This is a genomic window from Candidatus Bathyarchaeia archaeon, assembly GCA_038883335.1.
Classification (GTDB): domain Archaea; phylum Thermoproteota; class Bathyarchaeia; order Hecatellales; family Hecatellaceae; genus JAVZMI01.
The window spans coordinates 1-57,671 of the sequence record JAVZMI010000008.1 but is presented as its reverse complement, the minus strand read 5'-3'; the positions used below and the strand labels follow the sequence as shown (position 1 = coordinate 57,671).

The 57,671-nt window shown below is 48.8% G+C and carries 51 protein-coding genes and 2 tRNA genes (1 of these 53 running past the window's edge); 30 read left to right on the top strand and 23 right to left on the bottom strand.

The window, feature by feature from the left end; translation table 11 throughout:
- Positions 1-474 carry the end of a hypothetical protein gene (locus tag QXJ75_05185; protein ID MEM3737458.1) on the top strand. Its footprint begins 1,236 nt before the window's first position, so only the last 474 of its 1,710 coding nucleotides appear in the window; its start codon lies beyond the left edge, outside the window; its stop codon occupies positions 472-474.
- 50 nt (positions 475-524) lie between these two features.
- On the opposite strand, the gene QXJ75_05180 is transcribed toward QXJ75_05185, so the two are convergent.
- From QXJ75_05180 to ilvD, 11 genes are all read right to left on the bottom strand, one after another.
- Positions 525-1,424 carry a type II secretion system F family protein gene (locus tag QXJ75_05180; GenBank protein ID MEM3737457.1) on the bottom strand — a complete coding sequence of 300 codons (900 nt, stop codon included), beginning with the start codon at positions 1,422-1,424 and terminating at the stop codon, positions 525-527.
- On the bottom strand, positions 1,424-2,404 hold the full coding sequence (locus tag QXJ75_05175; GenBank protein MEM3737456.1) for a type II secretion system F family protein: 981 nt from the start codon (positions 2,402-2,404) through the stop codon (positions 1,424-1,426). The genes QXJ75_05180 and QXJ75_05175 overlap by 1 nt, the downstream gene beginning before the upstream one ends.
- Positions 2,401-3,972 (bottom strand): type II/IV secretion system ATPase subunit, encoded by a 1,572-nt coding sequence (locus tag QXJ75_05170; protein ID MEM3737455.1) that lies wholly within the window; start codon positions 3,970-3,972, stop codon positions 2,401-2,403. Before QXJ75_05170 ends, QXJ75_05175 begins: the two co-directional genes overlap by 4 nt.
- 91 nt (positions 3,973-4,063) lie before the next feature.
- Positions 4,064-4,810 (bottom strand): ATPase domain-containing protein, encoded by a 747-nt coding sequence (locus QXJ75_05165; protein MEM3737454.1) that lies wholly within the window; start codon positions 4,808-4,810, stop codon positions 4,064-4,066.
- 350 nt (positions 4,811-5,160) lie between these two features.
- A complete protein-coding gene (locus QXJ75_05160) occupies positions 5,161-6,081 on the bottom strand; it encodes a branched-chain amino acid transaminase (GenBank protein MEM3737453.1) in 921 nt (306 codons plus the stop codon).
- Positions 6,082-6,106: 25 nt separating this feature from the next.
- Positions 6,107-7,594, bottom strand: coding sequence for an asparagine synthetase B (locus QXJ75_05155; protein MEM3737452.1), 1,488 nt, complete (start codon positions 7,592-7,594; stop codon positions 6,107-6,109).
- A gap of 161 nt (positions 7,595-7,755) precedes the next feature.
- Positions 7,756-9,288 (bottom strand): 2-isopropylmalate synthase, encoded by a 1,533-nt coding sequence (locus QXJ75_05150; GenBank protein MEM3737451.1) that lies wholly within the window; start codon positions 9,286-9,288, stop codon positions 7,756-7,758.
- Between the two features lie 75 nt (positions 9,289-9,363).
- Positions 9,364-9,458: transfer RNA gene (locus tag QXJ75_05145), tRNA-Pro, on the bottom strand.
- Positions 9,459-9,703: 245 nt separating this feature from the next.
- A complete protein-coding gene (locus QXJ75_05140; GenBank protein MEM3737450.1) occupies positions 9,704-10,444 on the bottom strand; it encodes a histone deacetylase family protein in 741 nt (246 codons plus the stop codon).
- Positions 10,445-10,519: 75 nt separating this feature from the next.
- Positions 10,520-11,917 (bottom strand): NAD(P)/FAD-dependent oxidoreductase, encoded by a 1,398-nt coding sequence (locus QXJ75_05135; GenBank protein MEM3737449.1) that lies wholly within the window; start codon positions 11,915-11,917, stop codon positions 10,520-10,522.
- A 108-nt stretch (positions 11,918-12,025) separates the two neighbouring features.
- Positions 12,026-13,684: a dihydroxy-acid dehydratase gene (gene ilvD / locus QXJ75_05130; protein ID MEM3737448.1), complete on the bottom strand. Its 1,659-nt coding sequence runs from the start codon at positions 13,682-13,684 to the stop codon at positions 12,026-12,028.
- A 111-nt stretch (positions 13,685-13,795) separates the two neighbouring features.
- On the opposite strand from ilvD, the gene QXJ75_05125 reads away from it, so the two are divergent.
- The 3 genes from QXJ75_05125 to QXJ75_05115 all read left to right on the top strand — a co-directional run bounded on the left by QXJ75_05125 (position 13,796) and on the right by QXJ75_05115 (position 18,305).
- Positions 13,796-14,869 (top strand): DUF1786 family protein, encoded by a 1,074-nt coding sequence (locus QXJ75_05125; protein ID MEM3737447.1) that lies wholly within the window; start codon positions 13,796-13,798, stop codon positions 14,867-14,869.
- Between the two features lie 161 nt (positions 14,870-15,030).
- Positions 15,031-16,974 carry a hypothetical protein gene (locus tag QXJ75_05120; GenBank protein ID MEM3737446.1) on the top strand — a complete coding sequence of 648 codons (1,944 nt, stop codon included), beginning with the start codon at positions 15,031-15,033 and terminating at the stop codon, positions 16,972-16,974.
- A 68-nt stretch (positions 16,975-17,042) separates the two neighbouring features.
- Complete coding sequence (locus QXJ75_05115; GenBank protein MEM3737445.1) at positions 17,043-18,305, top strand: glycosyltransferase family 4 protein; 1,263 nt, start codon at positions 17,043-17,045, stop codon at positions 18,303-18,305.
- Positions 18,306-18,324: 19 nt separating this feature from the next.
- Here QXJ75_05115 and cysS read toward each other — a convergent pair whose 3' ends face one another.
- Together cysS and QXJ75_05105 are read right to left on the bottom strand one after the other, a co-directional pair.
- Positions 18,325-19,731, bottom strand: a complete 1,407-nt coding sequence (cysS, locus tag QXJ75_05110; protein MEM3737444.1) for a cysteine--tRNA ligase — start codon at positions 19,729-19,731, stop codon at positions 18,325-18,327.
- A 204-nt stretch (positions 19,732-19,935) separates the two neighbouring features.
- A complete protein-coding gene (locus tag QXJ75_05105) occupies positions 19,936-20,922 on the bottom strand; it encodes a hypothetical protein (GenBank protein MEM3737443.1) in 987 nt (328 codons plus the stop codon).
- A 156-nt stretch (positions 20,923-21,078) separates the two neighbouring features.
- Here QXJ75_05105 and QXJ75_05100 point away from each other — a divergent pair.
- The 3 genes from QXJ75_05100 to QXJ75_05090 all read left to right on the top strand — a co-directional run bounded on the left by QXJ75_05100 (position 21,079) and on the right by QXJ75_05090 (position 21,861).
- A tRNA-OTHER gene (locus QXJ75_05100) sits at positions 21,079-21,249 on the top strand.
- A 30-nt stretch (positions 21,250-21,279) separates the two neighbouring features.
- A complete protein-coding gene (locus QXJ75_05095; GenBank protein ID MEM3737442.1) occupies positions 21,280-21,474 on the top strand; it encodes a hypothetical protein in 195 nt (64 codons plus the stop codon).
- Between the two features lie 102 nt (positions 21,475-21,576).
- Entirely contained in the window at positions 21,577-21,861 is a 285-nt protein-coding gene (locus tag QXJ75_05090; GenBank protein ID MEM3737441.1) for a MoaD/ThiS family protein, read from the top strand.
- Between the two features lie 133 nt (positions 21,862-21,994).
- On the opposite strand, the gene QXJ75_05085 is transcribed toward QXJ75_05090, so the two are convergent.
- On the bottom strand, positions 21,995-23,329 hold the full coding sequence (locus QXJ75_05085; protein MEM3737440.1) for a nucleotide sugar dehydrogenase: 1,335 nt from the start codon (positions 23,327-23,329) through the stop codon (positions 21,995-21,997).
- A gap of 225 nt (positions 23,330-23,554) precedes the next feature.
- Between QXJ75_05085 and QXJ75_05080 the strand changes: the two genes are divergently transcribed.
- Positions 23,555-24,643, top strand: a complete 1,089-nt coding sequence (locus QXJ75_05080) for a DUF354 domain-containing protein (GenBank protein ID MEM3737439.1) — start codon at positions 23,555-23,557, stop codon at positions 24,641-24,643.
- On the opposite strand, the gene QXJ75_05075 is transcribed toward QXJ75_05080, so the two are convergent.
- The gene (locus tag QXJ75_05075) at positions 24,597-24,854 is read right to left on the bottom strand and encodes a hypothetical protein (GenBank protein ID MEM3737438.1); all 258 of its coding nucleotides are present in this window, start codon (positions 24,852-24,854) and stop codon (positions 24,597-24,599) included. The genes QXJ75_05080 and QXJ75_05075 overlap by 47 nt on opposite strands.
- 1 nt (position 24,855) lies before the next feature.
- Positions 24,856-25,875, bottom strand: coding sequence for a hypothetical protein (locus tag QXJ75_05070; GenBank protein MEM3737437.1), 1,020 nt, complete (start codon positions 25,873-25,875; stop codon positions 24,856-24,858).
- 148 nt (positions 25,876-26,023) lie between these two features.
- Here QXJ75_05070 and QXJ75_05065 point away from each other — a divergent pair, with 148 nt between their 5' ends.
- Entirely contained in the window at positions 26,024-26,215 is a 192-nt protein-coding gene (locus QXJ75_05065; protein ID MEM3737436.1) for a hypothetical protein, read from the top strand.
- Here QXJ75_05065 and QXJ75_05060 read toward each other — a convergent pair.
- Positions 26,202-27,311, bottom strand: coding sequence for a phosphotransferase (locus QXJ75_05060; GenBank protein ID MEM3737435.1), 1,110 nt, complete (start codon positions 27,309-27,311; stop codon positions 26,202-26,204). The two genes, QXJ75_05065 and QXJ75_05060, sit on opposite strands and share 14 nt — an antisense overlap.
- Positions 27,312-27,626: 315 nt before the next feature.
- Here QXJ75_05060 and QXJ75_05055 point away from each other — a divergent pair, with 315 nt between their 5' ends.
- From QXJ75_05055 to QXJ75_05005, 11 genes are all read left to right on the top strand, one after another.
- Positions 27,627-28,364 (top strand): phosphoribosylaminoimidazolesuccinocarboxamide synthase, encoded by a 738-nt coding sequence (locus tag QXJ75_05055; GenBank protein ID MEM3737434.1) that lies wholly within the window; start codon positions 27,627-27,629, stop codon positions 28,362-28,364.
- 16 nt (positions 28,365-28,380) lie between these two features.
- Positions 28,381-29,937, top strand: a complete 1,557-nt coding sequence (gene purF / locus QXJ75_05050) for an amidophosphoribosyltransferase (GenBank protein ID MEM3737433.1) — start codon at positions 28,381-28,383, stop codon at positions 29,935-29,937.
- Positions 29,938-29,956: 19 nt separating this feature from the next.
- The gene (locus QXJ75_05045) at positions 29,957-31,363 is read left to right on the top strand and encodes a hypothetical protein (GenBank protein MEM3737432.1); all 1,407 of its coding nucleotides are present in this window, start codon (positions 29,957-29,959) and stop codon (positions 31,361-31,363) included.
- The gene (locus QXJ75_05040) at positions 31,360-32,460 is read left to right on the top strand and encodes a hypothetical protein (GenBank protein MEM3737431.1); all 1,101 of its coding nucleotides are present in this window, start codon (positions 31,360-31,362) and stop codon (positions 32,458-32,460) included. Before QXJ75_05045 ends, QXJ75_05040 begins: the two co-directional genes overlap by 4 nt.
- Positions 32,461-32,465: 5 nt before the next feature.
- Complete coding sequence (locus tag QXJ75_05035; protein ID MEM3737430.1) at positions 32,466-33,356, top strand: formylmethanofuran--tetrahydromethanopterin N-formyltransferase; 891 nt, start codon at positions 32,466-32,468, stop codon at positions 33,354-33,356.
- Positions 33,353-34,264, top strand: coding sequence for a carbohydrate kinase family protein (locus QXJ75_05030; GenBank protein MEM3737429.1), 912 nt, complete (start codon positions 33,353-33,355; stop codon positions 34,262-34,264). Before QXJ75_05035 ends, QXJ75_05030 begins: the two co-directional genes overlap by 4 nt.
- 17 nt (positions 34,265-34,281) lie before the next feature.
- Positions 34,282-34,701, top strand: coding sequence for a 5-(carboxyamino)imidazole ribonucleotide mutase (purE, locus tag QXJ75_05025; GenBank protein MEM3737428.1), 420 nt, complete (start codon positions 34,282-34,284; stop codon positions 34,699-34,701).
- Positions 34,698-35,771, top strand: coding sequence for a phosphoribosylformylglycinamidine cyclo-ligase (gene purM, locus QXJ75_05020; protein MEM3737427.1), 1,074 nt, complete (start codon positions 34,698-34,700; stop codon positions 35,769-35,771). The genes purE and purM overlap by 4 nt, the downstream gene beginning before the upstream one ends.
- Positions 35,772-35,814: 43 nt before the next feature.
- The gene (locus QXJ75_05015) at positions 35,815-38,430 is read left to right on the top strand and encodes a DNA-directed DNA polymerase I (GenBank protein ID MEM3737426.1); all 2,616 of its coding nucleotides are present in this window, start codon (positions 35,815-35,817) and stop codon (positions 38,428-38,430) included.
- A 123-nt stretch (positions 38,431-38,553) separates the two neighbouring features.
- Complete coding sequence (locus tag QXJ75_05010) at positions 38,554-39,375, top strand: SIMPL domain-containing protein (GenBank protein MEM3737425.1); 822 nt, start codon at positions 38,554-38,556, stop codon at positions 39,373-39,375.
- A 52-nt stretch (positions 39,376-39,427) separates the two neighbouring features.
- A complete protein-coding gene (locus tag QXJ75_05005; protein MEM3737424.1) occupies positions 39,428-39,874 on the top strand; it encodes a hypothetical protein in 447 nt (148 codons plus the stop codon).
- Positions 39,875-40,125: 251 nt separating this feature from the next.
- Here QXJ75_05005 and QXJ75_05000 read toward each other — a convergent pair whose 3' ends face one another.
- On the bottom strand, positions 40,126-41,367 hold the full coding sequence (locus tag QXJ75_05000) for a 2,3-bisphosphoglycerate-independent phosphoglycerate mutase (protein MEM3737423.1): 1,242 nt from the start codon (positions 41,365-41,367) through the stop codon (positions 40,126-40,128).
- Between the two features lie 442 nt (positions 41,368-41,809).
- Here QXJ75_05000 and proS point away from each other — a divergent pair, with 442 nt between their 5' ends.
- Both proS and QXJ75_04990 read left to right on the top strand, forming a co-directional pair.
- The gene (gene proS, locus QXJ75_04995) at positions 41,810-43,252 is read left to right on the top strand and encodes a proline--tRNA ligase (GenBank protein ID MEM3737422.1); all 1,443 of its coding nucleotides are present in this window, start codon (positions 41,810-41,812) and stop codon (positions 43,250-43,252) included.
- A 68-nt stretch (positions 43,253-43,320) separates the two neighbouring features.
- Complete coding sequence (locus QXJ75_04990) at positions 43,321-43,605, top strand: 30S ribosomal protein S26e (protein ID MEM3737421.1); 285 nt, start codon at positions 43,321-43,323, stop codon at positions 43,603-43,605.
- A 39-nt stretch (positions 43,606-43,644) separates the two neighbouring features.
- Here QXJ75_04990 and QXJ75_04985 read toward each other — a convergent pair whose 3' ends face one another.
- Positions 43,645-44,274 carry a CDP-alcohol phosphatidyltransferase family protein gene (locus QXJ75_04985; protein MEM3737420.1) on the bottom strand — a complete coding sequence of 210 codons (630 nt, stop codon included), beginning with the start codon at positions 44,272-44,274 and terminating at the stop codon, positions 43,645-43,647.
- 153 nt (positions 44,275-44,427) lie between these two features.
- Here QXJ75_04985 and QXJ75_04980 point away from each other — a divergent pair, with 153 nt between their 5' ends.
- A complete protein-coding gene (locus tag QXJ75_04980) occupies positions 44,428-44,634 on the top strand; it encodes a hypothetical protein (GenBank protein ID MEM3737419.1) in 207 nt (68 codons plus the stop codon).
- 29 nt (positions 44,635-44,663) lie between these two features.
- Positions 44,664-46,523, top strand: coding sequence for a threonine--tRNA ligase (locus QXJ75_04975; GenBank protein ID MEM3737418.1), 1,860 nt, complete (start codon positions 44,664-44,666; stop codon positions 46,521-46,523).
- Between the two features lie 150 nt (positions 46,524-46,673).
- Here QXJ75_04975 and QXJ75_04970 read toward each other — a convergent pair whose 3' ends face one another.
- Positions 46,674-47,210, bottom strand: coding sequence for a nitroreductase family protein (locus QXJ75_04970; protein ID MEM3737417.1), 537 nt, complete (start codon positions 47,208-47,210; stop codon positions 46,674-46,676).
- 62 nt (positions 47,211-47,272) lie between these two features.
- On the opposite strand from QXJ75_04970, the gene QXJ75_04965 reads away from it, so the two are divergent.
- Positions 47,273-48,553, top strand: a complete 1,281-nt coding sequence (locus tag QXJ75_04965) for an ArgE/DapE family deacylase (GenBank protein MEM3737416.1) — start codon at positions 47,273-47,275, stop codon at positions 48,551-48,553.
- A gap of 7 nt (positions 48,554-48,560) precedes the next feature.
- Here QXJ75_04965 and amrS read toward each other — a convergent pair whose 3' ends face one another.
- Complete coding sequence (amrS, locus tag QXJ75_04960; protein ID MEM3737415.1) at positions 48,561-49,598, bottom strand: AmmeMemoRadiSam system radical SAM enzyme; 1,038 nt, start codon at positions 49,596-49,598, stop codon at positions 48,561-48,563.
- 175 nt (positions 49,599-49,773) lie between these two features.
- Between amrS and ppdK the strand changes: the two genes are divergently transcribed.
- The 4 genes from ppdK (at position 49,774) to QXJ75_04940 (ending at position 54,882) form a co-directional block, all read left to right on the top strand.
- Positions 49,774-52,440, top strand: a complete 2,667-nt coding sequence (gene ppdK / locus QXJ75_04955; GenBank protein MEM3737414.1) for a pyruvate, phosphate dikinase — start codon at positions 49,774-49,776, stop codon at positions 52,438-52,440.
- Positions 52,441-52,471: 31 nt separating this feature from the next.
- Entirely contained in the window at positions 52,472-53,143 is a 672-nt protein-coding gene (locus QXJ75_04950) for a DUF4443 domain-containing protein (GenBank protein MEM3737413.1), read from the top strand.
- A gap of 120 nt (positions 53,144-53,263) precedes the next feature.
- On the top strand, positions 53,264-54,409 hold the full coding sequence (gene arsB / locus QXJ75_04945) for an ACR3 family arsenite efflux transporter (protein MEM3737412.1): 1,146 nt from the start codon (positions 53,264-53,266) through the stop codon (positions 54,407-54,409).
- A gap of 44 nt (positions 54,410-54,453) precedes the next feature.
- On the top strand, positions 54,454-54,882 hold the full coding sequence (locus QXJ75_04940; protein ID MEM3737411.1) for a metalloregulator ArsR/SmtB family transcription factor: 429 nt from the start codon (positions 54,454-54,456) through the stop codon (positions 54,880-54,882).
- A 52-nt stretch (positions 54,883-54,934) separates the two neighbouring features.
- Here QXJ75_04940 and QXJ75_04935 read toward each other — a convergent pair whose 3' ends face one another.
- A complete protein-coding gene (locus QXJ75_04935) occupies positions 54,935-55,591 on the bottom strand; it encodes a rhomboid family intramembrane serine protease (GenBank protein ID MEM3737410.1) in 657 nt (218 codons plus the stop codon).
- Positions 55,592-55,761: 170 nt separating this feature from the next.
- On the bottom strand, positions 55,762-56,319 hold the full coding sequence (locus QXJ75_04930) for a hypothetical protein (GenBank protein ID MEM3737409.1): 558 nt from the start codon (positions 56,317-56,319) through the stop codon (positions 55,762-55,764).
- Between the two features lie 147 nt (positions 56,320-56,466).
- Between QXJ75_04930 and QXJ75_04925 the strand changes: the two genes are divergently transcribed.
- Positions 56,467-57,671: ribonucleotide reductase N-terminal alpha domain-containing protein (locus tag QXJ75_04925; protein MEM3737408.1), on the top strand; the 1,205-nt coding region annotated here is incomplete at its 3' end.

Below are 57,671 nucleotides of genomic sequence, written 5' to 3'. Positions count from 1 at the left end.
TGGGTAAGCGATTACTCCTTCAGACTCTACTTTGATACACAAAGTTACCCCAGCTACTTGCGTACACCAGTTCCAAGCGCAACTTTTCCAGTATATTTCAAGTTCGAGGGGGGCGACTACTATATTTATGTTAGAAATCAGGGCAATTTACCCTTCTGGGTAAACTACGCTACCAAAGCCACATGGCGTAATGTTGCTACAAATATGAGCTATGCCTCATTCGTACTAGGCTTCATGGACGCATCCTACCCCACCGAGCAGACGATTGACAGGGACAGAGACAGTAACGTAATAATGCCAAATGCAACCATAAGTCTACACTTCCAACAACCTCGGAGCATACCTTCAAGGTCTGGAGACACCGGGGTAGCGATATCTTCAGGTACATACGACCTCTCAGTCCATATCGAGGGCTATGATGCCCTTGGATACTTTGTAACTCGTGTCATTTATATAGGCAGAGTAACCTGGTAGGGTGACTTGGTCGTGGCGAAAGCGTGCAACCCCCTAACCATATGACTGCATCAAACCACAAAGAACACAAATATAATCAAGGTCGCGACCAGCATCGCCACCGTATGCTTCAACCCTCCCTGTATGGAGCCCTCCCCTAACTGCCCAGCAACCAACCCCCCAAAAAAGGCCACTATAGCTGTGGTGTGAAGATATATCCGCAGATACTCCGACTGTGTAAAGGGCCCCCTCCGAAGCACTATGGCCCCAAGACTGCCGGATAACTCTCCACTGAATAGCTCCGATATAAATGCGGTATAAACCAAGACGACCGTAACCATTAATACCACGAAGCCCAGATAGATTATGTAGACGTTAGGCCTCATCCCAGTTAGCCTCTCTCTCTCCAAAGCCTCCAAACTTCGTATGTGCCTCGCAATCGACTCCATGATCTCCATGATGTTACCCCCAATCCGCCCAGTCTCGACGATCAACAATACCGCCCTCCTAACCAGAACCGTACCGATGCGGTCAGCCATGTCCATGAGCGCCTTCTCATAGGGTACTCCCCAAGAAATCTTCGCCAAGGCTCTCTTGAGGAAGAACGAGAGCGGCCCATAGTCCTTTTTGGATGAAACCTCTAAGGCTCGTATGAAAGTCATACCTGTAGCCTGAGAGAGAGCCACATCCCTCAAAAGCTCAGGCAGATTCCTATCTACAGCAAGCTTCCACCTCCGCCTCATATGGTAAAGTAACGAGGGTGGACCCATAACAATGACTGAAACTATTATGAGAAACTTATCAACTGGAAACTCTCCCAAAGAAGAAAGCAACGGGTCAATAACGCCCGCAAGGATAGCTGAAACCCCCGGCGTTAATACAGGTGCCAAGACAACTACGTAGAGAAGCGAAACGCCAACCCCACCTGAAACTGCCCACCCGATCCTGATCTCACGTTTATCTATCAACATCAACTCTTAGGTGCCCCCGCGCTCATAAAGAGCAGGAACAGAGCCGAGATTGCCGGCAGTATGAGGTAGAGCACAATATAGACAAATATAGGCTCGCCCGCCATCCCTCCGGGCAGTATAGAGGACATTGTGAAGATTACCAGAAAGAGTAACGGAAACACGGCGATTATAGCCACAGCTGACTCGGCTAATAACCCTAACCGGTTGATGAACGTTTTAACCGAGTCCACTTGAATTCTCATCAAATCAACGGATCTATCCTTTAGGTATTTCTCGAGATCCCCACCAGAATAGATGGTGGAGATAAAACCGTCCAAGACCTCCGAATACATTCTAGAGGGCGATCTCTCACGGGCATCTTGGAGGGCAGAGACGAAGTCTTTACCGAAGAGGTCTATGTCCCTCACAATCAATTTGGCATCTTCATATATGCCTGGAATCTCAGGCCTACCCGCTAAAGACCTGAAGATTCTCTCCGGAGACATACCTGCTGTGGAGAGAATTGACATGTAATTCACTGCAGCCAAGAGAGACTGTTCAATCTTGTTCTTACGGACATACACCATGATCGAAGGGTAACAATAAATTGAGATGAAGCTAGCCGCCGCTGCCAGACCAGCTGACAAAGCTGAGAAGGCTAGGAAAGTAAACGGTATACCCAAAAAGACAAGATTCTCCAGCTTGAGCAAAAAAAGAGCTAGAGATACTACGAAGCTAAATGTCGCTACGAACGCCGCCATGGTCCCGAAGAGCATGAAGCTGACGTAGGCTCTGAAGTCTACAGGGAGACCAGCCTTGACGAGCTTACTCCTCAATGCTTTAAGCCGTGGCAGTAAAGGTCCGGCTATAGGTCCTAGGAAACCGTATGCTGCATACCAAGGTTTCTCAAGGATGGGAGCCGGAGAGTCAACCTTCTCACTCGACTTCGCCTTGTTTGTCTTCTTTGAAGCCGGCTTCTCTCCACTCGTTGGATTGCTCATGTCTTAAGACCGAATTTTGCCTTGGAGTATAAACGTTCAGGATTAAAATAGAACTGTCTAATGATGTCAGCTACCTCGCTGTGTCGTCTGATGTTATTCTCAACCATCCACCTTAAGATTGTGGACTTCATCCCAAGATCCTCATTCACCACTGCCTCAGTCAAGCTTTTCTTAGCCATAACCCGCTTCACAAAATTACTGGTACCAGTGTGAACAAAATCATCACGCTCAGCGTCCCACTGGTAGATCGTATTGGTTAATAGATGCTTGGTCTCAGGATCCATACCCATTATCTCCGTGCAAGTAAGCAACCGTCGAGCAGCCCTCTCCTCAGCGTGAGGTCTCCCCAAGATTATAATCGCGTTTATAGCGGCAATGAAGTTTCGGGGAATCTTCATCGGCTCGGACTCTAAACGGTAGATGGCTGATTGTACGGAGTCAGCGTGCATGCTACTTAGCCCTCCGTGACCTGTTGTAATCGCTTGGAGAAGCGTGTAGGCTTCCTCCCCACGGATCTCACCCACAATAATATAGTCAGGCCTCTGCCTCATGGCGTTTTTAAGTAGATCGAACAGAGTTATTTCCGCTGCTTTTCCAGCTATACCGAAGCCGCTCCGTGTGAGAGCTTGGATCAAGTTCTCCTGTGGTATGTTTAACTCAGCTGTATCTTCGATGGTCACTATCTTCAACTCAGGTCGGATGAACATGGCCAAGCAGTTTAGGAAGGTAGTCTTGCCGGTAGCAGTGCCGCCGGAGACTATGATAGAAGCTTTGTTCTCGATGAGAAACCATAGATAGGCGCCTATCTCCGCGGAGATCGTGTTGAAAGCGATGAGGTCGGTTATCGTCAAGGGGTCAGCTCTGAATTTGCGGATGGTGAAGCTACTACCTTTCTTAGTGACCTCCGACCCGAAGGTTAAATTGATCCTGCTACCATCTGGAAGGGATCCGTCAACAATCGGCTGGGCTACCGAGATATGACGACCAGCTAGGTAAGCCAACTTCACTACGAATTTGTTGAGCTCCTCAGGCTCGAAGGTTATGTTCGTGGGCAACGACTCATACTCGCGATGCCAGATGTATATGGGCACATTGGGTGCATCGCAGGAGATGTCTTCTATCATGTGATCGCGCATGAATGGCTCGATCTTACCCAAATAAACAAAGTCCCGTATCAGGTAGTAGATTACTTTATCCACCGATTCAGGGTCGAGCTTTATCTTATACCTATTGATGATGTCCTGAACTTTGCCTTTAAGGAACTCTTCACGTTTCGCTGGAGTGCCCAGCTCACCTGCGGCTAAATCTAACTCTTCAACAAGGATCTCTCGGATTCTATTTATTACGTTTAGTTCATAGTCGGATAGGTGGGGCTCTATCACCACGTAACCTAGCTTGCCCTCTGCATCCCTTGTGACGGCTACATGGGTATATGGAGGGATAACATTGTTGATGCTAATTATTCTGAGGTTCGGTGGTAAAGGTGGGGCGGGAGATTCAGCTTTCTCCTTTCTCTCATCGATTTTCTTCTCAGCCTTCTTTTCTCCCAATTTTAATAGCCGTTTCAAATCAGACCGCCAGCTGAATCCGCCTTAATCTCCCAATTGACCCTGTTTCGATAATATTTATCCCTGCTACCTTATAGACCTCCTGCTACTATTAGATAATCCTCTCAGCCCGTTCAACAACTATTCCCTTTTCTGAAACTATGAACGGGAATGTTCTAGTTCTATGGAGCACTTTCCTCAATTTTCTAATGGTCAAAGAGCCTTCATACTCTCTAGCCCTCTCCTGCATGGAGAACTCCACCACACCGTCAACAAGATGTTTAATGGCGTTTATCTTCTGATCTTCATGTATTCCTCTGGGCACAACTATAAAATGTAGCCCGTGATAGTGCCGGACAACCAATCGCATGTATAACACGGTGTCGAGGACGTCGCGAAAATCGTAGCGGAGAAGGAGGTGAGACATATGCATAGCTGTCCACCTACCCCCTTTAGCCCTAGACAAAAAGTCGCTTTTCAATGAAGTTAGAGTTGTGGATAGAGGTATTCTGTGGCCCTCGATTGGGATAGCTGCAAGCTGGGATAGCTCTTGTAAGTCAGGCGTTTGGACATTTACGAAGATCCATGAATCATCAGGAAGTTTATCTACATCCCACCCGTATATTGCCATATCATCTCTAATGTCTAAACTAGAGATCTCAATTGTGTAATACGCAACCTTTCCACCTCGAAGGGCATGGTTATATAGGATCTGCTGAACGAAGGTCTCATAATGAGATCCAGCCTCTCCTATGACGAGGAAAAGAGTACTGTCAGGCAGCCCTCCGCCGAGGGCACTGTCGAGGCCGTCTATTCCTGTTTCTATAAGCTTAGTCGCCTCTTTACCTATCTTAACCAAACTCTGTGAAAATTTATCCTCTGACTTGGGAGACTCTGAAGTTTTAGACAACCTTCTCCCTAAACTCAAGTTTCTAACTCAGATTTTTGTCTTTCTACCAAAAATAAGCCATATCCGCCCACACATGTTTAGACGTGGAGGTAGAACGTATTATTTTTCCGAGAAAATCAGGCGGGTTTAACCTTCAAAATATACATAAAAAAATCGCATTCATAAGCCGACAGTGACAATTCTGACCGCAATTTATACTTCCAAGCTCACCCAAAGCGGCAAACTTCCAGCCTTGCACCTTTGAGGCTCACATACCAAGATCATGTAGCAACGGCAGACATCATCTAACCCGCCGCCGATTAGATGTGTGTAAGCCAATGATCATACTCCTTTTTGAGACCTTTAGTGACGTCCTTATACAATTTCTGAATCGTCACAGTTATTGATCCTGGAATCCCTTTACCAACCCTCTTACCGTCGACTTCACATATTGGCGCTACTTCTGTGGCTGTCCCCGTGAAGAACGCCTCATCAGCCGCCAGCAACATATCCACTGTCACATCGTCTTCTCTGACATGGTAACCGAGATCGTTGGCCATTTTTATTACACTGTCTCGGGTTATTCCAAGTAGTATCCCAGCCTTGGCTGACGGCGTGTAAAGGACGCCATCTTTGACAATAAATATATTTTCTCCTGGGCCTTCAGCTACAAACCCTCGTGAGTCCAGCATTATAGCTTCATCGCACCCGTTCCTTAAAGCTTCAAGTTTTGCAAGTATCGAGTTCAAGTATTGGCCTGTAGATTTCGCCCCTGGAGGTAGTGAGAATGGAGGTATCCGCCTATACGAGGAGATCTTCGCCCTAGCCCCTTTGCTCATAGCTTTATCGCCCAGGTATGCCCCCCAAGGCCAAGCGGCTATAGCTACTTCTACAGGGTTGCCGGTGGGGTTTAAACCCATCTCACTGTACCCAAAATAGGCTATTGGTCTGATGTAGCATTCATGGAGTTTGTTAGCTCTTATAAGCGAGACGACTGCCTCGTGTAGCTCACCTATCGTGTAAGGGATCTTCATGAAGAAGGCTGCCGCTGAATTCCACAGCCTCTTAAGATGGTCGTCAAGCCTGAAGACTGCAGGCCCTTCACTGGTATCGTAGCATCTTATGCCTTCAAAGACTCCGCTGCCGTAGTGGAGTGCATGAGTGAGGACATGTATTTTTGCGTCTTTCCACGGAACTAACCTTCCGTTCAACCAGATGTAATCCATCTCTATTATGGGCACTTAACCCACCTGCTGAAGTGTATACTCACGTTAACAACCATGCATCCCTTAGTTGTGGAACATTTACGCATCTTTCAACCATATATTTAAATTTGACATATATTTTCTGCAACATAGAATCCACACTAAATCCTTTCTCTTTAGCTAGCATTTTTAATGCTTTCTCAGCCCCAGAGCCATACTGCGCTGCTTTCTTAACCCTTACAACGATTGATTCAGGTAGACCTAACTCCTTTGCGAGCCTACGCAGAACCAGTTTTCTAAGTTTATCGTTGGTTCCTGCCACCTTCAGTTCCGGTGAGATGCCCATTACAACATCGATTAGGTCGCGATCTATGAAAGGACTCCTCAACTCGACGCTGTTTGCAAGAGCAGCAGCCCCATCTCTCTGCGCCCCCTCACTCAGCCTTCCAACATCGCGCCACAAAACGGCTTGTAGACCTTCGTAGCCGCTCTCACTTAGAACATTAAGATATCGAGAGTAGCCCCCAAAAAGTTCATCACACCCCTGACCTGAGAAGCAAAGCCTCAACCCATCCTCCCGCGCCATTCGAGAGGCTAAGTAGATAGGGAGAGCCACACCCACATTTACAGAGTTGAAGCTTTCAATCGCATACACCACCCTACATATGCACTCTTCGAATTCATCTAAAGAGATAGAAGCCTCACGTAACTCGAAACCTAACTCATCGGCTGAACAGCGAGCTGCCTCAACATCACAGGAGCCATCAAGCCCACCGACATAGAGCACGACCTCCAAACCTAACTCACGGAGCACGTAGGCTATGAGGGAACTGTCAAGCCCACCTGAGAAGAGTACGCCAATTCTCTTAGCCTCGGGGTAAACTCTAACTTTACAGGCAGCCTTGAGCACCGGCTGAACTTCCTTGACCGCGCTCTCCATGTCAAAATATCTTAAAGCGCCCTCCACTATCGGAGGAGCTGGTAGGGTTGATATCCCCCCAGCGCCCAAAACGGCGACGGTGCCAGCTTGGATTATGCGGGTGTTGTTGATTCCGACTCTCCAGAGTGCCTTCCTCTCCGAGGCGAAACCAACATACCTATCGTTCTCTCCGAGGAATATTGGTTTGGCCCCAATAGAATCGCAAGTAAGGTAGATTTTATCTCCACATAGAAGCGCGAAGGCATACGCACCTCTCAAATCTCTGGCAACCTTCACACACTCTGAGGAGAGATCGTCTTTCTGCTTGAAGACTGGGGCTTCGCTATAGACTTCCCCCTCCTGCACTTTCACGATGCCATCTATGCTGTAGACAGGAATTTCCATCTCTCCAGGTTTGTCTGTAAGATTCAGAGCATTGCACCCGACAGCTATCGGCGCATCCACTTCTCTTACATCTAAATCTTCAAGGCTCTTCTCCACCTGAAAAGTATCCTCCGAAGCTACTCCAAACGCGTCTGGGCCTCTATGTTGTAAGATACGTAACATCTCAACGATTTTTTCGCCGACACCAAACCCTTCTCTGTCTATAAGACCTACGATTGAGCCCAAGAACACAACACCAACCAGTAGTAATAAGCTACGCCATTTTAAATGAGTTTAACGTCCACCGCTCTGCTACCAATAAATTCTATGCAACCGTGTGTCACCCAAGCGACGCGGCAAACCTAGTGGCTAAAAACCCAAAATTAGAGGGGAAAAGAGAGTTAAGGTTAAGTTTGATTGGTTGTCTTGCCGCTTTGATCTGAATAGTTGGCCATAAGGAAGTTCATCCCACTTACGAATGCCTCTACGCTAGCCATAACTATGTCACTTCGCGTTCCAATAGCCGTGGCCGTCCGATCTCTCTTCCTGAGCCTCAAAGCTACCTCCACAGCGGCATCGGTACCTCCTGTGATCGATTTTACATAATAGTCGTCCAGTTCTATCTCGGCGACAGCTGCCCCAACTTTCTTTATCGCGTTTATAGCAGCGTCCACAGGGCCCACCCCCACACCTGACTCTACAAATACCTTATTAAAAACTTCAAGTTTGACTGACGCTGTCGGAGTTATCTTATCACCAGTTATGACTGTGAGCTCTTTCAGTTTTATGGGTCTGAGAGGGGGGATGCCCATTACAGTCTCGGCTATAGCCTGCAGGTCAGGCTCACTCACCTTCTTGCCCCTGTCACCGAGATCCTTAACTCTTTTGAAGATTTCAAGTAATTGCTCCTGTGTCGGGTGTAGGCCCATTTGATCTAGTAGAGCCCTCACACCGTGAAGCCCGGCATGTTTACCTACCAGCAACCTCCTCCGCACACCCACTATCTCTGGAGAGATCGGTTCATAGGTTAGGGGATTAGCTAAGACGCCGTGTGTGTGAATCCCAGACTCGTGGGCGAACGCGTTATCACCTACAATAGCCTTGTTGGGCGGTATAGCAACACCAGTCAATCTGGAGACTAGCCTGGATAGACTGTAAAGCTTCGCCGTGTCCACATTTAATTTCACATTTGAGAGGCAGAGTAGACTCATGACAACCTCCTCTAATGCAGCATTACCGGCTCGCTCACCTAGACCGTTTACTGTGACATGCACTTGATCTGCGCCAGCCTTTAAAGCCGCAACGGAATTGGCAACAGCCATCCCAAAGTCATCGTGACAGTGGATACTTAGAGGCGCCTTTAAAGACGCTTTGAGGTCTGAGACCATCTCGTAGGAGCGTTCAGGAGTTAGACAGCCCACAGTATCGCAGAGGCAAAGTCTATCTGCGCCCGCGGAAAGACCTGTTGAAAAGAACTCTTTGAGAAACGCCATATCAGATCTTGAGCCGTCCTCGGCGGAAAGCTCAACTATTAACCCCAGCTTCTTTGCATACTTCACGCACTCGGTTGCCAGCTGGAGGAGTTCTCCCGTGCTTTTTTTAAGCTTGTGTTTGAGGTGGAGTTCTGAGGTAGGAAGTACCAAATGTATACTTTGAGCTCCACAATCAGCGGCAGCTTTTATGTCTTCCTCAACACCGCGGCTCATACTACAGACCTCCGCCCTGAGACCTTCTCTCGCCATCATTTGAAGCGCTAAGAAATCTCCTTTAGAAACTCTCGCGAAGCCGCCCTCTATGACGTCCACTCCAAACTCGTCTAGCGCCTTCGCTATCCTTAACTTATCCTCTGGGCTTAATGAGACACCTGGCGTCTGCTCGCCATCCCTCAGCGTAGTGTCAAAAAGTCTTATTCTGTCCGCAAATTTACTCGCAAATAAAATGATACCCCATTTTACATCTCTCAGCCCGCTTAATGCGGCATCCTAAATAAAAAACTTTCTCAGGATACAATAGTATGGTGGGGCTGGCCGGACTTCCAGGTTGCACCTTTTGAACCGGCGATCTGGTGGGCCCAAGCCACCAAGCGTAGACCAAACTAGCCCACAGCCCCAGCATAGTGGAGGTTTTCTGGTTTATTCGCCACTTTACTGCTCCTAGTAAAAGGAGCTGCTAATTAAGGATTACGTGTAATTTGCAACTCCAAACAGTCAGATGCCTAGGCCAGACGTATTCGATGTCCAAGATGGAGAGCCTCAGCTTCTGCTCGATATCTGAGTTGTAGAAGCCCCACTCATGGTGGAGTATACCTTAAACTGGGATCTGCAATATACCCTGTTTTTGGTGACTATGCTGTGTCTATCCTAAACCTTCCAGGAATGCCCTGACATTCTTGCCGAGAACCTCATTGTTGTATCCTCCTTCAAGCACCGCGAAGACACGCCCCCAACATTTCTTGGAATATTCTTTTAAAATTTCGCCTATAGACTTGTAATCCTCAGTGCTGAGTATGCCTCCCCAATCATCGCGATGTCTATCGAATCCTGCTGAAACAGCGATTATCTCGTAGCCTTCCCTAGAGTCAAGATAACCGCCCAACGCCTCCAGGCTGTTATTTTCTGGGAGGTGAAAATATGATACCTCAGACACATTCCGGAATATGTTGTCGGTTCCATCCCCGAAGTGGAGGTCGAAGTCAACTATGACTGCTTTTTTTACAACCCCACGCCGAAGTAATCTCTGCACCGATATAGCTATGTTGTTGAAATAGCAGAAACCCCATCGCATATCTTTCCCAGCGTGATGACCTGGAGGTCTAACCAACGCGAAGGCTGGCTCACCACCCGCAGCTAGCTCACCAGCCTTTACTGCACCTCCAACTGCCAAGAGTGCAACCTCGTAGACGAGCCTTTGATGTTTAACCAGTTCTATGTGAGCGGGCGTGTGCACTAGACACAAGTCTTCTTCGCTTGCTGGGCTGGGCTCAACGAAATCAAACACACCCTGCAACGCGTCGCGAATGCTCTCGATTCTGCCAGGCTTGGCTGCAGGGTCATCTGTATAAACTACGCAAAAATTTTCATGGTAGACTATCTTCACATCTCAACCCGACATCTTATTTATGGTGTATTTACCTAATGCCCATTTAAGCTGCCTCTTTTCCCATTTGTGGGGTTACTGATTCTTTATCGTAATGCCTTCCTTTCTAAGAATGCCCCGAGCCGCTAGGATGCCTGTCGCGGCGGCTGTGGCTATCCCCCTCGATAAACCCGCACCATCTCCAGCTACGAAAATGTTCTCTATAGTTGTTTCAAGATACTTATTAGTGTATATTCTGTGCGCAGAGAATTTAACCTCTGGCGCATATAGGAGTGTTGAGGCTGATGCTACACCTGGGATTACGTGATCCAGTTTCCTCAATCCTTCAACTATATCGGTCACTAACCGGTGGGGCATAGCCATAGCTATGTCGCCAGGAGTCACACTCCTCAATGTCGGCTTCACGTTACCCCTCTCAATCCTATCCCAAGTAGACCTGCGACCTTTTACAAGGTCACCCAGCCTTTGAATGATGGGACGACCACCGCCTAGAGTCGTAGTCTGGGTAGCTATCGTTCGACCGTAAGCTGAACTGTCTTCGAGGGGCTCCGTCAGAGCCACGCGCACTAGGAAGGCGAAATTTGTATTGGAGGATTTGCTGCTGGACATGCAGTGACCATTCACACCCACATATCCTTCATCATAGACCTCTAAGCATACGAAGCCTTCATGGTTCACGCAGAAGGTCCTGAGGAAGTCATCATAAGTCTCGGTGTAGATGTGGAACTTTGGGTCACGGTTTATCCTGGTAATAGGCTCCATGATAACTGATGGAACCTCAACCCTCACTCCGATATCTATGGGCTCATACTTAGTGGGAATCTTAAGCCTTCTAGCTTCCTCCGCAAGCCAATTCTGGCCACTCCGCCCTGGGGCAGCCAAGATGTATTTACACTCAACCACCTCGCCGCCGTTAAGTTGAACTACGCCCTTGTCTAGGTGAGTTACCTTCTTCCGAAGGAGGAACTCCACACCCTTGCTGCGGAGGTCGTCCATAAAGTTTTGTATCACCATTGGTGCCCTATCGGTTCCGATTTCACGTTGTGGTATCGAGATGAATTTAACCCCGAATGCTGCTGCCCTTCTCTCCAGTTCAGCAACCTCTTCAGTCTTAGGGTTGTAAAGCTTCTCAGGGCAACCATATTTGAGGAAGACCTTGTCAACTTCAGCTATTAGATTGCGGGCTTCCTCCTCACTTCTCACTAACGATACAAGGTCACCACCAATGTCAGGGCGCAGGTTCAGTCTACCACTCGAGAGGGTACCAGCCCCGCCGGCGCCACAAAGAACATTGCAAGGTATGCATTTGCTGCAGCCTCTATAACTGGTTTGCTCCGGGCAGACCCTCTTGAGAGGCTCATTGCCTTGGTCTATAACCAAAACTTTGAGATTACACCTCTCAGCCAGCTCGAGGGCTGCGAATAGTCCGGCCGGCCCAGCACCTATGACGGCTATGTCAGTCTTCACCGTCACCTACCCAAACCCCAACAGAACTAATGAGTGCAGTACATGTTTATTTATCTTATATTTCCTAAAGTAAACACTAGCCCTCAAAACCTGCACCTACGTTTGTATGGGAGGTTACTCGAATATAGCTCCGCTACTAGCCGACTGGGCTATCCTACCGTAGGTGGCAAGCCAGCCCTTCCTAATCTTTAGAGGTGGGGGTTTCCACCTTCTAAGTCGGCTATCAATCTCGTCGCTTGAGATCTTAAGTTCAAGCCTACGCTGCGGTATGTCTATTTCTATCATGTCGCCCTCCTCCACAACAGCTATAGGACCCCCCGCCATTGCCTCAGGCGAGATGTGCCCAACGCAAGGCCCTCGAGTGGCGCCGGAGAAACGCCCATCTGTCAACAAGGCTACACCTTTATTTAAGCCCATACCCGCCAGAGCCGCTGTTGCAGCCAACATCTCCTTCATGCCGGGGCCGCCCCGTGGCCCCTCGTAGCGTATGATGAGAACACAGCCCGCCTTAACTTCGCCATCATAAATAGCCTTCAAAGCCTCTTCCTCGGAGTTGCAAACTTTCGCCTCGCCCTCAAACCTTAGCATGCTCTCATCTACAGCGCTCTGTTTCACAACAGCGCCATCAGGTGCCAGATTACCTTTAAGAACAGCTATCCCGCCTTCTTTATGGAATGGGTTCTCGAGTGTTCGAATTATCTGTCTGTTTCTTACTTCGACGGCGCGAATGTTCTCTCCAACAGTCATACCTGTAACCGTCAATGCGTCAAGGTGGAGTAGTGGACTAAGCGTCTTTAACACGCCTGGAACACCACCGGCATTGTGAAGGTCGACAACGGTAGCTTCACCAGAAGGTTCTATATTGCAGATGTGAGGTGTTACCTTGCCCAGCCGGTCGAAGTCGTCGAGTGTCAACTCTATTCCCAACTCGTGAGCTATGGCTGGAAGGTGGAGCGCGGTATTCGTGGAGCCACCGAGGGCTTGATCAACTATGATGGCGTTCTCAAAGGATTTTCTGCCGAGTATCCTCGAGGGCGTAAGCCCCCTTGCCAAGAGCTCCATGACTTGCCTCCCACTCAAAGCGGCTAGCCTATACTTCGCGGTGTATACTGCTGGGGTAGTCCCGGAGTAGGGAAGAGAGAAACCCATAGCTTCAACCAGACACTGCATCGTGTTTGCTGTATACATACCTTGGCATGAACCACAGGTTGGGCAGGCGAGGTTCTCTAATAGAGTTAACTTCTCATGGGTTATCTTGCCAGCCTTCGCCGCGCCCACTGCCTCGAAGATTTTGTTGATTGTAACCTTCTCACCGTTTAACTGTCCTGGGAGTGAGCATCCGCCCGTTACCATTATGGCTGGGAGATCCAAGCGGCAGGCTGCCATGAGCATCCCTGGAACGATCTTGTCGCAGGAACATATTAGAACAAGAGCGTCGAAGCCGTGGGCCAGAGCCATTAGCTCCACCGAGGCTGCAATAACCTCACGGCTTGGGAGCGGGGCTTTCATGCCCTCATGTCCCATCGCGATACCGTCACAGATGGCTATCGTGTTGAATTCTAGGGGCACCCCCCCTCCTTCTAGTATCCCGGATCTAACACGGTCCGCTAAGAGTTTGAGGTGGTGGTGGCCAGGGACTATATCATTCCAAGAGTTTGCTATACCGACCAAGGGTTTTCTGAGCTCCTCGTCAGTAAGCCCGAAAGCCTTCAATAACGCCCTGTGAGGAGCTCGATCGACCCCCTCAATAACTTCCCTACTCCTTAACCTCATCAAACTAAATCACGCCAACCTTTGAGTTTTATTTTTATGTTTATAACATTTTGGAGCTGGGGATGGCTGTTCCACTAACTCTTAATAATAATTAAAGTAATTATTTACAGGATGAAGATCCTAACGATCGACATTGGGATGGGAACTTCAGATATCCTACTTTACGATGAAGATAAAAACCTTGAGAACTGCATCAAAATGGTTCTGCCCAGCCCCACAACAGTTCTAGCCGAGAAAGTCAGGGATGCCACTAGGAGGGGGGTTGGGATATTCTTGACGGGTGAGACAATAGGAGGAGGACCCATAGTTTCCGCTCTGATGCAACATTTGAGTAGACGTTTAAAAGTAGTCATGACGGAAGAGGCAGCTTACACGGTCAGGAGTAACCTTGAAGAAGTTCTGGAAATGGGAGTCGATGTAATTCGCGATGAAGCGGAACTCGGAAGCTTCAAGGGCGAAACTATTGAGATATCAGAGGTTAATATCAATTCACTAAAGGGCTTTCTTGGAAGCCTGGGAGAATCTCTCTCCGATGTAGACATCGTCGCGGTGGCGGTTCAGGACCACGGCGCTGCCCCTAAAGGGGTAAGCAACCGCAAGTTCAGGATGGAGACTATTAGGGTGCAGTTAGAGAGGAACAATAGAGCTGACGCCTTAGCCTTCTCTGAAGGAGAAATACCCCCATACTATTTGAGGATGAAAGCTGCAGCCAAAGCCGCAAAAAGGCAACTGCCTCACGCGAAAGTCCTAGTCATGGATACGGGGCCGGCTGCATTGGTTGGATGCCGTAAAGATCCCAGAGTAGAACGCGTAGGCTCCCTTTTGGCTGTGAATGTAGGCAATGGGCATACAGTGATGGCACTCCTCAACGATGGGGAGGTGAAGGGACTGCTAGAACACCACACTAGGCTGTTGACACCTGCCACGGCTAAGAAGCTGATCCTCGACTTTGAGGCTAAACTTGCAAAAGATGAGGAGGTCTTCAGCGAGGGAGGCCACGGTGTAGTATACCTCGACGCGAAAGCTGAACCGTTCAATGCTGAGAAGATAGCGGCAACCGGGCCTAATAGGGGTCTCCTGTACGGCGTAGGGCTTGATGTGTGTTTTCCAGCACCGGCAGGAGATGTGATGATGACTGGCCCGATGGGGCTGGTCACGGCGGCTGAGAGGAAATTTAATCTATGAGGTAAACTCGAGAAATATTAGTAGAGGATTAGAAGAAGTTGAAATACAAGCATAGAATTAGTTGCTAATGCCCCATTTATCGCCTAACTAGACCTTACAATCTGGCATAAATGAGGTCTACAAATCTCGCCTGTTAAACGTTCGAGGTCGAGAGGATATAGATGGAAGAAGCTGGCCCACTCGTACTGGCTTACATTTTCGAAGTTGACGAACAGGGACGAACGGTAAGCCTCCCGAAGGAGTCCGAGTTAGCTCTGCTTGTCTCCAAAGTTGAACGCGATATGAAGGTAACAACCGCCCTTCACCCCTTTGGGAGCTGGATTAAAAGTAGACTACGACGTACAGAAGACCGCAGACTGAAGTCTTTAGTTAAGATCTACTATTCGATGTGGATTGTCTGTATGAGGCCTGGCCGATGCGTCCTCGTGGATGGGTTGAATCTCTTTCAACAAATCCTTAGCTACGAGGAACTCCCAGACTGCGAAAAATTCATCGAAAACATAGCGGAAGCCAAGTCGGTGGGCGAATATCTTAGTGCGATTAGGAGACAACGCAACTTCTTCGCCTCATTCAAGGGCTCCAAGACAGTCATCCTTGAAGGGCTCATCGATAAGGAGTTAAACGCCGACATCCAAGAGTGCCTAACTCTCTTCCAGAGGGGTAGGGTAGTTGATGGCGTCTCCTTAAGCCCAAGGCTGTGCCGGGAAGAAGTGTGTGAGATTGCTAAAATCCTTGGGAGGCTTGAGAAGGAGGCAGCTGACGATATAGCCTCGCTCGCCTCTGTAAAGGAAAAACTCGTTAAACAGAGTGGTTACTGGCGCCACGCTCAGATTGGGCAATTAGAAGCCCTAAAGTCGGAGTTCGCATCTAAAATAAACGAAGCTGAAGCTGCCTCAAAGATTGAAATCTTGAAACTCCAGGAACAATACCCCTCCAAGATCTCAGAGTTAACTAGAGGTGAGATTGAGGAAGTCAAGGCCCTCGAGAATGAGAGGGGCGAGCTGGAGATGAGGCTGCACGAGCTGGTGCAAAGCGAACAAGAAATAGTAGGAAAGTTGAAGGGGCTTGCCACTCAGCGAGAGAGGCTAGATGCCGACTTCGCTTCAGCGAGACGACTCGGCGAGAGTTTGAGGAAGGAGCTCTCAGCTTTGATCTTGGAGATAGAGAATCTTAAGATGGATATGCTACGGTTGAAAGGCTTGGCTGAAGCCTTGGGCGAAACAGATGAAGAAGAAAGGGCGAAACAGCTCCAAAAGCTCGAGCAGAAGCTTGATAGCATCCAAAGAACCCGGCAGCTTAAGGAGAGGAAGGCCGAGGAAGCAGACAAGGCGCAAACAGACATCCAAAAGAAACTTGCACAAACTGATAGGCAGATAGAAGACTTGACTGGCAAGCTGAAAGGTTTAGAGGCGTCTAGATTAGAGGTTCAGGGCAGGCTGAAGGCTATAGTGCTCCAGATTGAGAACATTCGCAGAAAAGCTGCGCAGGAGAGAGAGGCTTTAGACGAGGAATACAAGTCAAAGGTTCGAATCTACCAGATGAAGACGAAAGAGTTGAAGGATCAAATGAGTAGGATGTTAAGAGTGGCGGAGAGAACACTCAACGAGCTAGACAGAAGAACTGAGGATATATGCTCCCAGATAGACAACCTAATCCAGAAGAAGCAAGAGTTCATTAACCACGTAGAGGAATTGACAGCCGTAGTGCCTAAAGAATTACAGATTCCAGAAGTTGCTTTGCTCCAGATCCCTTTCTACCTCGCAAGCTTAGAGGACACTCAGGTTGAACCTCAGCTATATTCGCCGGCGATTATTGCGCCAACTCAAAGTCTTCTCTCCGAGGAAGTGAATACAACTCCGCTCCGAGAAAGCTTCGATGACATCCTCAAGGAGAAGCTCTTAGAGGCTATAAAGTGGGATACAACCTTCGAGGAGGAAATACAGAGAGGCAGAACAGTCTTCGATCTACTTCAAACCACCTTAACATGCGAAGTCCTCTACAAGGGTCTCGAGAGCTTAAGGACCTCCCGCATCATGTCGGGCCGTAGGGTTAGGCAGATTAAACTGTTCTCCACTGAATACTTCCAAAGGAGACCCAGAGAGTGAACTGTGGCATTTAACGCCCCCATAAACATTTTAGATTTGGCGTGTATCAACTCTTCTGTGGTGGGTCTGTGAAGATCTGCGCCGTAAGCCAGTCCTTTTTCCCCCACACTGGAGGTGTGTCATATTATCTTTTATGGCTAGGGCGAAAGTGTCGCGAGTTAAACCATGAACTCTGTGTGATCCACCTGAAACCTGCTAAGGCGCCGCCGGAGGAGGTAGTAGAAAGCATTAAAGTCTATAGAGTCCCGAAGACCAGTTTAGATTCGAGGATCCTTTCAGGATATACACAGTTTAAGGAGTTGATCTTGAAAATATTCCATGGGGGAGAGCTATCAGAGGATAAACTGATAAACAAACACCTTTACGGCTTCAACGATTACTTTACTATCAACAAGTTCTTTAGTGGGCAGGTGAGAGAAGTCTACGAGAAAGAACACTTCGACCTATTACATGTCCACGATTTCCAACTGCTCCCTTTAGGATCACTCCTCAACGATCTGACCGTGCCTAAAATCTTCACATGGCATATACCATACACCGATAAACCTTCACCACAGTGGAGGAAGTTTGTCGTCCAATACATGACGCATTACGATAGAGTAGTATTCTCAACGAGGCCCTACGTAGCTGTGGCTATACAAGACGGGCTCTCTTGGGATAAAGCCGTTTGCATAAGTCCCTTCGTCACCGTCGAGAGAGTCAAAGGTGACTTCCGTAGTAACTACGGGATTAAACCTGATGAACGTGTAATTCTATGCGTAGCTAGAATCGACCCACTTAAAGGCCAAGACCGGCTAATTAAGGCGTTACCTATAATCCTGAAAGAGATACCGAACGTCAGATGTGTCTTTGTGGGTGACGGGTCTATGACGAAAGAGATCCTGAAAGCTGAGGGGAAGAGGCGATATGAGGAGGAACTTAAAAGTTTGGTGGCAGAGTTAAAACTTGAAGCTCATGTGATCTTCACAGGTCATATCTCAAGAAGGGATCTTATGACGGCATACGCCGCGGCAGATGTAGTCGTCTTGCCCTCAATCATGGAGGGTTTCGGCTTAGCCGTAGCAGAGGGGATGGCTTTCGGGAAACCAGTCGTGGGAACTGCCACTGGTGGAATTATGATGCAGATTTGGCCGGGAGTCAATGGATTCCTCGTGGAGCCAGGCAACGTGAAGCAACTTTCTGAAGCCATACTCAAGATCCTCACAGATAAGAAGTTAAGCCAGAAAATGGGTAAGAAGGCGTTACAGATCTTTAACTCGCTCTTCAGCCTGGAGAGGGGCGTAAGAGATAACATAGAGCTTTACGAGCAGGTGTTGGGAGTTGAGTTCTAAGCTGTATGACCTGAACTGGTTAAAACTTCTTCTTTACTTTCACTCCTGTTGGAGTGTCCTCAAGGATGATGCCTCTACCTTGCAGCAGCGATCTGAGCTGGTCTGCCGTAGCCCAATCTTTACGCCGCCGTGCCTCCTCCCTTCTTTTAATCATGTCTAGAATCTCCTCCGGAAGGCTCTCGGCAACTGGCACTCCATCTATTATGCCGAGGACTCTATTGAGAGACATCATCAAACTGTGGATCTTTTCCGCATCGCCCTTACTTACCGTACCCTCTCTAAGGAGCACATTTACCCTCCGTATGAACTTGAAGAGGTGTGCAAGGGCTGTGTTTATGTCAAGGTCGTCGTCCATAGCTTCACAGAAGCCACGTTCAACAGCCTCCAATAGACCATTAATCTCCCTACTTCTTCCTCCACCACTTGCCTCCCTTAACTTTGTGAAAAATTCTCCCACCCTTTCCAGAGTGCTAGTGGCAGCATCTAAGCTTTGGAAGGTGAAGTTGAGATAGCGTCTGTAGTGTGTGGAGAGTAAGACGTAACGTATAGCAGCCGGGCTGTAGCCCTTATCTAGAAGATCTCTTAGAGTGTAGAAGTTGCCGAGAGACTTTGACATCTTTCTCCCATCTACCAAGAGGTGCTCGCAGTGGAGCCAGTAGTTGGCGAGGGGCTTACCGGTAGCGGCCTCACTCTGAGCGATCTCATTCTCGTGGTGTGGGAAGATGAGGTCGATACCTCCGCTATGGATATCGAAGGTCTCCCCCAAATATTTCATGGACATAGCCGAGCACTCAATGTGCCACCCAGGTCTACCCTTCCCCAACTCTGTTTCCCAGTATACATCACCGTCTTCTTCACTCCAAGCTTTCCACAGCGCGAAGTCTCGCGGCTCTCCCTTACCATACAAATCATTCTTGACCCTAGCGCCAGCTTTGAGACCTCCAACTTTCAGCCCCGAAAGTTTTCCATACCCCTTGAACTTCGATACATCGAAGTATATGGAGCGATCATCACCCATGTAAGCGTATCCACTTTGAAGGAGACTCTTGATGAGGTTAACCATATCGGCTAAATGCTCGGTTGCCCTCGGATAGACTTCTGCCTTCTTTATCTTCAACTTTTCTAAATCTTCAAAAAAGGCGTCTATGTATTTCTGAGTAAACTGTCTAAGAGGGAGACCCTCCATTCTCGATTTTTTTATCGTCTTATCGTCTACGTCGGTAAGATTCATTACCTGGTAGACTCTGTATCCTCTATACTCCAGCCACCGCCTCAGAAGGTCTTGGAAGACGTAGGTTCTAAAGTTTCCGATGTGTGCGTAGTCGTATACGGTAGGGCCACAGGTGTAAACTCTGACTTCCCCCTGCCTCAGAGGTTTAAACTCCTCTTTTCTCTTAGATAAGGTGTTGAAGAATCGCAACGCCATAAACCTCACAAAGAAATCCGTGTTTATAGCATTTACCAACTAGAAATTAACACTTGCAGAAGGGCGTGCGACCAAACCAACATCCACCGACAGAATAATGCCTTTTATGGGGTTGATACGTACGGTACTTACCTCGAAATATGTCTACCCATAAATAAGTTCCACTAGACTGTGTTGAGGCTTCAAACATATCACCTCGAAGGTTCAGGTTTGTGGGTGGCAGTCGAAAGATCGTATAAGGTTCTCGAACGCCTCACCATATTCCATAGACGTCTCAGGTGGAGTCTGTCCACGGATCACGAAGTACCTCTGACTCTCTTCACAGTAGATGATCGCGTATCGGAGATCTAACCTTTCCGTGATCTTCTGGAGGAGCCCGTATCTAGAAATGTCTACCACGCAATGAACGAAGACACCCTCATGCTGACGTACCATAATTGTCCTCTTCGCTTTAACATCTAGGCTAACTACTATTTTATTCGCTCCAAGCGACATGAGTGCTGTATCTATATATTTTGAAGGAGTAGGAGCCTTTTCTTTCATATCTGCAAGTGGCCCCCAGTCTATGTTTATCTTGAAGTTGCTTGGGCCTCTAAGCTCCAACCGCCCCAATTTGTCTTTGCAACGAAGATCCTTCATAACCACCCAACCCTGCTGATAGCCTAGCTTCAAACCATAACCAGAGTAGGTTCCAGGCCCCTTAAGCCTAACCGCGGCATTGGCTTTTCCAGAGGATTTCAAGCGTTTGAAGCCTAGCCCACCGAACCCCCACTTGCGCCCCTTCTCCTCAGGTTTTGGAGACTCGGAAGACAACTCTGCTGTTGGTGACTGTTTGGGTTCTGCCTGCTCTAGTTGTGCTTCGGGGATCCTTCTAGTTTTGGATTCAAATTTTTCGAGGTTGGTTTTATCTTCTATTACCTTCTGCCAGAATGACGATTCCAAGTAGATGCCTCGGAGTTTAACTCCTTTCAAGTCTTTGTCAACCTTCACCAGTCTGGCGCCCTTCATCTTAGGTGGGTTCTCCCAATCCTCCCAGTACTCCCATGCCGCCCCACAGTTACTGCAAGAGAATTTAGGCGTGTCAAATCTTCCAAGCTTCTCTACAGCAAAGTTTACTTTAGTGTCACAAAGAGGGCACACCCCCCTAAAGTTCGAAGCTACCTCCTCCGACTCTTGCTTGAGAACAGTCATGAAAGATCCGCTCGGTCGGTATAATTACTAAAGCGTAGCATATAAGAGATAAGGTATAAGGCCACCTATAGAGTAGGAATCTTACTCCGCCATATAAACTCTTAGTGAATCAACTTCACAAAGTTTATTATTATTCTCGTGATTAGGAATAGAAGTGCTCCGGTAGTATAGAGGACGGTTGCGAGCCGTAAAGGCTTAAGCCCGCCGTAAAACCCGGTCAAGTATACCGGCCTTATCTCCGCGGTGATCGCCGAGAGAGGCCAATCGAGTCGGTGGTCGCGGGTTCAAAACGTAGAGCAAATCTACGGGAGAATCCCGCCCGGAGCACTAACAGTGCAAACTAAACGGTGTACAGAGATGCCTAGGGAGATCAAAGACTTGGAGAAGTTTCTTAAACTCTCAGAGAAGACAGATCTCTGTAAAATTAAGAGAGTGGGTGGGATAGTGAAGTTAAAGCTTAGAACAGCCCGATGCCTCTACACCTATAAAGTGCCGCAAGATAAAGTTGAGGAAATCTTAAAGCGGATTAAATGTAAGACCGAGGAGATCTAGAGACAGCCATTATTCTTAATTGTAACTCGACGTTACATACTCTTAACCCCCACCCGCAAAGCTCGGCGGTAGCGGCTATCCACATGTGCTCCGGTGAAAACTATGGTCATTGTAAAGTTCATCGGCGGATTTAAGGCTCTCACACGTCTAGATTCCTTAGAGCTGTCTGACTCTGAAGTAAACGATGTAGCCGCTGTCCTTATGAAACTTGTAGAGAGATTTGGATCGGAGTTTGAGGATGCGATCTTTGATAAAGAACTGAAAAATCCACGGGGGCGTGCGCTAATACTCAAGAATGGGAGGGAGATAGGAGTGCTAGAGGGGTTGCGGACACGAGTTGAGAGCGGGGATACACTCGTTATCATACCGGTGGTTCACGGTGGGTAGAAGCGGTAGCGCTGAGACAGAGTGGTATATATACCTGAACTTCAGAGTAGCTTGACTCGGGTTACACTAGAAAGGCAACTGTCTGTGGAGCGTTGGGGTTACCTGCAAATTCTTGAGACCATAGGCGAAGGGACTAGGTCGGACCGACTCCAATGCAAGAGCAGATGATATTCTCTGTAGAATCTCTGGGGCTGAAGATTTTTGAGCCGCTACAGTCCACCACTGCCACCTTGGCTCTCTGCGAGAGCTTATGTAGAATCATGTCCTTCTGCTGCCTGAATAGGTCGTGACCCACGCTTACAATTACGCAGTCAACATTCTCCAAGGTTGCATCCGGCGAGGGCGTGGTCTCGAAGCCTAAGGATTCAAGTTCACTCGTCTTGAATAGGGGGTCCCAAACATAGACAACCGCCCCCTTTCCCTTTAAAAGCCTGAACAGCACCCTTGCGGCTGAGTTTCGCGAGTCATCCACATTAGCCTTGAAGGAGACCCCGAGTATCAACACCTTGGCTCGCTTCAACTTCTTTCCGCACTGTTTCAATACTTTTGCAACGTGAGAGGCAACCTTTCTAGGCATAGCTTCATTCCGTCTAAGAGCGGAGGTCACTATTGACAGGCATGTACCTGTGTTCTCTGCCTCAGCTATCAGGAAGTAAGGATTCACGGGAATACACTCGCCGCCCACAATGCCTGGTCTGTGTAGGTGGCAGAAGGGTTGAGTGTTAGAGGCAGCAGAGATCTCATAATAGTCCAGACCCTCCATCTCGCAGAAAGCTGCTAATTCATTCGCTAAGGCGATGTTCACAGCTCTATATGTATTCTCGAAGACCTTGGCTGCCTCAGCCATTTTAATACTACCCACCTCAATAGGGGCGCCTTCGGAGATTGCGGAAATTATGGTTGCCGCTCTCTTGAGGCTATTCTTGTCAATCCCGCTAACTAACCGTCTATAGCTTTTTAAGTCTCTGACAACCTGACCTACAGAAGCCCTTACAGGACTGTAGGCCAAAGCGAAATCGGTTCCAGCTTTTAGTCCTGACTCCTTCTCTAAGGTCTTCTTTACGATCGACTCAGTCACGCCGGGGCCGGTGGTGCTCGCAACTATGAGCAGGGTACCTCTCTTCATAGATGAGCCTATATCTTTGCAGACGTTCTTCAAAATTGAGTAATTCGGGTTCTTCCTCCTGTCGATGAGGGTTGGTACTGTTATCATTATGTCATTAGACTGCCTTACCGCGTCTTTCAGGTCTACTGTGACCTTAAACTTTCCACTTTCAATCGAATTTTTGAGGAGTACATCTAGGTCAGGTTCCAGAAATGGCAGCGTACCTTCCTTGATCTTTTCTAGGAGTTTAGGGTTAGAGTCTACACCGATAACTTCGAAGCCAGCCTCAACGAGTAGGCAAGCTGTAGGAAGCCCAACTCTCCCTAAACCCACCACGCAAACTTGCTGTTTATCGTCTCCCATCTATTTTCAACTCCTACACAACAGCCAAGCCGTAATGAAACTGCTATGCAGCTTTGAAATATTAGCTTTAAAAGCTGTGAGGTTTACCAGATCTAACACGAAGAAACGGAGAGGAACATTTTATCAAATGGTTATAGTTAATAGTTGAACGAAGGCGTAGAATATTGATGACTATGCCAAGCCTCCAGCCACCAAGTAACAGTTTATCATGTGAGGTAACTCCGCTTGGCCCTGATTCACATAGACATCTTGACTCCTAAACAGGCGCTACTCTTCGACGAGGTTGCGAAGAGACTTGAAGCCTCAGGCCACGAGATTCTAGCTACCACCCGGCGCTACCGTGAAGTTGAAGACTTGCTCAGGATGAGGCGGAGGAGAGCCATAACTGTTGGAGAGTATGGGGGGGCGACTCTCGAAGGAAAACTAGAGGCTAGCCTCAAGCGTACGCTAAGTCTTGCAAAGCTGCTTGAAAATAGGAGACCTGAAGTTTCACTGTCATTCTCATCCCCTGAGGCTGCTAGGACAAATTTCGGTCTAGGGGTCCCTCACATAGTTGTCAACGATTCACCCCATTCAGAGGCTGTAGCGAAGCTTACCATACCCCTATCGAGGAAGCTTCTAACCCCCTACGTGATACCGTTACGCCTCTGGTTAAAGCTTGGAGCATCCAGAGATATGATTGTAAGATATAAGGCGTTAGACCCTATCGCTTGGTTGAGGAGCTACAAGGTTGACCCTACAGTTCTAGAGAAGCTAAATCTTCGTGCAGATAGACCGATTATAACCCTTCGAACGGAGGAGACCTACGCGTCTTATCTACTATCAGAATCTAAGAAGACCCAAACATTCGCGATCATTGAAGGCTTGAGGAGAGAACTTAAAGGAGAAGCCCAGATGGTAGTCATCCCCAGATATGACGATCACGCCCCAATATTGAAAGAAAGATTTGGAGGAGATATTATCATTCCTGAAGGAACGGTGGACGGCCCGAGCCTCTTAGCCTTCACCTCCATATTTATCGGGGGTGGAGGAACTATGACGGCAGAGGCAGCCTTAATGGGTGTGCCTTCTTTCTCTTGTTATCCCAGTGAGCCGACGAGTGTAGAAAGCTTCCTGGTGAAGAAGGGACTCATCTGGCACCCGACGAATGCCGGAGTTATGGTTAAGATGGTGAGAGACGTCCTGAGAGATCTCACTCGTTATAAGGAGAGGAGCAAGGCAAAAGCTGAGAGGTTGATCTCGCAGATGGAGGACCCTGTTGAGAAGATCAAGAATACCGTCTTTGAGTATATGCCATCTCCCGCCAGAAGATAGCGTGAAGCAGATGCTTGAAAGCTAAGAGAATTACGGCGATCAACACTACGACCACAGACCACGCCAAGAAGTCCACCAGAAGAGACTCGCTTGCACCCGAGATTGCTTTGACCCAAGGTAGATAAATATTTGCGACGATCCATGATCCCGCCATGAAGACACCCCAAAAGGAAACCATAACCAGTAAAAGCAGCCTAAGATTCCTCAACATCTCACAACACCATCAACACTGCTGTCAACATCTCTAAGACACCCGCAAAGGTGGCTAAAACCATGAAACGTCTGACAATTTCACTCTCTCTAAGGGGCCCTGAAGCCAAGAGGAGCCTAGTTAAGGTTATCGGCGCCTCTCTCATCTGACTTGCGGAGAGCCTACCATCAGGGAGCAGGACTATTGGGCGTTGAGAGATCTCTCTACGCTCGAAGAGCCTCCCAACGCTCGACAAGTTCAGGGAACCATTTATCATGGCTGGAAGGAAGGCTATGAGGGTTAGGATCTCAAGTCCTCCCATGACTGCGATAGCTCCAAACGCGGCGCCAACCCCTAAACTCCCTATATCCCCGGTGAACACTTTCGCAGGATAACGGTTAAATCGGTAGTAAGCTAGGAGGCACGCTACGAGCGACAGATACATGGCGGCAGCCTCTAACCGCCCGAATAAGAGCGCAGTGAGGAAGAGGAAGATGCCGGCAATAGCTGAGGTGATGGGCATAGCCCCATTAAGGACATCGATCATGTTTGCGGCATTTGCCATTAGAGTGGTAAACACTGGAACCAGTATGAGGGGGTAAAGAATCGTTAACCTCAACTCCCCGATGAAAGGTGCAGAAGGATGAGACACGTAAGTTCCTGGAGTCAGGAGGATGGGTATACAAGCCGCCGCACAGGCAGCTACCTTCACTTTAGCCCTCCAATGACTCAAATAGTCAATGTAACCTACGACCGCGGCTATGGCGACTACGAGGATTAATGCTAGAAACTTGCTCCAATATTTGGGGAGAAACCAACATAAGAGACCAGCCGAGGTTGTGACCCCTAATATTATCACGAGCCCGCACATCTCAGGTATGACTGTCTTATCCAGTTTGTGAACATCAACCCCCACTATTCCTCTACTCTTCATGAAGTTTCCTATAGGATTGGTAAGTCTATCTACCACAATGAAGCCAGAGACTGCGGGAATGATTAACGCCAACGCGATGGCCGGAGTTAAGCCTTCCATATGCTTCATCAGCCGTTGAGTGTACCCTTTCCACTATATATGCTCAGACCTCTCTAACTCAACCGACGCCCTGAACGATATGTGAACCCTGTCCAGTTTCTCAAAAATCTTCGCCAGAAAACTTAATACGGGCTAGCTACAGGGAGCTATGTAGATTATGAGAAAGAGACCCTTCACCGAGTTGGGGCTCTGCAGGTCTGAAGATGGCACACTTATCTCCTGCAAAGAATGCTACGATAGAGACTATGAACTCTATCTATCATGCCTAGAGAAGTTGAAGGAGAGACTTTGGGAGGGGATTAAGTGTGACCCGTGGGGGTTAGGCAAGCGCAATATCACGGTGGCCTGAGGTAGGAGTTAATGTTACCTATGTCAACCCGGTCAATGTCCAGTATGTTATGAATAAAGTTTAAGATCTTCCTCCGTACTGCTAGGCTTAAGTTTGGATACCACATTGGGCTTGCGAGAACTAGTGCCCTCCAAGCGAAGAAAGGTTGGACTACTTCTAAGATCTCCTCGTCCCCTGTCTCGTCCAAATAACCTCTAATGAATTTCTGGAATAGGTCTTTGAAGGATCCCTCCAAGGCTCCATACACCTGAAGTGAGAAGAATATGTAGTTTATACTGAGGGCGGCTAGATCGTCCGCCGGCTCACCCCACTCCCCGCGACTCCGGTCGAGGACTGTGAAGTCAATCCCTTCCCTGAACAAAATGTTCCAAGGATGGAAGTCGCCATGAACCTGGCAGAGTCTATGATGCCTGTTCTTTATCTTCCACCTCCAAGCCACACACCGCGCCTCTATGTCAGCCAGCTCACCTTCGCCGACGAAGTCTAGGTTAGGGGGATAACTGTCGATCAAGCCCATTATACACTCACCGTGGCCGATGAGGTCTCTAATTCGGCGTCGGTAAAGTTGAGGATCTGACCTTCTCACCGCGTGAATGTGGGCCAAGTATGCAGAGAGAGCTTTACATCTTGCAGAATCAAGCTCAGTCATGGACCCACTAACAGCGATCCTTTCTAGATCCTTACTATACTCCTCACCTTCCACCTTCTCTAAGAGTATGTAAAACTCCGTCCAGTCTCCAATAGACTTTAGTGAACCGCCTACGGTGAGAGCGCCTACGTCTAGGGATTTAACATGCCTCGGTAGCTTGTTATAAGTTGAATGAGCAAGAAGGAGACACTGGGCTCTATCTGCAGGATAGTCGTGGCCGAAGCCGCCGCTTGGACGCATAGTCTCGAGGACAACACTCTTCATAGAGCCGCCCACCTCGAGATCTATCAGGTAGGGGATACCGTAGCCGAAGCCTTTTATCTCCTTCAGCCCTCCGCCGAGTTTCTTCTCGACGCCTAGGGGCCTAATTTCACGTATCTCTGCCCTTGACCCGAATAGCTTGGAGAGATAATCTTCCACCATTGATGAGCGTAGATCTAATCCCATAAAGCATCTGCTCCTGATCTCAAATGGGTGCGTATGAATAATTACTCTTTCGGCTGGGAGCTTCTATCCTACAATCGAACGACTTGAGATGCTCAGCAAAGCTGCCTCGCGGGAGAGCAATGTTCGAGGAGTGACTGCTACGCGTTTGACGTCTGCTTTAATACCGCTAAAGAGATTCGATACATCCTTTTTAAATGAGTTACACGTTAAGGCGCGGGTAAAACGAGGCTTATTGACATTTCTACGTTAATTTTTCATTTATGTCTATAATTTTTGACAAAAATGTTTATATGAAAAGGAGAAGACCCCCTCTACGTGGAACAAGAACCAGTGGAAGGAAAGATCTCCGAGGGGAAGACGAAGATCGTCTACCGAAGCTCAGAGATAGATAGGGTCCTACTCAAGTTCAAGGACGACCTCACAGCTCTCGACGGCAAGAAACATGCCCTCTTACCACGCAAAGGCGCCATCAACGCCGGTATATCGGCAAAAATCTTCCAGTTACTAAATGATAGCGGTATCCCCACACACTATATCAGACTTTGTGGCTCACACCTAATGGAGGTCCGAAGGTTGAAGATGATACCTATCGAGGTGGTCTGCCGTAACATTGCGGCCGGCCATCTCGTGGAGAATCTACCCATATTTAAGAGGGGTGAGAGATTGAAGGAGCCTATAGTTGAATTCTACCTAAAGAATGATGCACTTCACGACCCAATGCTGGTTGACGACCATATTGTTGCCTTAGGGTTAGCAAACCGGCGGGAGATAGCCCGGATGAAGGCTTTAACTAGGAGAGTCAATAAAATCCTTAAGAAGTTTATGGTAGAACGTGGATTGGTGCTTGTAGACTTCAAATTGGAGTTTGGTAGGGACGTGGAGGGCGCCCTAAGAGTAGGTGACGAGTTAAATCTAGACTCTATGAGACTTTGGGATTTGGAGACTGGGGCGAGTGTGGATAAGGATGTCTACAGGCAGGGGGCACCTCTAGACTCTGTGGAGGAAACCTACCTCAAAGGTTACAGATATATTGTAGGTGAGGAGTTAAAGTGAAAAATTTCTTTGCTAAATGCCTGCCACCAGAGATGGTAAAACTGGGGCAACCTCAAAGATCTCACAAGTTGGCTGCTGGAGTTTGGGGACTCTCAAGGTGGGGCAGCACCCTAGAGCAAATTTTAGGGAGGTTGAGAGACGAGGTTTGAGGGAAGCCTGCGGCGTTATAGGGTGCAACGGTACAGGCCCTGTAGCTGAGAAGATTCTCTTCGGCCTTATTGCCCTACAACATAGAGGCCAAGAGTCCGCCGGTATTGCCGTTGGTGGGAGAGACTGTAAACTTCTCTGTAAGAAGGTTCTTGGCCTGGCAGGGGAAGGCTTCACCAAGGAAGACCTAGCCCAGTTAGAAGGCACTGTGGGGATAGGGCATGTTAGATACTCAACCGTCGGGAGTTCAACACTCGCGGAGGCACAGCCTTGCCACCTCAATGGCCCGAGGCACGGCCTAGCTCTAGCATACAACGGCACATTGGTAAACTATCTTGAACTGAGAGATCTGGTACTTCGTCAGGGAAAGATGCTGACTTCAAAGTCTGACGCTGAAATTCTATTGCATCTGCTGATAGATGGAATAAATGAGACGGGCGATGTGTTAGGAGCTCTTGGTGATGCTTTACATGTAGTTGAAGGCGGTTACTCTGCTGTTCTAGTAACCGGAGATGGCTCACTACTTGCTTTTAGGGACCCATTTGGCTTTAAACCTCTATGCTACGGAACCGTCGCCGGCTCCTTCATTAGTGCCTCGGAGAGCGTAGCCATAGATATGTGTGGCGGAAAGTTGGAGGGCGATATTAAGCCGGGGGAAGCTGTCCTCGTCGATGGCTCTAAAGTGGTGAGAAAGCAGTTTCTGCCGTCCCCTCGTAGAGCCCATTGCATGTTCGAGTATGTATACTTCAGCAGACCTGACTCCATAATAGAGGGACAATCAGTTTACGAAGTAAGAATGCGGCTTGGAATGAACTTGGCTAAAAACTTTAGCCACGAAGCCGACGTTATAATTCCTGTCCCAGACACTTCAAGGCCGGCTAGCGAAGGAGCCTCGAGGATAAGTGGTATACCTACCGCTGAAGGTCTCATAAAGAATCGTTACATACATAGAACCTTCATCATGCCTAAACAGAGCAAGCGTGAGGACGCTGTGAAGGCAAAGTTAAACCCACTCAAATCCGTCCTTAATGGAAAGAGAGTTATGCTAATAGACGACAGCATAGTTAGAGGAACGACCCTAAAGAACATTGTCAAAATGGTCAGGCAGGCCGGTGCACGGAAAGTCCATGTCGGCATAACATGCCCTCCAATAATCTCTCCTTGCTTCTACGGCGTAGACATGTCCACGCATAAGGAGCTCATCGCAGCTGGCAAAGACATAGATGAAATCTGTAGGCAAGTGGGTGCTGATTCGCTGTGTTACCAGACAATTGACGGCTTAGTGGACGCCATCAAAATCAGTAGGGACGATCTCTGCATGGCATGTATCACCGGCGACTACCCAACCCCCAAGGCTCAACAGATAGCTACTCGGATGAAAGATATAGCCGCCGTGAGTGATTATAGGTATATAGAGGCAGTTTAGGGTAGGGGAGTTCCGACGGATGGAAAAAGTCGGCGTTTTAATAGTTTCTTACGGTTCACGGGAGGCAGCTATGGTCGACAGCTTCTGTCGGAGCAGGAAGTATAATGTGGAGTTATACATAGCGGATAGGCAGAGGAATCCCTTCAACGCTGAGCGGGCTAAAGAGCATGCCGTTATCCCTGACCTGAGAGTAGAGAAAATTTGCGAGTTTGCCGAGAAGCATAAGGACAAAATTGATTTTGGGATCGTTGGGCCTGAGGGCCCAATAATAGACGGAGTCAGAGAAATGGTCGAAGAAAAGACGGGCATACCTATGATCTGCCCTAATAGGCGCTATGCGTTGGAGGCCAGCAAGGTTGAACAACGCCTTCTAATTCGGGACGTTATTCCTGAGGCTAATCCTAGCTTCAAGGTATTCACCCCCGGCGATTACGCCGATAGGGGCAGAGGGGAGCTTGTAAGTGACGTTAAAGAGTGGATAGCCGAACTCGGCGGTGTCAATAGCGTTGTAATTAAGCCTGATAAGCCTGGCTTCGGTAAGGGTGTGGGTGTTGGAGGTGAGCACTTCACAACCATGGAGGAAGCTTTACAACATTTCTTCTCAATCTGCAGCGGTGACTCAAATGAGCGGGTCATAGTTGAAGAGAGAGTTGAAGGTGAGGAGTCCAGTTTTCAGGCTTGGTGCGACGGGAAGAGTTTGGTGGCGCTGCCCGATACTCGCGACTACAAGAGAGCCTTCGATGGGGACTGGGGGCCTAACACGGGAGGAACCGGATCGTACAAGGCGAGATCGGAGCATCTGCCCTTCATGACTCAGGCCGACCGAGAGGAAGAAGTCAAGATTTCGCAACGTATCTTCGAGAGACTACGCAAGGGGATAGAGGGTTCCGAACTTAGGGGGATGCCTTTTTACATAGCATTTATTCACACTGGGAAGGGGCTGAAAATTCTGGAAATAAACAGCAGGCCAGGCGATCCTGAGATAATAAATTTACTACCCCTCTTCAAGGAAGACTTCATCGACTTATGTTATGAAATGATTCATGGAACTTTGAAAAGCGTTGACGTCGAGCCGGAGGCGTCCGTGGTAACCTACGCAATGCCACTCACCTACGGCGGCTATAGGAGGAGGTTTTCCGGAGAAGTGCCCGTCGACCTCACAGAGGTGTATAAACTAAGTGCGAAGTATGGAGATAGGATCCGGATCTATCCAGGCTCTATGGAGATGAGGGACGACGGAAAATCCTACGCTCTTAGGTCTAGGGCTGTGTGTGTTGTAGGTTTAGGGGAGGACATCCAGTCTGCGAGAGCAATCTCTCTGGAAGGCGTGACAAATATTGATGGGGCTCTCTGGAACAGGTGGGATATCGGCAGCGCAAAACATATCGCCATGAGCATAAATCATATGGAAAGACTAAGGCGATGACTACCCTTCGGAATGGTAATCGAATATTCATCACAGATTGTGAAGGACCTATCTCAAAGAATGATAATGCCTTTGAATTAGCCAGCCACTTTATACCTAATGGGGCTGAGTTTTTCACTTTACTAAGCAGATATGACGATGTCCTTGCCGATGTGGTTAAGAAACCAGGCTACAAAGCAGGCGACACGCTGAAGCTCATCCTCCCCTTCCTTAAGGCCTACGGAGCCACTGACGCGAAGATTAGAGAGTTCTCATCTAAGAATATCGTTTTAATTCCTGGCGCTGCGGAGATGCTCCGCTACGTGAATGAGCAAATGCCATCCTTCATCGTGAGCACAAGCTACGAGCACTACATCTCACCCCTCTGTTCACTTATTCGATTCCCATATGAGAACACCTACTGCACCAAGCTGAACCTAGATCAATTCGAGTTGACTGACGAAGAGGTCAAAGCGTTGATGCGGCTCCGCGAGGAGATGGCCACTTACCCCATGATAGAACTCCCCGAGCACCCTAACTCCCTGCAAGACTTCTCACCCCGAGACCAGAGGACAATTAGTAGGCTGGACACGATCTTCTGGGACGAAATCTCAAGGATGGCGGCTGGAGACATGTTGAGAGACATCAACCCAGTAGGGGGCCACGAGAAGGCGAAGGCGGTGAGGCAGATAGTTGAGAAGCTTGACGCTGAGTTGTGTGATGTTGTCTACGTAGGTGATAGCATAACCGACGCACCACCTCTTAGACTGGTGAGAGAGGGAAAAGGGTTGGCCATCTCCTTTAACGGAAACGATTACGCCATTCGAGAGGCTGACATCGCCGTAATCTCGAATAATGCAATGATAATCGCTCCTATCGCGTACTGCTTCTCGAGATTCGGCAAGGAAACTACTATAAAGATGGTTAAAGAGCTGAATTTAGGATTAGAACGCTACTGCGCTGGCGACCTTCAGCTATGTAGACGCGTACGTGAGCTATTTCCTGACCAGTTGCCCACAGTCGAGGTCATAGAGGAAAGTGATAAAGACAGGTTGACAGAAAAGAGTAAACGCTTCAGAAAGATTGTGAGAGGCGAAAAGATTGGGAGTTTGGGGTGAAAAATATGGTCGAGATTGAAGACACATATGCGGAGGCATTTGAGGGATTATACTCGCGGCTAATAATCACCGCCGCAACAGAGAAGCTCCTAAAGAGAGCAGCCTATAACTCCACAGCATTACCTTCCGTGGTCATCAATCGAACCGAGGGCGGTGTCGAGAAGTGGTTGGGGGAAGGGGAAACCCCGGACGGGCGGAAGGGCGCAGTTGTGCAGTTCTGGGGTAGACTCGACGAGAATAGGTTTGAGGGTTCAGTTGAGACTTTCTACAAGGAGATCTCTTACCGAATACGCCAAGGGATACTCGTCACACCCACCACTGCCCTATTCAACGCCACAGATTCCGAGTTTAAGATCGATACTATGAGAAGAATAGGGCATTGTGGAGACGGCTACGAGTGGGAGGAAAATTACATGGGGCGCCGAGTCATCAGGATACCGTTAATGATGGGGGACTTCATTATAGAGCGTAATATAGGCTATGGACGGGGCGTAATGGGGGGAAACGTTTGGTTCCTTTGCGCGGATGAAAAGTCGGCTTTGGAGGCGGGTTATGTGGCATTAGACGCTATAAGCAGAGTTGATGGGGTAATCACACCTTTCGATATCTGCTCAGCTGGATCAAAACCTGAGACCAAATATCCCGAAATAGGCCCAACAACCAACCACCCTTACTGCCCAACCCTGAGACACAAAATAAAAGATTCAAAGGTTCCGAACGGGGTGGGCTCGATTCCTGAGATCGTGATCAACGGTATAACACTTGACGCCGTGAAGAAAGCAATGCGAGAAGCTATAAATGCGGCTAAAAGTGTGAATGGAGTGGTTAAGATCTCTGCGGGAAATTACGGGGGAAGACTTGGCAAGTATAAGATTCCACTAAGGCAGATAATATGAGCCCTGAAGCCATCTGTTTCGGCGCCTTGAACCTTGATAGACTCTATCGTGTAGAGAGGATAGCCGGTGGAGGAGAGGAGAGTTTTATTCTAGACTGTGAAGAGACACCTGGAGGCTCAGCTGCAAACACAGCCGTGGGCATGGCGAGATTGGAGTTAAAGACGGGGTATATAGGTAAAGTTGCCAGTGACCGCGAAGGTGAGATACTTCTGAAGAGCTTCAGGGATGAGGGAGTGGACACCGGCGGTGTTATAGTCTCGAAGAGTGGAAGGAGCGGCACTGTCACAGGCTACATAGACAAGAAGGGGGAGCGAGCCCTCTACGTAGACCCGGGTGTCAACGACACACTTAGGTTTGAAGAGATATCCTTAGATTATGCGGGTTCAGCGAAGCTTTTACACTTGACATCATTCGTCGGTACGATTCCCTTCGAAGCCCAGAAGAAGCTTGTCAAAATTCTGCCAAACATCGAAGTAAGCTTCGATCCTGGAGAGATCTATGCGAGGAAAGGACTGAGAGCATTAAAACCGCTAGTGAAGCGAAGCCGAGTCATCTTTCCAAACGAGAACGAGTTGAAGCTTCTCACAGGGGCGGGCTACGTGGAAGGCTCGCGGATCCTGTTGAACGAGGGGGCAGATATAGTCGCGGTGAAGCTGGCTGAGCGGGGATGCTATGTCACCGACGGGAAAGAAGCCTACTTGGTGGAGCCCAATGAGGTGAAAGTGGTGGACACTACTGGTGCGGGGGATGCTTTTTGCGCCGGCTTCCTTTATGGATTACTCAATAATAAAGATCTCCACACATGCGGGAGAATAGGGAACTTCGTTGCGTCACGTTGCATAATGAGAGTGGGCGCCCGCGCTGGGCTTCCTAAACTCGCAGACCTGCGGAGGTTGAGATTTGCTTGATTTAGAGGTTGGGAGGCATGCGTGTCGCCATAATAATTGGAAGCGAGAGAGATATGCTGGTGGCAAAGAGGTGTACCGAGGTCTTGGATAAGCTCAGTATACCGTATGAGGTCAAGGTGTTATCAGCCCACCGGACGCCTGAGTTACTTGACAGATATCTTAAGGAGACGGACGCCGATGTCTTCATAGGGATGGCTGGATTAGCTGCCCATCTCCCCGGCTATATAGCTTCGCGGACCACCAAACCGGTAATCGGGGTCCCCCTAAACGTCAAACTAGAGGGGATCGATGCGTTCCTCTCAATGGTTCAGATGCCCCGCGGTGTACCCGTCGGTACGGTTGGGGTTGATAATGGAGAGAATGCTGCATGGCTCGCAGCTAGGATTCTAGCACTAAAAGACCCTGAACTCCAGAAAAGACTGGCGGAGTCTAGATGAAAAAGTGGACCTATGCCAAGGCAGGCGTTAATATCGCTCAAGTCAGAAAGACTCAAGCTGAGATTGGTAGGCTAGTTGAGGAGACGTTCCGGCTGCGGGCTGGCAGGTTCGGCGAGGTCATTACAGGATTCGGCCATTATGCCTCCCTCATCGATATAGGAGGTGGGCAGGCTCTCGCGCTCCATGTTGATGGCTGCGGAACTAAGGTGCTTATCGCTCAACTCCTAGGTCGGTACGATACCATCGGCATCGATTGTGTTGCGATGTGTGTAAACGATCTGATATGTGTGGGGGCTGAGCCTTTGGCACTTGTAGATTATCTTGCCGTAGAGAGGCTAGACGGCGAAGTTGTGAGATCCATAATTGGGAGCTTAACGGTGGGGGCGGAAGAGGCTGGTGTCGCGGTTGTGGGTGGGGAAACCGCCGTGATGCCCGACGTGATACACGGTGTGGGGGATGGACGTGGCTTCGATCTGGCGGCGTTAGGTGTAGGGGTGGTCGATAAGAGGAAGATCATCACGGGTGAGGCAATAAAGCCGGGGGACATAATAGTTGGTTTGGAGAGTAGCGGGGTTCACAGCAATGGGCTCACACTAGCTAGGCGCGTGCTGCTCGATGAGGCTAGTTTGAAGCTGGAAGAGAAACCCCGGGGGCTAGGAGGGAAAACCTTGGGGGAGGAGTTGTTGACGCCTACAAAGATATATGTGAAGCCTATACTTGAGATTACCCAAGCTGCAATAGTTCACGGCTTAGCTCATATAACCGGAGGAGGCTTCACGAAGTTGGAGAGGTTTTGGGATTATACCAAGTCAGGGTTCCACTTCTATAATATGCCGAAACCTCACCCTATATTTAGCCTCATCCAGCGACTTGGGAGGATCCCTTTGAAGGAGATGTATAGAACCTTTAATATGGGTGTGGGCTTCGTTGTTATTGCCCCAAGAAGAGAGCTTACGAAGATATATTCTGTGTGTCGTAGGCACAGAGTCAAGGCTCGCTTAATTGGTCGAGTAATTGAGGAGAAGAAGATCCTGATCTCCACACGAGACGGGGAGATCTCGTTTCAGTGAGATTTATCATTAACGATATTCTAAACTTAGTGGAGAGCTTTCAATGATCGAGAAAACTCTAGAAGACTTCCTAGATCAAGAAGATGTGGTGGGAAGGAAAACTGCTGAGACGCCTAGGTCGAGGCTGGAGGCATGTGCTAGCTCAACTAGAGCGTATCTGCTCTCCGCAACTTACGATGGCAAGAAGGGCCTAGCCCTACTGAAATTCTATGAGCCATATGCCAAGAAGATATCTCACTGGTATGACAACACTGGACACAAGCCTTACTGTCTGTGCAACCTCTCACCCGAGGCTCTAATGGAAATTCCAGCAATCAAGACACATGAGGGATTAGACCACATAGAACGAACCACGAAAATAGACCCATTCACGGGAGAAGAGGTTCAGGTAACCAAGATAGTGGCCAAGGATCCTCTCTCGATCGGGGGGAAGCCCTCAGGCTCGATAAGGGACATTATCCCCAGCGAACGCCCTCAAGACTCTGACCTCCGCGTATGGGAGGCTAACATAAAATATTATGAGAGCTACCTATACGACACGCAGCTCGAGATTGGGATGCCATACCGTTTAGAGGGAAGCAACCTCGTTGCGGAGGCAGAACTTTCACATCAACTCCTTCAGCAGATCGATGCCACCTTTAGAGGAGAACCTACGGAGTTTATGAATTATGTGAAAAATTGGATCAGGCTCCTCGAGTGCCCGGTTCCAGATCTGAGATTTGTAGCACTGGACATAGAAGTTGAATCACCAGCCCTAAACCGGATCCCAGATCCCAGGGAAGCTCTCTATCCTGTAATCTGCGCCTCAGCTGTTGACTCCGACGGGAATAGGCGTGTTCTACTGCTTGAGAGACTTGGGGTGGAGGAGGGAACTGAGCTCCTTCCAGAGAGGGCGCAAGTATTACGTTTTGATGAAGAGAGGAAGCTCATAGTGGAGCTTTGTCAGATTCTCCGAGAATACCCTATCGTGGTCACATTCAACGGCGATGATTTTGACCTACGGTATATCTGGCATCGAGCCCAGCGTTTAGGGGTGCCAGATAGTGAAGTTCCAATAGAACTGGGTAAGGAGACTGCCCTCCTCACATACGGAGTCCACATCGACCTCTACAAGTTCTTCTACAACCGGTCGATCCAAGTCTACGCTTTTGACCAAAAGTACCGGGAGACTACTCTTCACGATATAGCCTTCGCCCTTCTCGGCGTTGGCAAGATAAAGTTGGAGCGGAATATTTCAGCCCTCACTAATAGGGAGCTGATGGCATATTGCCTCAGGGATTCTGAGTTGACCTACGGATTAGCGTCTCTCGACGGCAATCTAACCCTTAAACTGGCTCTCGCCTTGGCGAGGATATCGAAGATGCCTCTAGAGGATGTAACACGGCAAGGGGTCTCGAACTGGATTAGGAGCATGATGTATGCTGAGCATAGACAGCGGGGCTTCCTCATCCCAACCTCAGAAGAGATACTGGCTAGAAAAGGTGTCATGACGACGGAGGCTGTGATCAAAGGTAAGAAGTACCGTGGCGCAATCGTCATAGAACCTAAGCCAGGAGTGAACTTCAATGTTTACGTACTAGACTTCAGCAGCCTATACCCAAGCATAATCAAAAGGTGGAATCTGTCATATGAAACGATACTGTGCCCCCATGAAGACTGTAAATCGAACCTTATCCCCGGAACCCCACACTGGGTCTGCACTAAACGCCAAGGACTGACAAGCCTACTAATAGGCTCGCTGAGGGATGTCCGCGTCAAATGGTATAAGACCAAGGCTAAAGATAAAACTCTCAAACAGGAGGTCAGAGCATGGTACTCGATAGTTCAGAGAACACTTAAAGTGTTATTGAACGCTTCATACGGTGTCTTCGGGGCTGAACATTTCGCACTATACTGCCCTCCAGTAGCGGAGGCTACCTCTGCAATCGGGCGATATGCCATAACCTCCACAATAGCCAAAGCTCAAGAGTTAGGTATAGAAGTAATCTATGGCGACACTGACTCGGTCTTCCTAAAGAATCCATCACCAGACCAGATCCGTCAGCTCGTTAATTGGTCTAAGGAGAGTCTCGGGATGGAGCTGGATGTGGAGAAGGTCTATCGCTACTCAGCGTTCTCCACGCGGAAGAAGAATTACATTGGCGTCTACCCTGACGGCAGTGTCGATATAAAGGGGCTGATTGGTAAGAAACGAAATACGCCCGAGTTCCTGAAGAGCGCCTTCGCTCAGATGATCCGTATCCTTAGCGAAGTCAGAAGTGAGGAGGAGTTTAAAACTGCAAAGGAACGGATCAAGGGCATAGTTAAGGAGTGTTACATAAAGCTGAAGAGTAAGGGTTACGGTCTCGACGAGCTGGCCTTCACCGTTGTCCTAGGTAAGAATCTGGAAGAGTATGAGAAGACCACCCCCCAGCACATAAAAGCTATGAGGTTCCTCTCGGGGGAGGATCGTGAGAAGGTTGGGGCTGGATCAGTAATACGTTACGTGAAGGTGAGAAAGGATCCAAGCGTGAAGCCAGTCCACCTCGCGTCACTGGACGAAGTTGACACTGAGAAGTATGTTGAGCACATTCAGGCTACCTTCGAGCAGGTTCTCGACGCTTTAGGCATAGACTTCAACGAGATCATCGGCATCTCAAGGCTGGAGCGGTGGGTGTAAAATAGTGACTTAGCCCACCAAACAACCCTCGGAACAATATAAGTGTTCTAAAACCTAGAACAACTGTTCGGAAGTATACAATTAAACCCTCCAAGCACATTATCCTGTTTAAGGTGAAATAGTTTGAATGAAGAGAGCACTTTGAGAAATTTTGGTTTAGCCATGTCTGTAATCGCCGTGGTTCTGTTGGCTGTAAACTTGGTTATAGTCGTGCCATTATACACGGCAACGCAAAATGCTGATGAAGCCTTGGCCGCTAAAATTTTTGGAGGCGACACAAGCGCGGCAACACTCTCGAGGACCTTAGGGGAGGAAGAAGAAGACAGAACACTAACTGTTACTGGTACAGGTGTGGCTAAAGCCAGCCCAGACAGAGTAATCGTAGTCTTGGGTGTGACAACTAGGAGTGACACTGCCGCCGACGCTCAAAAGCTCAACAGCGAGAAGATGAGCAACATCATCGAGGCTTTGAAGAGTGTTGGAGTGGAGGAGGACCAGATGGAGACAACCGACGTAGGGTTGAGCCCTGTATGGCAGTACCCTGAGTATGGAATTCCAATAATCGCCGGCTACGAGAGCCACAACAACTTAAAGTTAACCCTTGAAAGGCTTGATATGGCTGGTACGGTCATCGACGCAGCCGTCTCAGCTGGAGCCAACAGTGTCTCATATGTGAGCTTCACACTCTCAGAAGAAGCCACCGAAAGACTACAACTTGAAGCCCTAGCCCTAGCGGTCAGAGAAGCCAAGAGCAGAGCTGACGTGGTGGCTGAGGGGGCGGGAATAACGCTCTCAGGCCCTGTCTCAATAACCATAGGCGAAGGTTACATTCCATATCCATCACCGATCTACAAACTTGAAGCTGGTATGACCAGCACACCGGTGCTTCCTCCAAGCGAACTCAGCGTGACCGCGACCGTCACCATGGTCTACGAGATCGCTTAAGCCTAAATCTTTCATCCCCTATTTTCTATATGCAAGGTGAGGACTGGACGGCGTGGCAGGAGAAGGAGATAACCGGTTGGAGGCTGAGCTTCGGGGGAGAACCCTCCAAGTCTACTGGTGCCTCCTCAAATCAGGGGGTGGGAGTGTAGGTGTTAGAAGCCTCCAACGGGCATTAGGCTACAAGAGACCTAGCGCCGTCTTCCACCATCTAGAGAAACTCAAGAGTTTAGGTCTAGTTGAGAAGACCACCGACGGCGAGTATGTGGTATCCAGAGAGGTTAAAGTAGGCTTCTTGAAGCTCTTCGTGAAGATTGGGAGATTCAGGTTTCCCAGGTTTCTACTATATGCCGTGTTCACCACCTCACTTCTTGTAGCCTACGTGACACTTTACAATCAGACCTTAACCGCACATAACCTGATAGCCCTCATATTCGGATTTACAACCTCAGCAATCCTCTGGTATGAAACACTAAAAGCCCTTAGAGAGATCCCAGTCTAATAGAGGCAGTATAGCTGGGGAGCATTCTCATGAGCTGAGCTGCTTTCTCGGCGCCTATAAAATTGGGGATACGCCCGTAAATGGGGTTAGGTAGTAGAACTACACCCTTTCCCTCGATGAGCTGCCAGATGTGTGTGTTCTGATCTTCTGTTTATCCTCCACTAAACCACCCAAGGTTCGCCTACTCACCGTGGGCATTAGAATACTCAATCTATAACGTGGTATGGTTCTACACTATACACTTAAGTGTATTAGGCGCCAAATTTGCGGGTCATACCCAAGAGGTTCATAAGTATGGGCATCAAGTCTAAACCGCGGATACGTCCTAACCCTCCCTTTGCGCAGTGCCTCTCAGAATATCCGGTGAGACCATCCTTTACGACCTCCGGCCCCGCGATGGTTACAGGTACCGGGTCTCCCGCGTGGCCTCTCACCGTGATGGGTGTGGCGTGGTCGGCAGTCAAGGCGATATAGGTGTCCCTAAGGTTGACCTCTCTCAGTAAGAACCCAACCATCCCTTCAATCTTCCTGATCATCACCTGCTTCTGCCGTAGGTTGCCATCATGGCTAGCGTTATCGGCACCCTTAACGTGAATTAAGATAAAATCGTAGTCTCGGAGATTCTCCACAGCTACTTTGGCTTTTGCCTTTGCATCTGTGCCGGTCGTTCCATCCGCGCATGGCGGCAGCGGAAGAGCTTTCATGCCCGCTGATATGGCGACCCCTCTGACGAGGGCGCTTGGAACTATGCAGGCAGCCTTGATGCCATATAGCTGTGAGATAGGGGTTATCTGGGGAAGAGTCCCAGCCCCCCGGAGGAGAATGACGTTAGCTGGGTGAAGACCCCTCTGAGCTCTCTCCTCGTTAACTGGGTGGTTCTTCAAAGCTTTATAGATGCTCAGGGAGAGGTCGTTGAGGATTTCAGCAGTTCTACGCGCTTCTGGAGTATCCCTTAAGGGTTCAACTCTCCTAAGTTTGCCACCCTCCTCCTCTGGGTCAGAGTCACTCACTTCAGGCGAGAGACCTTCGCCCCTCAACAACAAGGCGCCCCTATGCTCAACTGTATGCTTACAGATTACCTGGACGCCTGAATAGTTTGAGCAGACAGTCTCCAGAGATTTAGCGAGCCTCGCCGCCTCATCGCCACCAATCCTCCCAGCTCTCCGATCAATCACCACCATATCCTCATTCATGGAGGCGAAGTTGAACCTAAAGGCAACGTCTCCAGGCTTCACATCGAGCCCAGCTCCCACTGCCTCGAAAGCCCCCCGCCCCCTGTAAGTCTTGTACGGGTCATACCCTAACAATGCAAGATGTGCCGTATCGCTCCCTGGCGGAACGCCAGGAGAGATTGTGTCCATTATTCCACTTACGCCCAGCCGGGCCAACCGGTTCATTGCCGGTTTTTTTGTTGCCTCCAATGGGGTTCTCCACCGCAGCTCTTTTAATGGTCTATCAGCCATGCCATCGCAGATAATTAATATCGCCTTCACGCATTACACCTCTAGGCCTCAGGCTGTAATCATTCAGCAAGCGTTTATAACTTCATAACTGTTAAGGGCTATTTTATTCTGTTGCCCTGACGATAAAGCCGCTAGCAACTATGAGAATACAAATTCTAGAAAGTAACTGGCAGGGCAGAACGCCTTACCACCCTCATGCGTTTGAGGAAAAAAGTATCCTCAGCCCAAAACGGTCGCGGCGGCTTCCATTACTACGACTCACTGCTAACATGTTTTACTTTTTAGGAGTTTATGGCTCCGTAATGAGAGCCACCATTTTCATATTCCATCAAGATTGTTATTGAAAAAGGTTAAAGCCTTGCTTCTTAAACTGGAGTGAAGTGCCTAGCTGAGGGTTGATACGCCACATGAGTGAGAATCATAATAAATTATAATTTATACCCGTATAGAGGGCAAATGGTTGGGATGCATATTGGATGCTGGAAGAGAGAGGTGGAAAAGCAACTTCAGTGAGTGGTTCCATGAGATATTGGACGGAGCCTCAATAGCTGATTACAGGTACCCCATCAAAGGCTGCGGCGTCTGGCTCCCCTACGGATTTAAGCTTCGCGAAGGTATCCTCACCATCCTGAGGAGAATCCTAAATGAGACAGGACATGAAGAGGTGCTCTTCCCACTTCTTATTACCGATAAGATGTTGAGGACGGAGTCTGAACATATAGGAAGCTTCGAGAGCCAAACATTTTGGGTTACTCGCGCTGGAGATCGAAAGCTTGACGAAGAGATGGCGCTTCGCCCTACCAGCGAGACTGCAATAGCCCCTATGTTAAAGCTATGGATACGCTCTCATGCAGACCTGCCGAAGAAGTTCTACCAGATAGTCAGCGTCTTCAGGTATGAGACCAGGGCTACCAAACCATTGATGAGGGTGAGAGAGGTTACCACGTTCAAAGAGGCACACACATGCCACCAAAGCTTAGAGGAAGCAGAAGAGCAGGTGAGGATTGCTGTGAGACTTTACAGTCAATTCTTTGATGAACTGGGGCTGCCTTACATTGTTTCACGTAGGCCAGAGTGGGACAAATTCGCAGGGGCCATCTACTCTATCGCCTTTGACACAATATTGCCGGACGGGAGAGTTCTCCAAATTGGGACGGCTCATAACTTGGGACAGAACTTCTCGAAAGCCTTCGACGTATCCTTCGAGACGGAGGGAGGTAAACGAGAATTTGTCTACCAGACAAGTTACGGTGTCTCCGAGCGAGTGGTCGCGGCTGTTATAGCGATTCACGGCGACGACCGTGGCCTAGTTCTACCTCCCAAGATCGCCCCAGTTCAAGTCGTCGTGATACCGATCCCAAAGAAGGGGGGAGGCGGCGGCTTAGTGGAGAAGTGTAAAGAAGTTGGGGAGGTACTCAGGAGGACTGGACTGAGGACTGAGGTTGATCTCAGGGAAAAGTTAACCCCTGGCGCAAAATATTACGAGTGGGAGAGGAAAGGTGTCCCTGTGAGAGTTGAGATAGGGGAAAGAGAGCTCCAAGAGTCCCAGTTAACTGTTGTCAGAAGGGACACTTTGGAGAGGATGAGGGTTAATGAAATAGACGCCTTGGCTTCAATCAGTCATATTCTCTCAGACGTAGGGAGATTTCTGAAGGATAGAGCTGCACTCTGGCTGAGAGACCACCTCTCAATCGCCGAAGACTTGGAAGAGACTAAGAGGCTGATTGAGGAGAGAGGCGGAATTGTCGAGTTAGGCTGGTGTGGCAGCACAAGTTGTGGCTTGGCGGTTGAGGAGAAGGTGGACGCGAAGGTTTTGGGTACTGCCCTCAACAAAGCCTCTGGAAAGCGAGCATGGCGGTGTGTTGTGTGCGGCCAGGTTGCTAACAGTTCGCTGAGGGTAGCTCGAACGTATTAGGTAAAAGCTATATTACTAGATGTAGCTAAGGTGTAACAGACTCCGAAGCCAAGCTTGGTGAGTAATCTTTGGGTAAGAAGAGGAAGAGCAGGGGTAGAGCCAAAGGCGGGAAAGGTAGGAGTGAGCCGGTCCAATGCTCCAGTTGCGGCTCTCTAGTTCCTAGGGATAAAGCCAAGAAAGTGACCAAATGGGTCACCTTTGTGGATCAAGCTCTAGCTAAGGAACTCAGATCTCAAGGAGCCTTCATCCCCAGAGAGAGTGTAACGAAATATTACTGCGTGTCCTGTGCTGTTCACCGCGGTGTAGTCAAAGTTAGGGCGAGAGACTTGAGAAGAACTACCCGAACTATCTAGCTGAAGTTTGAAACTAATGCCCCACTTCTAGATTGCAGGCTACCTCTCCGCCTTGGACACCCCTGCCTTCAGTTTTCTATAAGTATGGATTCCTCTCTGTATGACAGTTAAGTTAGCTACTATAGCGATGAGGAACAAACCGAGTTCAGGCCGAAGTATGACACTGGTGACTATTATTATAGCAACCCGCTCAGCCCTTTCCGCGATTCCCACCCCCTCCAGCTTAGTTCCTAGACTCTCAGCCTTCGCCCTAGAGTAGCTTACAAGCAGCGAGCCCACTAGAGCGAGAAACCCCCAGACGAGAACATCGACGCCGAGGATTACAACGTGCGCAGCTCCGAGGGTTATCCCCATTATCACCACAGAATCTGAATATCTGTCCAAAACTGAATCTAAGTAGCTCCCAAATGAGGTAACTCTATTGCTCAGCCTAGCCATAGTCCCGTCCACCGCATCGCAGAGACCAGATAATGAGAGTAAAGTAGCTCCAGAGTAGTAAGCCCAGATCGTCGTAGAGGTTGCGATGTAGTATAGGTATGCAGCTGCGAAGGATAAGATAAGACCTACAGCAGTTACGATGTTTGGAGAGACCCCCAACCTTAGCAAGCCGACTGCAAGCCAGTCTACCTTACTTTTGAGCTTTGCTTGAACCTTAAGCTTAGAGGACAAGGAAACTCTTTCCACACCTGAAGTTGAGACGACCTATTTTAGCCGAATTGAGAGTTAAATATATTACCAAGCTGGGCTGAATGAAAGCCTAAAGCATAGCGTGGCTCAGGCTTATGGTGTTCAGTTTAAAGACTTAGAGTGAGGCTGCGGATATTGGGTAGGATAAGCTCCGGGATAAACTGTAGTGTTGAGGGCTGCAGCGAACCGGCTGTTAGATCACTCTCAACCGAGAAAGCCAAAGCTGCTGGATTCAAGATTGCAGGCGACAAGAGAGCATACCTTTGTAGAGAACATTACAAGGCTCTGAAGAAGCTGACTAAAAAAGAGAGGTCCATTGAGAGGTGGAGGTATAAGTCGTAGGCGGACCCCCGCATGTTTGAGGTGTAGCTATGAAGATTCTATTAATCCACGCAGACCACTTCGAGTATGAGGTTAAGAGTAAGGCGTTAAAAGAGCCCGAAGAAGTCACCGCAGAGAGACGGAAGGGATCTACCGAAGAGGCACTAGTAGTCTTCTGCGCCGTTGAAAAGACCGATGGGGATGACCCCATACAAGTAGCAAAGGATGCCGCCAACTCCGTTGATGAGGTTGCACGCTCAGTGAAGGTTTCCAATGTTGTGGTATACCCTTACGCTCATCTATCTACTGAGTTAGGGTCGCCGGAGGTTGCCATGCCACTCTTAAAGCAACTTGCAGAAGAGTTGGAGAGGAGAGGTTACAGTGTTACCCGTGCACCCTTCGGCTGGTATAAGAGTTTCACGATAAGCTGTAAGGGCCATCCCCTCTCCGAACTCTCAAGGACTATTGCTCCGATGAAGAGGGAGAGTGTAGCTTCTACGCCGGCCCCCTCAGCCACGATTTATAAGGTGCTCACACAGCGTATGGAGCTGTATGACCCTGCGGAGTATCCTTTCAAGGCTGGAGAGGAGGCTTTCAGATCCCTCGTCGAGAAGGAAGCTTTGAAGAGAGAGATGGTGGGTGGTAGGGAGCCGAGATATATTAGGTATTGCAAGAAGTTCGGTTTAGAGTGGGAGCCATACTCGGACTTAGGGCACATGCGGTATGGCCCCGAGGCCACTCTCATCCTCGATTTAATAAGCGAATACTCCCTTGGGTTAGTGAACTCTTTGGGCGTACCGGTATTCCAAGTTAGGGGAACTAACCTCTTTAACTTGGCAGTTCCAGCTGTCAAGGAGCATGCCGACCTCTTCGGTGATCGCCTATACCAGTTGAAGGTTGAAGACAGAAGCTTCGTCCTACGTTACGCAGCTTGCCATCAACAGTTCGCCATGGTAAAGGACTGGATAATCAGTTACCGCGACCTACCTTTCGCAGCCTATGAAGTGGCTGACAGCTATAGGCTCGAACAGGAGGGAGAACTCCTCCTCTGTTTCAGAGTTAGGAAACTTCACATGCCCGACCTACACATCTTTTGCCGTGACTTAGAAGAGGCCCACAATTATGCGTTAATTGTTCATAAGAAGATATACGAAGAGATTAGGAAGCTTGGGCGGGATTATGTCTCAGTTTATAATACGACTGAGACCTACTTCCAGCAACACCGCGACTTGTTCCAGCAGCTCCTCGAGGTTGAGGCAAAACCTGTACTACTAAACTTCGTCCCTGAACGTTACTACTGGGTGATAAACATAGAATATAACATCATCGACGAACTAGGCCGTCCACGCGAGATTGGCACCTTCCAAATCGACGTTGGAAACTCGAAGCGATTCGGGATAACCTATACCGATGAGAATGGAGCCACACGGTACCCAATAATCATCCATACAGCGCTAATCGGAACTTTGGAGCGCTACCTTTTCGCCATCTTTGACTGCATTGCTCAGAAAGAGAAAGACGGCAAGCCGACGATGCTGCCAGTCTGGCTTTCACCAACCCAAGTTAGAGTCATACCGGTTTCAAGAGATTACCTCAACCTCGCTGAGGAGACCCTTAAGAGGCTGGAGGTTGAGAGAGTAAGAGCGGACATCGACGACACCAGCGAAACTCTCTCCAAAAAGATAAGGAAAGCCGAGACAAATTGGGTGCCATACACAGTAGTCTTAGGCGAGAAGGAGGCAGCCTCAGGCATCTTGGATGTGAGGGTAAGGGAAACGGGAGAGCGGAGACAGATGACGCTGGAAGAGGTAGTTGCAGAAGTGAGACGAACGACCTCAGGTTATCCTTGGAAGCCCATAGCCGTGCCTTCTCACCTGAGTAGACGACCCATATACCAGAGCGGCAACTGAAGAATTCAACACCAAGCCGCTGAATACTATTCGCCCAGCCTTGCAGGAACTATCTGGTAAAAGTTTTTAACCAGTAACGACCGCTACATGCCCCTAGCACGCAATTTTGTATATCACCTCGGGATGACTCTAGCGGCATGTTTAGAATATCTAAACTTGCCGAGGCTGGAATCGCTCATAGTGAACTATCTCTTTTAGGCTACGCCTGTCAGTGGGGTGAGGACTCCTCGCAGGGTAGCCTATCGGTATGATAGCTACAGGCCTATAACGGTCAGGTATAGTCAAAATCTTCTTCGTAAGATTCTCATCAAATGCTCCAACCCAGCAGGCTCCGAGGCCCAAACCGTAAGCCGCCAGTAGAAGGTTCTGCGTAGCAGCGGCTGTATCTTGTATGCAGTAGAGAGTTTTTCCTCTCTGACCGTAAGCCCAGCTCGCTCTCTCGAGATCGGCGCAGACCACGACTACCACTGGGGCTTCACTGATGAATGATTGACCCAAGGCCGCCGTGGCTAAGCTATCCTTATAACGGTTGTCTCTAACCACGATGAATTCCCATGGCTGTACATTTCCAGCGGAGGGAGCCATCCTTGCCGCGTCTATGAGCTTCAACACCATATCGTCTGGCACATCCTTGGCGGTAAAGGCTCTGATGCTCCGCCTACCTTGAATAGCCTCAAAAAGATCCATACTTACTCCCGCCCTCGTCCCTTACATCGATGTTTAAAGCTATGAAATAATAAAAATATTCTATGGGCGACTTTGACATTGAAGAGGAGCTAGTCCATATTATAGATAGGAAGAGAGAGGAACTTCTCAAACTTTGCTGCAATCTTGTTAAGGCAAGGAGCGAGAACCCACCAGGAGACGTCTCCGAGGCCGCGTCTGTAGCTGAGGAATATCTTAGGAATGAGGGCCTCAAAGTTGAGGTTTATGAACCGGAGAAGGGCCGCTTGAACTTACTTGCTACGGTGGGTGAAGGGAAACGGACACTAATCCTAAACGGCCATATCGACGTAGTCCCGACCGGGGATGCTGCTGAGTGGAGCTTCCCGCCGCTGCTCGGCGAGATAAGAGAGGGCAGGATACTGGGTCGCGGCACCTCGGATATGAAGTCAGGGGTAGCTAGCATCGTAGGAGCAGTAAGCGCTCTCTCCAAGTTCGAGGACGAAATGCCCGGTCGAGTGCTTGTAACACTGGTCTGCGACGAGGAGACCGGTGGCGTGAAGGGTACAAGATGGCTAGCCGACGAGGATTTGTTGAAGGGTGACGCCTGTCTGATAGCCGAGTGCACTGGACGTGAGAAAACTGGTTACGCCATTGAAGCTGGGGAGCGGGGTATTCTATGGATTCACCTGAAGGCTCGAGGCAAGCCTGCCCATGGAAGTACGCCCATGCTCGGCAAGAATGCTATTCTAATGATGATGGAGGCACTCTCAAGGCTGCGAGGAATAGATGAATTAAAGGTAGTTATGCCATCAGAGGCTGAAGAGCTTGTCATAGCAGGATGTAAATTTTTTGCTAAGGGGGTGGGAGATTGCCGGAATGGCGTTGTAGGCTTAGAGAGACTACTCGATCACTACTCTATGAACGTTGGAACCATCCGGGGAGGCACGAAGACTAACGTGGTTCCTGAGAGTTGCGAAGCGGATCTCGACATTCGAATCCCCCTAGGAGGATCACGAGATCAAGTGGAGCGCTACCTGGCCAGTTGCCTCCCTGAAGACTTTGAGTATGAGGTGAAGAACTTCGCTCCACCCTCTTACACACCCTCCAAAAGTGAACTCGTTGAAATTGTAAAGGGCGTAGCAGAAACCTTCCTAGGCTACCCTCCACCGGCGATAATTATCCCCGCATGTAGTGACGCTCATATCATCAGAGAGAAGTTAGGCATACCTGTCCTATCGTTCGGCCCAGGATACTCGGATCTAGCCCATGTCCGGGACGAGTATGTAAAGGCTGAAGATGTAGTCAACTTTGCCAAGATTTATGCGGTGATAGCTGCCAGATGGATGCAGAGGCTCTGCAAGTAGCTAGCCTCTAGCGAACTATAGGGATCTTCAGACCGCAATTCCAGCAGGCTCCGTTTGTCAACATATTCCGTAGCAACTGTATCCCCCTCCTCTCGATGAGCAACACATCACATCTTGGGCAGTAGGTGTTCTCATATCTATGGCCTGCTACGTTCCCTACATATACGTAATTGAGGCCTATTTCCCTGGCTAGTTTACAGGCTCTCTCGACGGTTTCGATTGGCGTGGGCATGTTATTAAACTTGTAGCTGGGCCAGTAGCGTGTGAAGTGGAGGGGGGTATCCCGGCCCAGACGCTCTAGAACATTCCAAGCCACTCCCTTTATTGATGCTTCAGAGTCGTTTACGCCGGGGATGAGGAGTGCAACTATCTCCACATGGACTTCCATCTTCTTAGCCTCCTCAGCCCGGCTCCAGACCTTATCCACCTCAGCCCCGCAATACCTCCGAACGGTTTGGGTATCCCCCTTCACATCAATTTTGATTGCATCCATCCCAGCCTCGAGCATCTTCAGAGCCTCTGAGGTCATATAGCCGTTGGAAACATAGTTTGTGTAAAGACCCTTCTCTCTCGCCAACTTGAACAGGTCTAAACTATACTCAAATAGGAGGGTGGGCTCGTTGAAAGAGATAGATATCCCTCTACAGTGGCACTTCAATGTGAGCTCAATCAGCCTCTCGGGAGGAATGTAGTTCGCCTTCGCGGGGTTAGCCTCAAATTTTGAGATCTCCCAGTTTTGACACCAAGGGCACGTAAAGTTGCACCCCCAAGTACCAACAGTCAAGGCTGTAGTACCTGGGTAGAAGTGGAAGAATGGCTTCTTCTCGATGGGGTTAGCTGAGATGCTGGATATGTCACCATAGACTAGGGTGTATAGTCTACCTCCAATATTGCCTCTAGCTTTACAGAACCCTAGAGAACCGTCTGGAATCTTACACCTCCTTTCACAAAGGTTACAGACCACTCTACCATTAGAGGGGGTGAAAAGGAGAGCTTCTCTAACGGTTGGAAAGCTTAGAAGTTCCTCCTTGAGCTTTAAGGGCAACCTAGTTCAAATGGTTATTCAGCAGACCAAGTTTTAACTTCTCTGTTCACGCCTTGAACGAACGCGTTAATATTTAACTTACAGCGAGGTTAACTGCTTGAAAAAATTTAAACATGTGCCGATGGAGTTTTTATAAACTTTAGATGCATGCTTCTAGAATGAGGTTGAGGGGTTTATGTGGGTATATCGGTTCGAGGAAGGAAGCGCTAAGCTAGTCTCGCTACTAGGGGGGAAAGGGGCAGGTATAGCCGAGATGACTAGGCTAGGTCTCCCAGTTCCACCAGGGATGACTGTCACCACGGAGGCTTGCAGAGCCTACTTCGCATCTGGGAACCGCCTCCCAGAAGGTCTCGAGGATGAAATCTCACAGGCTCTGAGGTGGCTGGAAGAGAAGACTGGCAAAAAGTTTGGAGACCCCTTTAACCCACTCCTAGTATCCGTTAGATCTGGGGCGCCCGTCTCTATGCCAGGGATGATGGACACGGTTCTAAATTTAGGTTTAAACGATGTAACGGTGGAGGGGCTGGCTAAGAGGACGGGCGATGAACGCTTCGCTTATGATTGTTATAGGCGCTTCATCCAGATGTTTGGAAGCATTGTATTGCATATCCCCCGCAGTAAGTTCGATGATGTTCTCAACTCTCTTAAAGAAAAATGCAAAGTCAAACTCGACACAGAACTTGACGCTGAGTCACTAAAGACTCTGGTGAACCGCTATAAAGAGATCTTCAGGCAGGAGACTGGCAGAGACCTCCCCCAAGACCCTAAGGAGCAACTCCTAATGGCCGTTAAGGCTGTCTTCAAGTCGTGGAACGGTAAGAGGGCTGTAGAATACAGACGCTTCTACAAGATTCCCTCCGACCTAGGAACTGCCGTGAACATACAAGCCATGGTTTTCGGTAACATCGGGCCTAACTCAGGCACTGGGGTAGCCTTCACACGAAATCCATCAACAGGAGAGGCGAAGATTTATGGAGAATATCTCATGAACGCCCAGGGGGAGGAGGTGGTCGCAGGCATCCGAACTCCCAAACACATAGACGAATTAAGGCTGGAAGCCCCGCAACTTTACGAACAACTTGAGAAAGTCTGTCATACGCTTGAGCGTCACTATAGGGATATGCAGGATATAGAGTTCACTATCGAAGAGGGTAAACTCTACATGCTCCAGACACGGACTGGGAAACGCACCGCCCAAGCGGCAGTCAAGATAGCGATAGACATGGCCGATGAAGGACTAATCACCAAAGAGGAGGCACTTCTGAGGGTTCAACCCAGCCACCTGGAGCAGTTGCTCCACCGCCATATAGACCCCAACGCCAAAGTGAACGTTATAGCGAAAGGGCTGCCTGCATCACCAGGTGCAGCCTCCGGTATGGTCATCTTCGACGTCGATGAAGCCGCTAGGCGTGGTGCAGCCGGGGAGAAGGTTATCCTCGTAAGACCTGAGACTACACCGGAAGACATACATGGGATGGTCCAAGCTCAAGGGGTCCTCACCAGTCGGGGAGGGATGACCTGCCACGCAGCTGTAGTTGCGCGAGGGATGGGGAAACCTGCTGTGGTCGGCTGCGAGGAACTCAATGTTGACGTTGAGGCTGAGTTCTTCAAGACGAGAAACATTATCATCAAAAAGGGCGATGTCATCACCTTGGATGGCTCCACCGGCTCTGTGATACTTGGAGAAGTGCCGATGATAGATCCAGAAGTCAGGCCTGAGTTGAAGAGACTACTAGAGTTGGCTGATGAAATTAGAACCTTAGGCGTTCGGGCCAACGCTGACACGCCAGAAAATGCAGCAAGGGCGAGAACCTTCGGCGCTGAGGGAATCGGCCTCTGCCGCACTGAACGCATGTTCAACGCCAAAGATAGGCTACCGATAGTTCAGGAGATGATTTTAGCTGACACTGAAGAAGAGAGACGAGCGGCGCTGGAAAAGCTCCGCCCAATGCAGAAAAAGGACTTTAAAGAGATCTTTAGAGTATGCCACGATCAGCCTGTAACTATAAGGCTTCTAGATCTTCCACTTCACGAGTTTCTCCCAAGGCTTGAGGATCTACTAGTAGAAGTGACTACCCTCAAATGTAAGGGTGAAGAGGGAAAGGAACTTGAGACTAAAGAACGGATTCTGAAGCGCGCCCTCGCATTGAATGAACGGAACCCCATGCTGGGTCATCGGGGCTGTAGGTTAAGTATCCGCTACCCAGAGATCTATGAGATGCAGATCCAAGCTATATTTGAGGCTGCAATAGAACTCTTGAAGGAGGAGGGAGTCAAAGTTGAGCTTGAGATTATGCTCCCGCTGGTTGGGGAGGTGAATGAGTTCATCTTTCATCGAAACCGAATTGTTGAGGTGGCGAACAGGCTTATGGAGGCGGCAGGCGTGAAGATCCCATACCTCATAGGCACGATGATCGAGATTCCACGGGCAGCTTTAACTGCAGACGAAATAGCGAAGCACGCGGAGTTCTTCTCATTCGGCACGAATGACCTTACGCAAACGACATTCGGCTACAGTCGTGACGACGCTGAAGCAAAGTTCCTCCACGACTACTTGGAGAAGAAGATCTTAACGGTAAATCCTTTCGAGGTCTTGGATCGCGCTGGGGTTGGGGAGCTTGTGAGGATTGCTACAGAGAAAGGTAGGAGCGTAAGGAAGAACCTCAAGGTAGGAGTCTGTGGAGAGCATGGCGGCGAACCGAGCTCGATAGAATTCTTCCACAAGATTAAGCTAGACTATGTAAGCTGCTCACCCTTCAGAGTACCGGTAGCGAGACTTGCCGCCGCTCAAGCCAAGATCAGAGAGAAGATTGAGGTCGCCCCTAGGGATACAACCATATAGCGTCATTTACGGCCATGTAACTCTCGTAGGTGTGAGATACACGGAATTAAGACGAATGGGATTGTTTGAGTTGGAGACTTTAAGGATTATCGAAAAAGTCGCTAGCAATATGGCGCCTGGGCCTAGCTTGACTTTCATGGAAGCTCACGTTTTCAAAGCCTTGGAACTCATGGCTGATCGAGGATTTATCGGCCGCTCTAAACTATCTAGTGAGTTGGGCATCGGAGAAGGTGCTGTTAGAACGCTTATAAAGCATCTCAGGAAGTGGCGGCTTGTTGAGGTCTCAAGGGCGGGGTGCCACTTAACCGGTCATGGTAAACGTATGTTCGCCCCACTTAAGGATATGATCCTAGGCGAAGTTGAGATCCCAAAGAACCCTGTAACAGTGGGCAACTATAACAGAGCTGTTCAAGTCGGAAACGCCTCTGACGGTTTGAGATACGGCCTTGAACAAAGAGATGCCGCCGTTAAGGCTGGAGCGCTTGGAGCTACGACTCTCATCTTCTCTAAGGGGAGATTTATCATGCCCCCGACCGATGAGGACTGTTTTAAGGATTCACCCGAGATCGGCAATCTCTTAAGAGTGGAACTCAAGCCTAGGGAAGGAGACGTCATTATTATTGGAAGCTCTAACGACGCAAAGTCGGCGGAATTGGGGGCAAAGGCCGCCCTCTTAGCGACCATCAAGATGATGAGACGCTGAGTTTTTATTATTTTGTTGTTTAACTATTAACCCAATAATGAAGCCACAGTTAGAGTTAAATATTGTCAAGACATAGGCGTCGCCGGCGGCAGATCGGCGAACATATTAAAATTTTTAAATATGTCTTTCTGGCATACTATACCCTACACTAAAAGGCGTATTTGCTGGATAGTTAGTGAGGTAGACAATTTGAAAGAGGGCAATAGTAGATTACCGCTGCTCAGCAGATTCCTCACAGTCTGGGTGTTTTTAGCATTGATTGCTGGTGTTGGATTCGGTTACGTCTTTCCGGAAATCTCGAGCATTATCAGTTCCATGAGTGTAGGAACTACTTCTATCCCCATTGCGATAGGATTAATATGGATGATGTACCCTCCATTAGCGAAGGTTAGATATGAGGAGTTGAAAAAAATAATAAGTGCCAAGGGCTCCAAAGTTATGCTTGCCAATTCGCTAACCATGAATTGGGTAATAGGGCCCCTTTTAATGTTCATGCTAGCTTGGCTTTTCCTCGCTAACTATCCGGCATTTAGAAATGGAGTAATTTTGGTTGGTTTAGCGAGATGTATCGCAATGGTGATAGTTTGGAATAATCTAGCAAGAGGTGACAACGAGTGGGCTGCCATACTTGTGGCGTTAAACTCAATCTTCCAGGTAATGCTCTACTCAGTTTTAGCCTATCTATACATAACTGTTCTAAGTTCATGGATTGCTGGGGAAGCCGCTGTTGTTAGTATCTCTCTATTGGAAATAGCCAAGTCTGTGGCCATCTATTTAGGAATTCCTTTCTTTGGGGGGATGCTGACTAGGTTCTACTTCCTAAGGGTTAAGGGAAAATCTTGGTATGAGAGTGTCCTGATACCAAAGTTGAGTCCTACCTCACTATTTGCGCTCCTGTTCACCATAGTGGTCATGTTCTCCCTCAAAGGCGAATACATAGTAAGACTACCTTTTGATGTAGCCATGGTAGCGGCTCCCCTAATATCCTATTTTACCATAATGTTCTTTGTCTCATTCGCTACAGGGTATTACTCCAAGCTAGACTATAGAAAGACAGCCACCCTCGCCTTCACTGCAGCAAGCAACAACTTTGAGTTAGCTATAGCGGTCGCTGTAGCTGTATTTGGCTTGGCTTCCAAAGAAGCGTTCGCTACAGTAATAGGGCCGCTCATAGAAGTACCTGTTATGATAAGCCTCGTAAATGTGTCATTAAAATTGAGGGATCACTTATTCAAAAGGCAAGAGATGCTGACCTCTATTGAATGAGACAAGTCTATAAGACCAAAACTGACAATTAAATAACGAGGTCTATGGATTATCAGCTTGAGTCCTCTGCTAAAGAGAGGCTTGAGAGGTTAATCTCGTCCTCGCTCTGCTCGGCGAAGGATGCTTCAAAACACATAGCCGAGCTTAGGGAACTTGCAAGAGAAAAAGACGAAGGACTAGTTGAACAGCAGAGTCGATTGTTTAAGGCGCTCTCTGACCCACTTAGACTGAAAATCCTCAGACTACTCACCCGTAGGAGGATGTGCGTATGTGAGGTCATGGCGGCATTCGGTTTGACACAGCCGACAGCCTCACACCACCTCGGGATTCTTGAAAGGGCTGGGCTAATTAAGTCCGAGCGTGAGGGTAAATGGGTTTTCTTTAAACTCGAAAACAAGAAGACGTTCGAGGCAATCGAAGACCTCTACTCTAGAATCTGCCCTAAAAAAGATTATGATTCACATTCAAATTAAGTGAATCTGACTTTTCACAGTTTAGGTACATACACGCTAGGCTTCGGCGCCACTACACTAGATGGATTGGGTGAAGGTGCTTCCGCCTAGCAAAGGGCTTTATTAAAACGACACCGGCAACAAAGCCGCCTACATGGGCCCAATAGGCGATACCTGTCTCAACGGCTGATAACGCTAGCAAGAATTGGTAGATGAACCAAAACCCTATCAGCCAGTAGGCGGGAACGAGGATGGGTCTAATGATGAAGCCTAAAATTATGATGGTTCTTATTCTGACTTTGGGGAAGAGAACTACGTATGCACCTAGGATGCCTGAGATGGCCCCTGAGGCGCCTACTGTAGGGATGGCTGAGCCCCAAGCTGTGAGCATATGCATAAGAGAGGCAACCACTCCGCAGAGGAGGTAGAAAACCAGGTAAACCACTGAACCGCACATGTCTTCAACATTGTCACCGAAGATGTAGAGGTAAAGCATATTCCCTAAGAGGTGTAAAAGCCCCCCATGAAGGAACATCGAGGTTAAGAGGGTATAATAGTCGCCTTCAATAAGCACCCTCAAAGGTACGAAGCCGAAGGTCGTAGTCACGTAAATAAAACGTTCGACGCCGCCCATCACCTCCCATACGAATATAACTATGTTGATGGTTAGCAGACTCCATGTCGCATACGGCGTGATGTGAGTTGGATTCTCGTCTTTTAAAGGCAGCATATATCTCACTTTGAGTGGGGAAACTCTGAGGGCAGGGTAAATTTCATAACGTTTCTGGCGCCACACCCACGTAACCTGTCAATATTCGAACAACTGTCCATGAGGTAGTAAATCACGCTGCAAATCACACAGTATTTAAGATCGATTTCTAACATAGCCAAGTGTCCAGTTCAGCACCCTGTTTCAACTAATAGCTTGTCGAGCGCGGATAGAACCTCTCTTCTCAGCTCACCTATCACGTTCTCTTTCTCCCTGAAGGGCTTAAGGGCAGTGAAAAGTGGGGCGCCAATTTTTACGAGCTCTGTAAGACCTGTGATCGCGATTCTACCGCTGGCCAGGGCGATAAATGGATTAAACTTTCCAGCTAATGCATCCTTTAGGAGTAGAGGATCATAGGAGACCCCTGGTATGTCTAACTTCTTCACTTCATCCTTTGATGCCAAGTGGAACTTAAGTAACTCCGGCAGTTCAGTTACCTCTATTATTATCGGGTTCTGCCCCTTCGCATTTATCCACATCCTCACCCCAGACAGTAACTTACATTGCCTCTCGAGTGCGGCTCTCAGCTCAGGGTCACCATTGCTCCACATCAAGGCTGGTCTAATCAGTGCCTCTATAAGACCAATGAACTTGGCCTCATCTATTTCTCTAGATATCAGCTTGTCTAAGAACTTCTCGATCCTAGGTATAAATTCTGGAGGTATGAACTTCCCTGAAGGTGAGGACACACCAAATTACCTCTGCCCTAAGCCCCTAAGTAGCAAGTTATTGCTCGATTGGAGGTTATATGGTTTATGTACTCCTTTTGGCGGCTGATTTAAATCAGACCTCACAGCTAATCAACTTCGATCCCTGATTATTTTAGGTGGTGATTATTGGGGGCAGTCAAGATCGCGCAGATCCGGAAGAGAGACGGCAGAGTCGTTACCTTCGAGAGGGATAAGATCACTGAAGCCATCTATAAGGCCTCAGTAGCAGCAGGCCAGCCGGATAGGAGGCTCGCGGAGGAGATAGCCCATCAAGTTGTGGCGGCGGCTGAGGCACATTTCGGTGAATCACAGATTCCAACTGTTGAGGATATTCAGGATCTCGTAGAGAGGACTTTAATCAGGAGCGGCCACACGGAGATCGCGAAGCTCTACATCCTTTATCGACAGAGGAGGGCAGAGTTACGGGAAGCAAAAAAGCTCCTAGGCATCACTGACGACTTGAAGCTGACCTTAAACGCTGTTAGGGTACTCACTAAGAGATACCTCAGGAGAGACTGCAAAGGCAACATAATCGAGACGCCAAAGCAGATGTTCGAAAGAGTAGCTAAGGTGGTGGCGTCGGTAGACGCCTTATATCGTGGAAAGCAGGCTGTGGAGGAAACGGAGAAGAGCTTCTATAGAGTTATGACAGACCTCGAGTTTCTTCCAAACTCACCTACTTTGATGAATGCAGGGACCGAGATCGGCCAACTCTCCGCATGTTTCGTGCTTCCAGTGGAGGACTCAATGGAGGGAATTTTTGAGTCCGTGAAGAATATGGCTATCATCCACAAAACGGGGGGTGGCACAGGTTTCTCATTCTCGCGTCTCAGACCCGCAGGGGACATCGTGGGTACAACTAAGGGTATAGCTTCGGGCCCAACTTCATTCATGAAGATATACGATGTCGCCACTGAGGTTATAAAACAGGGTGGGCGAAGGAGAGGGGCTAACATGGGGATATTGAGAGTGGACCACCCTGACATCCGCGAGTTTATAGCCCTGAAGGAGAGACCAGGCGTTATGACAAACTTCAACCTCTCAGTGGCTGTGACGGATGAATTTATGAGGGCAGTAGAGTTAGGTGAATCCTACGGTCTGATCAATCCTCGGACTGGAGAAGAAGTTGGGCGGCTTAACGCCAGAGAGGTCTTCGACGAGATAGCCTTCTGGGCGTGGAGGACAGGCGACCCAGGGTTGCTTTTCATAGACGAGATAAACCGACACAACCCTACACCTCAAGTTGGAGTTATAGAGGGAACGAATCCTTGTGGGGAGCAGCCTCTTCTCCCTTATGAGAGTTGTAATTTGGGTTCGGTCAACCTTTCTAG

Bases quoted from the DNA above. Each gene is read 5' to 3' on its own strand.
- QXJ75_05120 (MEM3737446.1), top strand. From the start codon at position 15,031: ATGGAAGAAGCTGGCCCACTCGTACTGGCTTACATTTTCGAAGTTGAC.
- QXJ75_05065 (MEM3737436.1), top strand. From the start codon at position 26,024: ATGAGAAAGAGACCCTTCACCGAGTTGGGGCTCTGCAGGTCTGAAGAT.
- purF (MEM3737433.1), top strand. From the start codon at position 28,381: ATGCCTGCCACCAGAGATGGTAAAACTGGGGCAACCTCAAAGATCTCA.
- QXJ75_04970 (MEM3737417.1), bottom strand. From the start codon at position 47,210: ATGGATCTTTTTGAGGCTATTCAAGGTAGGCGGAGCATCAGAGCCTTT.
- QXJ75_05015 (MEM3737426.1), top strand. From the start codon at position 35,815: ATGATCGAGAAAACTCTAGAAGACTTCCTAGATCAAGAAGATGTGGTG.
- QXJ75_05095 (MEM3737442.1), top strand. From the start codon at position 21,280: ATGCCTAGGGAGATCAAAGACTTGGAGAAGTTTCTTAAACTCTCAGAG.
- arsB (MEM3737412.1), top strand. From the start codon at position 53,264: ATGTCTTTCTGGCATACTATACCCTACACTAAAAGGCGTATTTGCTGG.
- QXJ75_05030 (MEM3737429.1), top strand. From the start codon at position 33,353: ATGAGCCCTGAAGCCATCTGTTTCGGCGCCTTGAACCTTGATAGACTC.
- QXJ75_04940 (MEM3737411.1), top strand. From the start codon at position 54,454: ATGGATTATCAGCTTGAGTCCTCTGCTAAAGAGAGGCTTGAGAGGTTA.
- QXJ75_05075 (MEM3737438.1), bottom strand. From the start codon at position 24,854: ATGTTGAGGAATCTTAGGCTGCTTTTACTGGTTATGGTTTCCTTTTGG.
- ilvD (MEM3737448.1), bottom strand. From the start codon at position 13,684: ATGAGGTTAAGGAGTAGGGAAGTTATTGAGGGGGTCGATCGAGCTCCT.
- QXJ75_05175 (MEM3737456.1), bottom strand. From the start codon at position 2,404: ATGAGCAATCCAACGAGTGGAGAGAAGCCGGCTTCAAAGAAGACAAAC.
- QXJ75_05105 (MEM3737443.1), bottom strand. From the start codon at position 20,922: ATGACTGTTCTCAAGCAAGAGTCGGAGGAGGTAGCTTCGAACTTTAGG.
- purE (MEM3737428.1), top strand. From the start codon at position 34,282: ATGCGTGTCGCCATAATAATTGGAAGCGAGAGAGATATGCTGGTGGCA.
- QXJ75_05070 (MEM3737437.1), bottom strand. From the start codon at position 25,875: ATGAAGCATATGGAAGGCTTAACTCCGGCCATCGCGTTGGCGTTAATC.
- purM (MEM3737427.1), top strand. From the start codon at position 34,698: ATGAAAAAGTGGACCTATGCCAAGGCAGGCGTTAATATCGCTCAAGTC.
- QXJ75_04935 (MEM3737410.1), bottom strand. From the start codon at position 55,591: ATGCTGCCTTTAAAAGACGAGAATCCAACTCACATCACGCCGTATGCG.
- QXJ75_05045 (MEM3737432.1), top strand. From the start codon at position 29,957: ATGGAAAAAGTCGGCGTTTTAATAGTTTCTTACGGTTCACGGGAGGCA.
- QXJ75_04975 (MEM3737418.1), top strand. From the start codon at position 44,664: ATGAAGATTCTATTAATCCACGCAGACCACTTCGAGTATGAGGTTAAG.
- cysS (MEM3737444.1), bottom strand. From the start codon at position 19,731: ATGGCGTTGCGATTCTTCAACACCTTATCTAAGAGAAAAGAGGAGTTT.
- QXJ75_05085 (MEM3737440.1), bottom strand. From the start codon at position 23,329: ATGGGAGACGATAAACAGCAAGTTTGCGTGGTGGGTTTAGGGAGAGTT.
- QXJ75_05035 (MEM3737430.1), top strand. From the start codon at position 32,466: ATGGTCGAGATTGAAGACACATATGCGGAGGCATTTGAGGGATTATAC.
- QXJ75_05125 (MEM3737447.1), top strand. From the start codon at position 13,796: ATGAAGATCCTAACGATCGACATTGGGATGGGAACTTCAGATATCCTA.
- QXJ75_05180 (MEM3737457.1), bottom strand. From the start codon at position 1,424: ATGTTGATAGATAAACGTGAGATCAGGATCGGGTGGGCAGTTTCAGGT.
- QXJ75_05040 (MEM3737431.1), top strand. From the start codon at position 31,360: ATGACTACCCTTCGGAATGGTAATCGAATATTCATCACAGATTGTGAA.
- QXJ75_04965 (MEM3737416.1), top strand. From the start codon at position 47,273: ATGGGCGACTTTGACATTGAAGAGGAGCTAGTCCATATTATAGATAGG.
- QXJ75_05060 (MEM3737435.1), bottom strand. From the start codon at position 27,311: ATGGGATTAGATCTACGCTCATCAATGGTGGAAGATTATCTCTCCAAG.
- ppdK (MEM3737414.1), top strand. From the start codon at position 49,774: ATGTGGGTATATCGGTTCGAGGAAGGAAGCGCTAAGCTAGTCTCGCTA.
- QXJ75_05090 (MEM3737441.1), top strand. From the start codon at position 21,577: ATGGTCATTGTAAAGTTCATCGGCGGATTTAAGGCTCTCACACGTCTA.